52 protein-coding genes and 5 pseudogenes are annotated in these 54153 nt (G+C 55.5%); 20 read left to right on the top strand and 37 right to left on the bottom strand.

Translation table 11 applies throughout. From position 1 onward, the window contains the following. A pseudogene (locus tag JJD74_RS26260) lies at positions 1–118 on the top strand (IS30 family transposase); the annotation flags it as partial. An 11-nt stretch (positions 119–129) separates the two neighbouring features. Here JJD74_RS26260 and JJD74_RS26255 read toward each other — a convergent pair. From JJD74_RS26255 to JJD74_RS26245, 3 genes and pseudogenes are all read right to left on the bottom strand, one after another. Further along, positions 130–513 (bottom strand): annotated as a pseudogene (locus tag JJD74_RS26255) (PAAR domain-containing protein); the annotation flags it as partial. Next, a complete protein-coding gene (locus JJD74_RS26250; RefSeq protein WP_200617145.1) occupies positions 510–1172 on the bottom strand; it encodes a hypothetical protein in 663 nt (220 codons plus the stop codon). The gene JJD74_RS26250 and the pseudogene JJD74_RS26255, both read right to left, overlap by 4 nt. Before the next feature lie 158 nt (positions 1173–1330). Then, positions 1331–1813 carry a GNAT family N-acetyltransferase gene (locus JJD74_RS26245; RefSeq protein ID WP_042562173.1) on the bottom strand — a complete coding sequence of 161 codons (483 nt, stop codon included), beginning with the start codon at positions 1811–1813 and terminating at the stop codon, positions 1331–1333. Between the two features lie 225 nt (positions 1814–2038). Here JJD74_RS26245 and JJD74_RS26240 point away from each other — a divergent pair, with 225 nt between their 5' ends. The 4 genes from JJD74_RS26240 (at position 2039) to JJD74_RS26225 (ending at position 4720) form a co-directional block, all read left to right on the top strand. Then, positions 2039–2692 (top strand): HD domain-containing protein, encoded by a 654-nt coding sequence (locus JJD74_RS26240; RefSeq protein WP_200617144.1) that lies wholly within the window; start codon positions 2039–2041, stop codon positions 2690–2692. A gap of 110 nt (positions 2693–2802) precedes the next feature. Continuing rightward, positions 2803–3999, top strand: a complete 1197-nt coding sequence (locus JJD74_RS26235) for an MFS transporter (protein ID WP_200617143.1) — start codon at positions 2803–2805, stop codon at positions 3997–3999. Between the two features lie 82 nt (positions 4000–4081). Beyond that, positions 4082–4417 (top strand): hypothetical protein, encoded by a 336-nt coding sequence (locus JJD74_RS26230; RefSeq protein ID WP_047302557.1) that lies wholly within the window; start codon positions 4082–4084, stop codon positions 4415–4417. A gap of 45 nt (positions 4418–4462) precedes the next feature. Beyond that, a complete protein-coding gene (locus tag JJD74_RS26225) occupies positions 4463–4720 on the top strand; it encodes a hypothetical protein (protein WP_042560413.1) in 258 nt (85 codons plus the stop codon). 165 nt (positions 4721–4885) lie between these two features. On the opposite strand, the gene JJD74_RS26220 is transcribed toward JJD74_RS26225, so the two are convergent. The 18 genes and pseudogenes from JJD74_RS26220 to JJD74_RS26135 all read right to left on the bottom strand — a co-directional run. Continuing rightward, complete coding sequence (locus JJD74_RS26220) at positions 4886–5815, bottom strand: PfkB family carbohydrate kinase (RefSeq protein ID WP_200617142.1); 930 nt, start codon at positions 5813–5815, stop codon at positions 4886–4888. Further along, positions 5808–7274 carry a purine-cytosine permease family protein gene (locus JJD74_RS26215; RefSeq protein ID WP_200617141.1) on the bottom strand — a complete coding sequence of 489 codons (1467 nt, stop codon included), beginning with the start codon at positions 7272–7274 and terminating at the stop codon, positions 5808–5810. Before JJD74_RS26215 ends, JJD74_RS26220 begins: the two co-directional genes overlap by 8 nt. Before the next feature lie 202 nt (positions 7275–7476). Then, positions 7477–8475 carry an ADP-ribosylglycohydrolase family protein gene (locus tag JJD74_RS26210; protein ID WP_200617140.1) on the bottom strand — a complete coding sequence of 333 codons (999 nt, stop codon included), beginning with the start codon at positions 8473–8475 and terminating at the stop codon, positions 7477–7479. Then, entirely contained in the window at positions 8472–9185 is a 714-nt protein-coding gene (locus JJD74_RS26205; protein ID WP_200617139.1) for a GntR family transcriptional regulator, read from the bottom strand. The genes JJD74_RS26210 and JJD74_RS26205 overlap by 4 nt, the downstream gene beginning before the upstream one ends. Before the next feature lie 295 nt (positions 9186–9480). Then, positions 9481–10449: an L-arabinose ABC transporter permease AraH gene (gene araH / locus JJD74_RS26200; RefSeq protein ID WP_200617138.1), complete on the bottom strand. Its 969-nt coding sequence runs from the start codon at positions 10447–10449 to the stop codon at positions 9481–9483. A gap of 12 nt (positions 10450–10461) precedes the next feature. After that, entirely contained in the window at positions 10462–12006 is a 1545-nt protein-coding gene (araG, locus tag JJD74_RS26195) for an L-arabinose ABC transporter ATP-binding protein AraG (protein WP_200617137.1), read from the bottom strand. A 55-nt stretch (positions 12007–12061) separates the two neighbouring features. After that, on the bottom strand, positions 12062–13066 hold the full coding sequence (locus JJD74_RS26190) for a substrate-binding domain-containing protein (protein WP_042560420.1): 1005 nt from the start codon (positions 13064–13066) through the stop codon (positions 12062–12064). A 135-nt stretch (positions 13067–13201) separates the two neighbouring features. Further along, the gene (locus JJD74_RS26185; RefSeq protein WP_200617136.1) at positions 13202–14020 is read right to left on the bottom strand and encodes an SDR family oxidoreductase; all 819 of its coding nucleotides are present in this window, start codon (positions 14018–14020) and stop codon (positions 13202–13204) included. A gap of 271 nt (positions 14021–14291) precedes the next feature. Next, the gene (locus JJD74_RS26180) at positions 14292–15167 is read right to left on the bottom strand and encodes an SMP-30/gluconolactonase/LRE family protein (protein ID WP_200617135.1); all 876 of its coding nucleotides are present in this window, start codon (positions 15165–15167) and stop codon (positions 14292–14294) included. A gap of 53 nt (positions 15168–15220) precedes the next feature. Continuing rightward, a complete protein-coding gene (locus JJD74_RS26175; protein ID WP_042560422.1) occupies positions 15221–15937 on the bottom strand; it encodes a FadR/GntR family transcriptional regulator in 717 nt (238 codons plus the stop codon). Positions 15938–16127: 190 nt separating this feature from the next. Then, positions 16128–16688, bottom strand: coding sequence for a DUF1285 domain-containing protein (locus JJD74_RS26170; protein ID WP_200617134.1), 561 nt, complete (start codon positions 16686–16688; stop codon positions 16128–16130). 16 nt (positions 16689–16704) lie between these two features. Further along, entirely contained in the window at positions 16705–17310 is a 606-nt protein-coding gene (locus tag JJD74_RS26165) for a DUF4823 domain-containing protein (RefSeq protein ID WP_042560424.1), read from the bottom strand. Between the two features lie 170 nt (positions 17311–17480). Next, a complete protein-coding gene (locus tag JJD74_RS26160; protein ID WP_047302572.1) occupies positions 17481–18449 on the bottom strand; it encodes a GTP 3',8-cyclase MoaA in 969 nt (322 codons plus the stop codon). Positions 18450–18586: 137 nt separating this feature from the next. Next, positions 18587–19225 carry a TetR/AcrR family transcriptional regulator gene (locus tag JJD74_RS26155; RefSeq protein WP_007908276.1) on the bottom strand — a complete coding sequence of 213 codons (639 nt, stop codon included), beginning with the start codon at positions 19223–19225 and terminating at the stop codon, positions 18587–18589. 341 nt (positions 19226–19566) lie between these two features. Next, a complete protein-coding gene (locus JJD74_RS26150; RefSeq protein ID WP_200617133.1) occupies positions 19567–20352 on the bottom strand; it encodes a TatD family hydrolase in 786 nt (261 codons plus the stop codon). Between the two features lie 14 nt (positions 20353–20366). Next, positions 20367–20723: a PilZ domain-containing protein gene (locus JJD74_RS26145; RefSeq protein WP_042560427.1), complete on the bottom strand. Its 357-nt coding sequence runs from the start codon at positions 20721–20723 to the stop codon at positions 20367–20369. Between the two features lie 57 nt (positions 20724–20780). Beyond that, a complete protein-coding gene (locus JJD74_RS26140) occupies positions 20781–21764 on the bottom strand; it encodes a DNA polymerase III subunit delta' (RefSeq protein ID WP_047302577.1) in 984 nt (327 codons plus the stop codon). After that, a pseudogene (locus JJD74_RS26135) lies at positions 21757–22095 on the bottom strand (dTMP kinase); the annotation flags it as partial. The gene JJD74_RS26140 and the pseudogene JJD74_RS26135, both read right to left, overlap by 8 nt. A 116-nt stretch (positions 22096–22211) precedes the next feature. Here JJD74_RS26135 and JJD74_RS26130 point away from each other — a divergent pair. The 6 genes from JJD74_RS26130 (at position 22212) to JJD74_RS26105 (ending at position 30521) form a co-directional block, all read left to right on the top strand. Beyond that, a complete protein-coding gene (locus JJD74_RS26130; RefSeq protein ID WP_325167023.1) occupies positions 22212–23066 on the top strand; it encodes a deoxynucleotide monophosphate kinase family protein in 855 nt (284 codons plus the stop codon). Beyond that, positions 23063–25294 (top strand): hypothetical protein, encoded by a 2232-nt coding sequence (locus JJD74_RS26125; protein ID WP_200617132.1) that lies wholly within the window; start codon positions 23063–23065, stop codon positions 25292–25294. The genes JJD74_RS26130 and JJD74_RS26125 overlap by 4 nt, the downstream gene beginning before the upstream one ends. Then, positions 25287–27554 (top strand): tyrosine-type recombinase/integrase, encoded by a 2268-nt coding sequence (locus tag JJD74_RS26120; protein ID WP_200617131.1) that lies wholly within the window; start codon positions 25287–25289, stop codon positions 27552–27554. Before JJD74_RS26125 ends, JJD74_RS26120 begins: the two co-directional genes overlap by 8 nt. Further along, positions 27547–28611 carry a hypothetical protein gene (locus tag JJD74_RS26115; protein WP_200617130.1) on the top strand — a complete coding sequence of 355 codons (1065 nt, stop codon included), beginning with the start codon at positions 27547–27549 and terminating at the stop codon, positions 28609–28611. The genes JJD74_RS26120 and JJD74_RS26115 overlap by 8 nt, the downstream gene beginning before the upstream one ends. 17 nt (positions 28612–28628) lie before the next feature. Next, positions 28629–29975 (top strand): site-specific integrase, encoded by a 1347-nt coding sequence (locus JJD74_RS26110; protein WP_200617129.1) that lies wholly within the window; start codon positions 28629–28631, stop codon positions 29973–29975. Positions 29976–30236: 261 nt separating this feature from the next. Beyond that, a complete protein-coding gene (locus tag JJD74_RS26105; protein ID WP_200617128.1) occupies positions 30237–30521 on the top strand; it encodes a hypothetical protein in 285 nt (94 codons plus the stop codon). A 107-nt stretch (positions 30522–30628) separates the two neighbouring features. Here the strand turns inward: JJD74_RS26105 and JJD74_RS26100 are convergent, their stop codons facing one another. Together JJD74_RS26100 and JJD74_RS26095 are read right to left on the bottom strand one after the other, a co-directional pair. Then, the gene (locus JJD74_RS26100) at positions 30629–32851 is read right to left on the bottom strand and encodes a hypothetical protein (RefSeq protein ID WP_200617127.1); all 2223 of its coding nucleotides are present in this window, start codon (positions 32849–32851) and stop codon (positions 30629–30631) included. Between the two features lie 278 nt (positions 32852–33129). Continuing rightward, on the bottom strand, positions 33130–34350 hold the full coding sequence (locus tag JJD74_RS26095) for a HEPN domain-containing protein (protein ID WP_200617126.1): 1221 nt from the start codon (positions 34348–34350) through the stop codon (positions 33130–33132). 903 nt (positions 34351–35253) lie between these two features. Here JJD74_RS26095 and JJD74_RS26090 point away from each other — a divergent pair. After that, entirely contained in the window at positions 35254–36450 is a 1197-nt protein-coding gene (locus JJD74_RS26090) for a hypothetical protein (RefSeq protein WP_234451876.1), read from the top strand. Between the two features lie 194 nt (positions 36451–36644). Here the strand turns inward: JJD74_RS26090 and JJD74_RS30970 are convergent, their stop codons facing one another. From JJD74_RS30970 to JJD74_RS26080, 3 genes are all read right to left on the bottom strand, one after another. Continuing rightward, complete coding sequence (locus tag JJD74_RS30970; RefSeq protein ID WP_234451880.1) at positions 36645–37031, bottom strand: DUF6527 family protein; 387 nt, start codon at positions 37029–37031, stop codon at positions 36645–36647. 74 nt (positions 37032–37105) lie between these two features. Further along, the gene (locus JJD74_RS26085) at positions 37106–38296 is read right to left on the bottom strand and encodes a ThiF family adenylyltransferase (RefSeq protein ID WP_200617125.1); all 1191 of its coding nucleotides are present in this window, start codon (positions 38294–38296) and stop codon (positions 37106–37108) included. After that, entirely contained in the window at positions 38271–39020 is a 750-nt protein-coding gene (locus JJD74_RS26080) for a multiubiquitin domain-containing protein (RefSeq protein WP_200617124.1), read from the bottom strand. The genes JJD74_RS26085 and JJD74_RS26080 overlap by 26 nt, the downstream gene beginning before the upstream one ends. A gap of 185 nt (positions 39021–39205) precedes the next feature. Here JJD74_RS26080 and JJD74_RS26075 point away from each other — a divergent pair, with 185 nt between their 5' ends. The 5 genes from JJD74_RS26075 (at position 39206) to JJD74_RS26060 (ending at position 41245) form a co-directional block, all read left to right on the top strand. Beyond that, complete coding sequence (locus JJD74_RS26075; RefSeq protein WP_258558325.1) at positions 39206–39550, top strand: helix-turn-helix domain-containing protein; 345 nt, start codon at positions 39206–39208, stop codon at positions 39548–39550. Then, positions 39550–40479 carry an ImmA/IrrE family metallo-endopeptidase gene (locus JJD74_RS26070; RefSeq protein ID WP_200617123.1) on the top strand — a complete coding sequence of 310 codons (930 nt, stop codon included), beginning with the start codon at positions 39550–39552 and terminating at the stop codon, positions 40477–40479. Before JJD74_RS26075 ends, JJD74_RS26070 begins: the two co-directional genes overlap by 1 nt. Before the next feature lie 38 nt (positions 40480–40517). Next, complete coding sequence (locus JJD74_RS26065; protein WP_234451875.1) at positions 40518–40694, top strand: hypothetical protein; 177 nt, start codon at positions 40518–40520, stop codon at positions 40692–40694. Further along, positions 40675–40755: a hypothetical protein gene (locus JJD74_RS30965; RefSeq protein WP_234451878.1), complete on the top strand. Its 81-nt coding sequence runs from the start codon at positions 40675–40677 to the stop codon at positions 40753–40755. The genes JJD74_RS26065 and JJD74_RS30965 overlap by 20 nt, the downstream gene beginning before the upstream one ends. Positions 40756–40945: 190 nt before the next feature. Then, positions 40946–41245: a hypothetical protein gene (locus JJD74_RS26060; protein WP_200617122.1), complete on the top strand. Its 300-nt coding sequence runs from the start codon at positions 40946–40948 to the stop codon at positions 41243–41245. Between the two features lie 228 nt (positions 41246–41473). Here the strand turns inward: JJD74_RS26060 and JJD74_RS26055 are convergent, their stop codons facing one another. The 6 genes from JJD74_RS26055 to JJD74_RS26030 all read right to left on the bottom strand — a co-directional run bounded on the left by JJD74_RS26055 (position 41474) and on the right by JJD74_RS26030 (position 45857). Continuing rightward, positions 41474–41644: a hypothetical protein gene (locus tag JJD74_RS26055; protein WP_200617121.1), complete on the bottom strand. Its 171-nt coding sequence runs from the start codon at positions 41642–41644 to the stop codon at positions 41474–41476. A 132-nt stretch (positions 41645–41776) separates the two neighbouring features. Continuing rightward, positions 41777–42355, bottom strand: coding sequence for a plasmid pRiA4b ORF-3 family protein (locus JJD74_RS26050; protein WP_082136488.1), 579 nt, complete (start codon positions 42353–42355; stop codon positions 41777–41779). A gap of 3 nt (positions 42356–42358) precedes the next feature. Beyond that, entirely contained in the window at positions 42359–43864 is a 1506-nt protein-coding gene (gene tnpC, locus JJD74_RS26045) for an IS66 family transposase (protein WP_153380244.1), read from the bottom strand. 37 nt (positions 43865–43901) lie between these two features. Continuing rightward, complete coding sequence (gene tnpB, locus JJD74_RS26040; RefSeq protein WP_048351026.1) at positions 43902–44246, bottom strand: IS66 family insertion sequence element accessory protein TnpB; 345 nt, start codon at positions 44244–44246, stop codon at positions 43902–43904. After that, complete coding sequence (gene tnpA, locus JJD74_RS31565; RefSeq protein WP_048351027.1) at positions 44243–44620, bottom strand: IS66-like element accessory protein TnpA; 378 nt, start codon at positions 44618–44620, stop codon at positions 44243–44245. Before tnpA ends, tnpB begins: the two co-directional genes overlap by 4 nt. A 28-nt stretch (positions 44621–44648) precedes the next feature. After that, positions 44649–45857 (bottom strand): hypothetical protein, encoded by a 1209-nt coding sequence (locus JJD74_RS26030; protein ID WP_200617120.1) that lies wholly within the window; start codon positions 45855–45857, stop codon positions 44649–44651. Positions 45858–46132: 275 nt separating this feature from the next. On the opposite strand from JJD74_RS26030, the pseudogene JJD74_RS26025 reads away from it, so the two are divergent. Then, positions 46133–46597, top strand: a pseudogene (locus JJD74_RS26025) (methyl-accepting chemotaxis protein); the annotation flags it as partial. A gap of 1561 nt (positions 46598–48158) precedes the next feature. On the opposite strand, the gene JJD74_RS26020 reads toward JJD74_RS26025, so the two are convergent. Next, complete coding sequence (locus JJD74_RS26020) at positions 48159–49448, bottom strand: hypothetical protein (protein ID WP_200617119.1); 1290 nt, start codon at positions 49446–49448, stop codon at positions 48159–48161. 331 nt (positions 49449–49779) lie between these two features. Here JJD74_RS26020 and JJD74_RS26015 point away from each other — a divergent pair, with 331 nt between their 5' ends. Beyond that, positions 49780–50196, top strand: a complete 417-nt coding sequence (locus tag JJD74_RS26015; protein ID WP_200617118.1) for a hypothetical protein — start codon at positions 49780–49782, stop codon at positions 50194–50196. Next, positions 50189–50362, top strand: coding sequence for a hypothetical protein (locus JJD74_RS26010; protein WP_170206656.1), 174 nt, complete (start codon positions 50189–50191; stop codon positions 50360–50362). The genes JJD74_RS26015 and JJD74_RS26010 overlap by 8 nt, the downstream gene beginning before the upstream one ends. Positions 50363–50374: 12 nt before the next feature. Here JJD74_RS26010 and JJD74_RS26005 read toward each other — a convergent pair whose 3' ends face one another. The 4 genes and pseudogenes from JJD74_RS26005 to istA all read right to left on the bottom strand — a co-directional run. Beyond that, positions 50375–50683, bottom strand: coding sequence for a type II toxin-antitoxin system PrlF family antitoxin (locus JJD74_RS26005; protein WP_200617117.1), 309 nt, complete (start codon positions 50681–50683; stop codon positions 50375–50377). A gap of 150 nt (positions 50684–50833) precedes the next feature. After that, entirely contained in the window at positions 50834–52156 is a 1323-nt protein-coding gene (locus JJD74_RS26000) for a type II toxin-antitoxin system HipA family toxin (RefSeq protein ID WP_200617116.1), read from the bottom strand. Between the two features lie 437 nt (positions 52157–52593). Beyond that, the gene (gene istB / locus JJD74_RS25995; protein ID WP_010454871.1) at positions 52594–53397 is read right to left on the bottom strand and encodes an IS21-like element ISPst3 family helper ATPase IstB; all 804 of its coding nucleotides are present in this window, start codon (positions 53395–53397) and stop codon (positions 52594–52596) included. After that, positions 53390–54153, bottom strand: a pseudogene (istA, locus tag JJD74_RS25990) (IS21-like element ISPst3 family transposase); the annotation flags it as partial. The gene istB and the pseudogene istA, both read right to left, overlap by 8 nt.

The following is a 54153-nucleotide window of genomic DNA, read 5'->3' as shown; positions in this document are numbered from 1 at the left end:
GACCGTCGAAGCCGTCAATCGGACAGTAGCGAGGATCAATCTACGCCCGCGCAAGCGCTTGGGCTGGAAGACGCCGTACGAAGTGCATACAGGGGTGAGCGTTGCACTTATGTGTTGAATTCAGGTGGTGTAAGGATGATTAGCGACAGGCTCTCCTGAGAATTCATCGACCAACTGCATCTTGTCCGTAAAATGCACCGGCATCGGCAACAGCCCACTAAACGCCGCCCCTCCGCCACTCTGGCCGATAATCACCGTCCCCGAACCACCGACCACGACATTGCCGTGTCCTCCGGTGCTGTCGAGCGTTGCGGCGTTCAGGCCATTGATGAAAACGGTGCCGGAGACAGCGTCGGTGATCGGGCTGCCGCAGGCCGATTTATCAGTCATGCGCGCAGCGGCGAGGCCGTCGAAGAAGACGTTCGGCGAGCCGGAAACAATCGGGTTAGTGCCGTGGCCTGGCAATGGGCATGCGGTCGGGTCGGTGACGCGGGCGGCGGGTTTTCCACTCAATTCAAAGCTCCTTGCTTCAGAGGTTCCGGGTGTGGCTGGTAGATGTCGACTTCGGTCGCGGCGAAGCGCCAGCGGTTGTCGACGGGGTCGAACAGTGCGTGGCTGTGCTCGCGGCTGTCGGGGGATATAGCGGTTTGCAGGTGCTGCCAGGCTTCGTCGACATGCCAGGTGAGTTCAGCGGGCGTGGCGTCATCGAGTTCGTTGAGCCAAGCGTTGTAGTTTCGCAGGCGATTCAGCTCGTAGGTACTTTGCAGCAACTCAGCCATTTGCGTGCCGAGGTCCAAATGATGTTCGGCCGTCCACTGGCCGATCTCGGAGTAGACGTACCACCCCATCGGCATCAAGGCGCCATCCTTGAGCAGCGAATGCCCCGCCGGAGCGACGAAACCGCAACTGATGTGCAGCGTTAGCCAGCCTTGGTGCGCGTCGATGAACGTATTCGGCTCGAAGTTGCGCAACGGGATTACGTGATAGTCGTGAAGGCCTGCGCTGCGAGTCATGAGTTCGGCATCCAGTCGCGAGACAAATGCGCGGATGGCTTTGCCGCCCAGGCGATTGACCATGCAGAGAATGTCTACCGGTTGGCGCTGGGGGTTGTCGGAAAAGCCCGAGTTTTTCACCAGGCCATACAAACGTATTGACGCACGTAGTCCGCTCATCGCCCGCCACTCATTGACGCAGCGAAGGCTCCACGGGCGTGGAGAGTTTTTGCCAGAGGCATTGCAGGTGTCGTCCGTGAGCGCGCAAAAATGCGCGCGTAGAATGCCGGACTAGAGCCTTGGCGACAATCGAATAAACACTAAATAGCCATCATCGCTCACTGGCCTTCGGCGAACTCGCGCAACACCTTGCCGTCCATGCGATAGCGCACCCATTCTTCCTGCGGTTGCGCGCCGAGGGATTTGTAGAATTCGATGGCTGGGGTGTTCCAGTCCAGTACGCTCCACTCGAAGCGTCCGCAGTCATTGGCGCAGGCGATTTTCGCCAGTTGCCGCAGCAGGGTTTTGCCCGCGCCGCCGCCGCGTTGTTCGGGGGTGATGTAGAGGTCTTCAAGGTACAGGCAATTGCTGCCGAGCCAGGTCGAATAGCTGAAGAAGAACACCGCGAAACCGATTGGCAGGCCGTCGCGCAGACAGATCAGACCATGGGCGGTCGCGCCTTCGCCGAACAGGCTGCGCTCAATATCGGCAACGCTGGCGATAACTTCGTGGCGAGCCTTTTCGAAATCCGCGAGTTCAGTGATGAAGGCGAGGATTTGGGGTGCATCGCTGGGAGTCGCCGGGCGGATCTCGATCGTCATGGACGGGCCTTGTCGGGGGAGGAAAACGCCATAGTAAAACGCGTTGAAGCGCTCTTCATATGGCAACAACGCATTATCCTGCTCGATGTGGCAAAACACCGCCGTTCCTGTGGGAGCGCGCCTGCTCGCGAATGCATTATTTCAGCCGCCTTCAATGTGACTGACAGTATGCTTTCGCGAGCAGGCTCGTTCCCACAGGCTCTGCATTCGCTTAAAAGGATGTTTATGAATAACTACGCCTTCGCACCACTGCCAGCGCTCGCGGCAGAACTGCTGCCCCATGCTCTGGAGCCCTCGGATGACGGCGCGCACGACCTCGCACACCTGCAACGTGTCTGGCACAACGTGCGCACTTTGCAAGCCGAAGAAGGTGGCGATCTGGTAGTGCTGCTCGCCGCCGTGCTGCTTCACGATTGCGTAGCCGTCGAAAAGAACTCGCCATTGCGTTCACAAGCTTCACGTCTGGCAGCGGAAAAAGCGTCGACGGTGCTGACGGAGTTGAACTGGGCCAACGCTAAAATCGACGCCGTCGCCCACGCCATCCAAGCCCACAGTTTTTCCGCCAACATCACCCCGCTCACCCTCGAAGCGAAACTTGTCCAGGACGCCGATCGTCTCGACTCGCTGGGCATGCTCGGCGTCGCTCGCACGTTCTATGTTGCCGGACGCATGGGGGCGGCGCTCTACGACCCGCAAGATCCGGAAGCGAGGGAGCGCGACTACAACGACACACGTTTTTGCCTTGATCACTTCCAGACCAAACTGCTGCACCTCGCCGACGGTTTCCAAACCGTCGCCGGCCAGCACCTGGCGCAGATTCGCCATCAGCGTCTGAAGGGTTTCATGGAACAGTTCAAAGAAGAGATCGGCATCGTCTGAAGCAATACTCCGGCCTGCCGCGATCCTGACTTCGCCAACCTCGCACCTAATCCCTGACCTTGGCGTGGTAAACAGAGGCTGTTCACTTTCTCGGGTCAAGGAACCGCGTCATGTCGCAAGCAACACCTCAAGTGTCGAGCAAGCTGTTCGGCCTGTTCTGCCTCGCCAGTTATCTGCTGTCGCTGTCCTACGGCTCGACGTTTTTGCTGGCGCTGTTGATCGGTTCTCGCGGTGGCAATGAACACGATGCGGGCAGCGTGATTTCTGCGGCGATGCTCAGTACGTTTGTCGCGGTGCTGGTGTCCGGGCATTTATCGGATCTGCTGGGGGCGGCGCGTTCGATTGCCTTGTTTGGTCTGATGCTTGTTGCGGCGAGCCTGGGCTTTGCGATGACGCCGGGGTTCGGTCATCTCCTGCTGTTTTTCGGCTTGCTGCTCGGCCTGGGCTGGGGTGTGTTTTACACGTTGGGGCCGATTATTGTGGCGAGTCTGGTGACCCCAGCGCAGCGGGCGAAGTACTTTGCCTTGCTGTCCGGCAGCATGATGACCGGGATTGGCAGCGGCCCATTGCTCGGGCGTGCGGCCAGTGCGCTGGAGTTACCGGTGACCTCGGCGTTTTATCTGGCAGCGCTGGCGAGCCTGATCGGCGTGTTGATGTTCTGGCGTCTCGGCTCGCGACTGAAAAGCACCCAAGCCACAACAGCCGCAAGCATCACTTGGTCAACGTCGGCGCAGGTGCTCGGTTCCCGCGCAGTCTTCGCGATCATCATGGTCGGTCTCGGTGGCTGCGTATTCGGCGGTTTGTCGAGTTTCCAGACCAGTTACGCCGCCGCCCATTCGCTGGATTATTCGCTGTTCTTTCTCGGCTTCATGAGCGCGGCAATCAGCAGTCGCCTGTTGATCGCAGGGTTTGTGGTCAAGCGTGATCCGTTGCGGGCGTCGTGTCTGTTGTCCGGTTTGATGCTCGGCTCGATTGTGCTGTTCGCCTTCGGCGTGCACAGCGCTTTCAGTTATCTGCTGGCGGCGGTCATGCTCGGTGTCGGATACGGCCTGACCTATTCGGTGATCAACGGATTGGCGGCCAACGAAGCGCCCGTCGGTACCACTTCGCAGGCCTTGCTGCTATTCAGCCTGGCGTACTTTATCGGCGTGTTCGGCTTTCCGCTGCTGGCCGGAAAAATCATCGTCGAACACGGAATGGCGGCACTGCTGTACACCGTATTGGCTGTGGCGCTGATCAACTGGCTGATCACCATCGGCCGCTTGCTCTGGCGACGACTCAACGTCAGAACCGCGCCAGCGATCTAGACCGTTCGTCGCTCATCAGGCACCAATCGACGACGAGGGCAGACCAACAAAGGGTATGGATTCCAATCACTGGAGAAGCCCTATGATCCCGTCAAGGTTGACCGCTTTCGTATTCAGCGCCCTGCTCTGCCCCACGGTGTTCGCCGCCACCGCTGCGGGCACCGGCCCTACCGATCCGACCCCACCCCGAGCCCCAGTCATCAACAGTGCCCCCGGCATGAACACCGATGGCTCTGGCGTGCCATTGATCAACCAGCCACCTGCCACCGGTACTGACCCGCGCACGCAAGGCAGTGATCCCGGTCGTCAAGGTGGCATGAACACCCCCGACGCTCCCGCCACGCCAGACAACGCGGGCCCGGGCGTCGGTTCGAAAACCACCACCGGTGGCTCCGGTTCCGAAGGATCCGGCCAGTAGTTCGCCGACGCGAGCGACCCTATTCACACCCATGAAGAGGTAACCATGAACGTCGATAAAAACCTGGAAAAAGAAGTCCTCACCCGCCTGCTGCACGCCCACCCGAGTGGACTGGGCAAGGAGGTGCTGGACAACTACCGGGGCGAAAAAGTCGTCGCCAGCGCGCTCGCCTCATTGCAGGACCGCGGTTTGATTCACCATGGCCATATCACCTGCAACGAGGCCGGTGAACACTCGCTGAATTTGCCGATCAAGCTCAGTGCTGCCGGGGTTGAAGCAGCGCGCAAACTGGATATGCAGTAGTACTGCGGCCGCTCGCTGCAGATGCGGTGAGCGGCCGCTTGAAATTTATGGTGGGGCTGATGGCCTCATCGCTGGCAAGCCAGCTCCCACAGTTTTCTGGTGGACGCAACATTTGTGCACACCTCCGATCTCTGTGGGAGCTGGCTTGCCAGCAATAAAGGTAGATCAGCCGCCGCTGGATTCACGGATCAGCGCATCCACTTCAGCAGTCCCCGGCGCTGTCGCCGGCCCCCAGCGTGTCACGGCCAATGCCGCCGCCGCGTTCGCTCGCTGCGCCGCTTCATACGCAGTCAAACCCTGCGCCAACCCCGCAACAAACACCCCGGCATGCGCATCACCGGCACCATTGCTGTCCACCGCTTTGACGGCAAACCCCGGCACATGCCGACGCTCGTCACGTTGATGAATCCAGCAACCCTGCGGCCCATCGCGCACCACCATCAATACGTCTCGCGGCAGATGCTCAGCCAGACAATCCAGCGCAACACCGATGTCTTCAGCACCGGTAAAACGCAATGCCTCGACACTGTTGCTGGTCCACACATCAATGCGCGGCAACAGCGCCTGCATCAGCGGTGAATCCGGCGATTCCACCAACGGACCCGGATCGAACACCACGTGAATCGTGGCGGGCAATGCCAACGTCCAGTCAAGGAGAGCTTGCGCCTTGCCCTCGTGCAGCAGGCTGTAACCGCTGAGATAAACATAGTCCCCGGCCTCAAAAGCCACGCTGTTCAAATCATCGATGGTCACCTCGCCCTCGGCACCGATGTAGGAAATGAAACTGCGCTCGGCCGACGCATCGGTCAGCGCCACACACAAACCCGTGTCGCGCTCGGCAGGCTGGCTGATACCGATGTGAATCCCCTCGGCCTGCATCGCCTGCCGCGCCAGATCGCCGAAACGCCCGGTGCCATGACGACCGAGGTAAACCACCGGCAGGCCATTGCGCACCGCTGCCGCCATCACGTTGAAACCGCCGCCAGCCTCGAAACCGGCGGACTGCGCCAGTACGTCGCCGCCAATCTGCGGCAGTTTATCCACGGCCATGACCAGGTCGATGATGACCTGGCCGGTGTGCAACATCTTAGGCATGAGCATTCTCGACTGGCGCGGCACGGCGATCTTTTGCCCCGCCGAGGAGGAAATAGATGCCACCGGCCACCACGAACGTCACGATCCAGCCGAGGCCGTTGTGGCCCAGCCACGAGTCGGACAGGAAACCTTTGAACCAGACATTCTCAGCGGTGGTGCCGATGGTGGTGAAGCTGAAACCGAGCACGATGGCAATCGCCCACGCCCCGAATGCGCGCCACTCGACACCGCCGTGATACCAATAGGCACTGCTTGGGCTGACGTCGAGCAGGTCTTGCGGGCTGTAGTAGTGACGATGAATCAAGTCGATCACGAAGATCCCGACCCACGCGGTGATCGGCACCGCCAGCAGGGAAATGAAGGTAATGAACGGGCCGTAGAAACTGTCGGCGATCAGCATGAAGTAGATCGAACCGGCGAAAATCGCAACGATATCGACCACCACGGCGTAGACGCGCTTGACCTTGAGGCCGAGCGTCAACGTGGTCAAACCGGCGGAGTACACCGACAGGTTGTTCGACAGCAGCAGACCACCGAACGCCGTGATCAGGTACGGCACGGCCATCCAGGTCGGCAGCATGTCGCGGATCGCCACGATCGGGTCAGTCGCCGAGGCGAGATCGTTGTTACCCACCGACAGCAGGCCGCCGAGGGTGATCAGCAGCACCAGTGGAATACCCGCTCCGAACGCTGCGGACGCGACCAGACGCACTGCTTTGACGCTGCGATGCTGATAGCGCGACATGTCGGCGCCCGCGTTGGCCCAACCGATACCGGTGCCGGCCGCCATGGTACCGATGCCGATGATCATTGCGCTGACCGGCGCCGGTGTGGCGTTGAACACCGCGCTCCAGTCGATGGTGGCGCAGAGGAAGCCGCCGACCAGAATGTTCAGCGCACCGAAGACATACGTCGCCCACTTCTGGATCACCAGCAAAGTTGCATGGCCGAGGCCGGAGACCGCCAGGGTCAGCAGCACGAAAATCGCAATCAAGAGCAGCGTCAGCACGGGTGCGCTTTTCGCCTCAACCGGTGAGCCGAACAGGATCGAGCACAGCGACAGCAGCACGAATGCAGCGGTGGTGGTGTTGACGGTTTCCCAGCCCAGACGCGACATCAGCGAGACCAGTGTCGGGCCGATATTGCCACGCACGCCGAAGATCGCCCGCGACAAGGTCAGGCTTGGCGCGCGGCCACGGCGGCCGGCAATCGAGATGATCCCGACCACCGCGAACGAACCGGCGGCACCGATGATCGCGACGATGATTGCCTGCCAGATCGCCAGACCGCGAAACGCGACCAGCGTGGCACCCAACGGCAGGCCGAGAATGGAAATGTTGGCGGCGAACCAGACCCAGAACAGTTGCAGCGGATGACCGTTGCACTCGGCTTCCGGCACCGGCTCGATGCCACGGGTTTCCAGCTGCCCGGCGCTCTGCCCGGCGTTCGATGAACTCATGAAAATGCTCCTGTTTGCCTTTTTTGTGGTTGTGGCAATGACGCAAAACGACAAGATATCCCGGCCATCCTGGGCCTGTCTGTGCGATCCATTGCGGATGAATAATTCAAAAACGCGGCGCGCCCTTCGCGAGCAGGCTCGCTCCCACAGGTACAGCGTGATCCTTGTGGGAGCGAGCCTGCTCGCGAAGGCGCCAGACTAGTCAGCGCAAGGCCAACAGACCTTGCACCAACGGTTCCAGCTCAAGATCATTGACGGCTTTCACCGTTGCAACCATCTCAGCAGGCCAACTCTCAAGACCCAGGCAGGCCCCAAGCATTGCCCCGAGAATCGCCGCGATGGTGTCGGTGTCTCCGCCAAGACTGGCGGCCATGCACAACGCCTCAAATGCGCTCATCTCACCGACCGCCACTTGCTGCGCCAGCGCGAATGACACCACCACCGACTCCTGCGACGCCACCGAAGTACCAATCACGTCGTACAGCAGATCCGCCAGCAACACCTTGTCGCTATCGACACTGATGGTGCGTGCCCAACTGATACGCGAAGCGATACGACCACCGGCGACCCAGTGCCCGTGCGCCTCAGCTTGCTGAGCAATCTGCTGACCGAGGTTCAAGGCCTCGCCCAGATCCATGCCATTGATCCCGGCCGAGACCACTGCCGCCACCGCCGCCGCGCTGGAAATCCCCAGCGTGGTGTTATGCGTCACCTGACAGGCCTGCACCACCGCCGCGATAAAGCGCTCGGGGTCGGCGACATCCGCGGCGATCCCCACCGGGGTAATCCGCATCGCCGCGCCATTGGTGGTGCCGTAGCGCCCGGCCTCTTCCGGCGAATGCCCGGCGAGGATCATTTCGATAGCACGTTTGGTCGACGGGCCGAGCAAGTCCTGCGAGCCCTTGGCCTGCATTTCGGCTTCCCACTCGATCAGCCGCTGCGCCAGCACTGCCGGTTCGATCCGGCCCTTGCCTTCGATCAACAACTCGCCGACCAGAATCGCCTGTTCGGTGTCATCGGTGATCGAGCCTTTGGGCATATTCGCGGCAATCGGTTGCAAGGGGCCTGCGTCTTGCAGATCGGTAATCTGGCCGAAACGTGTCTTGATGGTTTCGCGGTTCAGCGATTGCGTTGGCATGCCCAGCGCATCACCGAGGGCCAGGCCATAGAAAGCGCCCAGGGCACGGTTGAGCGTGGTCATTTCGATTCTCCAAATTGCAGGTGCATGCGGAAATGCACCGGGTCGAGCAGGCTTTCGACCTGTTCCATGAAGCGGTTTTGCCGGTCGTAGGTGGTGCGCAAGGCTTTGAGGAATACGGTGCCGACCGGACGGCCGAGCAGTTCGGCATCTTCAGCATTCAGCGGTTCGGCGCCGATCCACTGATCGCCGCGCTCGCCGATGTAGCCGTAGGCGGCCAAGGTAATGGTCAGGGAATTGTCGATCAGCCCCACGCGCGGCAAGCTTTCCAGGCCGCCAGTCGCTGGCATCAAAGAGCGTTCGAGGGACACCAGCGTGCCGTCGTTGGAACGGCGACGACGGTCGAGGGTGATGAATTGGTCAGTGCCGAACCGCGAAAGCAGATCGGGCCGGGTCACGGCCTCCAGGCGCAACACTTCGGTATTGACCAACGCCCCGCTGTCGGCGAGCGCCTGCGCCCAGCCGCTGCGCTGGTCGAGCGCGACACCGTCAAACGTGACGATCGAGCCGACCCCGCTTTGCGTGGCGATGTATTTACGCCGCTTCAGTTCGGCCAGCGCTTCGCGCAACGTACCACGGCTGACGTTGAATTCTTGAGCCAACTGATGCTCGCCGGGCAATAGAAAGCCGTCCTCCATGAGACCGCTTTCGATGCGCCGGACGAGCTCGTCGACCACCCGTTGTTTCTTGTCGAATCGTACCTGTCTAATCATGTACAAAGTGATAACCGAAACGGGCGTGGGTGGGCAAGGGAAATTTAAGGAAGATGACGGAAGGCTGAAGGTCAAAAGCCCCTCATCGGAACGCCACCCGCCCAGCCCTCTCCCGGAGGGAGAGGGGACTGAATGGGGGGGATGCTCAAGCGGTTCGCCGACCTGGAAGTGCTTTGCCGAATCCACCATCAACTCGGTCGTTCAGGTCGATGCATGACGCCGGACACCTAGGTCGGCTCCCTCTCCCTCCGGGAGAGGGCTGGGCGGGTGGCGTTCCGACGAGGGGCGCCTGATCTTAGCGTTGCTTGAGGCGGTCAATAACCACAGCCAACAGCAAAATCGAACCGCGAATCACGTACTGATAAAACGTATCGATGTTCTTCAGGTTCATCGCATTCTCAATGATTGCCAGAATCAACACCCCGGCAATCACATGCCGAATCATGCCGATCCCGCCACTCAGGGACACCCCGCCCAGCACACACGCGGAAATCACTGTCAGCTCGAAACCCTGACCAATCATCGGCTGCCCGGAGGTCATGCGCGACGCCAGAATCACACCGGCCAGCGCACCGATCACACCGTGCACGGCGAAGATGATGATCTTGGTGCGATCAACGTTGACCCCCGCCAGCAACGCCGCTTCCTGGTTGCCACCGATGGCCATGGTGTTGCGCCCGTAGGTCGTGTAATTCAGCAGCCAGCCGAAAAACAGGAAGCAGACGATGGTGATCAGGATCGGCACCGGCACGCCGAACAACTGGCCATTGCCGAACACGAAGAACGACTCCTGCGACACGCCCACTGCTTTGCCGTTGGCAAAAATGTAGGCCAGGCCACGCACGATCTGCATGGTCGCAAGCGTCGTGATCAGAGCATTGACGCGTAACTTGGCGATCACGATCCCGTTGATCAGCCCGACGATCAAGCCCATCACCAGCGCCGCACTGACGCCAAGGAATACGCTGTCGGTGTCGCGCATCACCACCGCCGCCACCACCCCGGCGCAGGCAATCACCGAGCCCACCGACAAGTCGAAATGCCCTGACGCCAGGCAATACAACATGGTGCAGGCAGCAATGCCGGTGGTGGAAATCGCCAGGCCCAACCCGCGCATGTTCAGCGGCGAAAGGAAGTTGTCGATCAGCAGCGTACAGGCGACAAAAATGCCTACCGCCGCCAACAGCATGACCCAGTCATCGAGGAAGCGGCGCATGTCCAAAGGTTTGCGCTCTTTCGCCAGGGTTTCGTTTTGGGTTGTCATCATAGTCACCTCTCAGTTCGCCACGCCGTCAGCGCGGTGGCGCGGCAAAGCCAGTTGCAGCAGGTTGGATTCATTGGCCTGGTCGCGGCTGACTTCGCCGCGCAGGGCGCCTTCGCACAGCACCAGGATGCGGTCGGAAATACCCATCACTTCCATCAGGTCGCTCGACACCACAATCACCGAAATACCGTCAGCAGCGAGGTTATGGATGATCTGGTAGATCTCGGCTTTGGCGCCGATGTCGATGCCACGGGTCGGTTCGTCGAGCAGCAGGACTTTCATCGGCATCGACAGCCAGCGACCGAGAATGGCCTTCTGTTGATTGCCGCCAGAAAGGAATTTGATCTGCTGGCCGGCGTGGGGCGTTTTGACTTTCAGTGCCTTGATCTGTTTGTCGGCGTTGCCCTTCTCCCACAGGCCGCGAATCAGGCAGCCAAGACCCGAATTCGCGCCACGCGCACTGATGTTGATGTTCTCGGCGACGCTGGCCAGCGGAATAATCCCTTCTTTCTTGCGATCCTCGGGGCACAGCAGAATCCCGGCGGCAATGGCATCGCGCGGTGAGCGCAGATTCAATTCATGGCCGCGCAGTTCGAGGCGTCCGGCGGTTTTGCGCTCCAGGCCACTGAGCAAGCGAAACAACTCGGTGCGCCCTGCCCCGACCAATCCGAACAAACCGAGAATCTCGCCTTTGTGCGCCTCGAAACTGATCGGCTCACGCAGGCCCGGGCCGAGCAGGCCGTTGACTTTCAGCGCCACTGCGCCGCGTGGTCGGTTGCGGTAATCGTAGATGTCCTGGATGTCGCGGCCGACCATGCAGGTCACCAGTTGATCGTGGGTCAACTGGCTCATGTCCTCGAAGGTGCGCACGTAGCGGCCGTCCTTGAACACCGTCACCGCGTCGCAGATACGGAACACTTCTTCCATGCGATGGGACACGTAAAGTACGACTTTGCCCTCATCCCGCAGGCGCCCGATGATCGCCATCAAGCGGTCGATCTCGCGTGCCGAAAGGCTGCTGGTTGGCTCGTCGAAGGCGATCACATGGGCGCCACGCGACAGGGCCTTGGCGATTTCCACCAGTTGCCGTTGGCCCAGCGACAAACGACCGACTTTGGTCTGCGGATCGATTTCATCGGCCAGGCCTTTGAGGCAATCCAGCGCTTGCTGACGCAGCGTGCCGCGATTGATCAAACCGAAACTGGCCGGCAGATGACCGAGGAACAGGTTTTCGGCGACGGTCATTTCCGGCACCAGATGCAGTTCCTGATGGATCACCGCCACGCCGCTGCCGATGCTGTCGGCGGTCGACTTGAAGGCCATCGTCTGCTCGCCAATCTGCATCTCGCCGCTGCTCGGAATGTAAGCGCCGCCGAGGATTTTCAGCAGGGTCGACTTGCCGGCGCCGTTCTCGCCCATCAAGGCGTGGACCTGGCCGGGATGGGCGACGAAGCTGATGCCGTCTAGCGCCTTCACGCCGGGAAAGGTTTTGCCGATCCCGTTGAAGCGCAGACTGCCGCCGGCGCTGTTTTCTTGTCTTTGTACTTGCGCGTGCATTTAAGCCACCTCTTCACACCGTTCAAACGGCCCGGTTGCCCGGGCCGTCGCTACGTCAGTTCCACAAGCCGATTTTTTCCAGCTCTTGCTTGAAGTTCTCGCGGGTGATCAGGGTGACGTCGTCCATGGCGGTGTATTTCGGCGGCTCTTTGCCGGTGGTGACCCACTCGTACATCATCTCGGCGGTCTTGTAGCCTTCGATGTGCGGGCTCGGCAGCATCGAACCGAAGAAGCCGCTGTTAGGCTTTTTCAGTTCGCCGATGGCGTCGGTGCCATTGATACCGATGCCGATCACATTGGCCGCGGCAAATCCGGCGGCTTCTGTGGCGCGCACGCCCCCAAGCACGGTGTTGTCGTTCATGCCGCCAATGATCAGGTTCTTCGCCGCGCTTGGCAGTTTCACCAACGCCGAGTTGGTGGCGTCCATGCTGCCTGGCACATCGAGAGTTTTCAGTGCGGCGAAGAGGATGTGATCCTTCGGCATGCCGGCGTCTTCGAGGGCCTTGACCGAGCCGTCGGTGCGTTTCTTGCCGGTGTCGAGTTCGTTGTAGGTGTTGACGACCGCGTAGGTGTCTTTCCAGTCCCAGTTGCGTTTTTTCGCTTCGGCAGCCATGGCGGCGCCCTGCTTCTGACCAACTTCATACGCGGCCATGCCCAGGTAAGGCACGTCCTCCATGAACTTGCCGTTGGCGTCGACAAAACGGTCGTCGACGGCAATCACCTTGAGGTCATTGAGTTTGGCTTTGGCCATGATCGCCGGGCCGAGCGACACGTCCGGCGGGCAGATCACAAAGCCTTTGGCACCATTGGCGGCGAGGCTGTCGATGGCCGACAGGGTTTTTTCGCCATCCGGGACGGCGATCTTGATCAGTTCAAACCCCCTGTCCTTGGCAGCTTTCTCGGCGAAGGCCCACTCGGTCTGGAACCACGGTTCCTCGGCCTGCTTGACGAGGAAACCGATCTTCACGGCATCGGCGGCGAGCAGCGAACTGCTCAGGCTGAACGCGGTGACCGCGAGCGCGGCACTGCACAGGGTACGAATCCCGAAACGACGTTTCATAAGCTGACTCCTTGTTATTTTTTTTGAGCAATGTTTGAAAAGCGGTAAAGCACGTTCCTGCAAAGCCTGTTGAAAATAGTCATATCGTATGATGATTGGATTTCAGGCGGATTTCTTCGCGTGGAATTCGATCGATCAGTCGTGGTACATCACCGAGCGGCCACCATCGATGGTGATGCACGAAGCATTGATGAATGGCGCTTCATCGCTGGCCAGGAACACCGCCGTCATCGCCACTTCAATCGGCTGACCAATGCGTTTGGGCGGGTGCAGGTCGAGGGCGCGTTGACGCTCGGCATGCGGGTCGGCGAAACCGTTCCAGTAATCGACGTTCAGCTGCGTTTCGATGTAGCCGGGGGCGATGGCGTTGACGCGGATGCCTTTCGCTGCGTACTCGATGCCGAGTGCGCGCGTCAGTCCCAGCAACCCGTGCTTGGCCACCGGGTACGGGAAACAGCCGGGAATAATGTGCGAAGAATGGGTCGAGGCAATGTTGATGATGCTGCCGATGCCCTGCTCGATCATTTGCGGCAGGACCGCTTTGCAGCCGTACCACGCGCCGTCGAGGTCGATGGCGAAGCAGCGACGCCAGTCTTCTTCGGTCATTTCCAGCGGATCGCGGAACACATTGACCCCGGCACAGTTGACCAGCACGTCGATGCGCCCGTGCAGTTCAACGGCGCGTTTGGCCATGGCGTGCAGATCGGGCTGGCGCGACACATCAGCCTTGATCGCCTGGACGTCAAAGCCTTGCTCGCGCCAATGGGCGGCAACCTTCTCGACTTTTTCGGCCTGAATATCACTGATCAGCAGTTTGGCTTGCTGCGAAGCGAAGGCTGCGACGATGGCTTCACCGATACCCTGAGCGGCACCGGTGAGCAGCACGACCTTGTTTTTCAGACGCTCGCCCTTCGGCGGTGCGGGCACCGGAGGCAGGGAAAGAGGTTCAGCCATGGCTCAAGGACTCCTGTTCGCAAGCGCAAAAAAACCGGGCATCTGATGATGTCCGGTCTGGAGAGCGTTTAGAACTGAACAGGCAGGCGCCACTGACGGCATTGGGCCGTTGCGTGGCACGGACTCCGCGTGGGAGTGCGATGGAAATTCGCTGCATCACTTCACCTGTTTTGTTCTTTTTAAGTGTGAGTGCGTGTTACTGCTGGAGCCGACTATAAACCCGACCGCCAAATAATCTCAATATATAATTTTGCATCCCATATTTTGGGATTTAACCAGCGAAGCGCGTACAGAGCTTTCCTGCAACATCAATACGCATCGACAGCACTGCGCCGTCCAGAGGATGGTTGTGCGGGCTCTTGGCGCTGGTGATGTACAGGGTTTTCAGGTCTTCGCCGCCGAATACGCAACTGGTCGGGCGACTGATCGGCAGATCGATTTTGCGATCAACCTTGCCATCAGGCGCCAGTCGCAAAAGACAGCTGCCGTCCCAACGGGCGTTCCACACATAGCCTTCGACATCCATCGCCGAACCGTCAGGGCCGCCCTGTTCATCCGGGCCGTACCAGAGATTGGCGACGTCAAGGTTGCCGTCGGTGTGGATGAAGTAGCTGTACAACGTGGCGTCCATACTGTCGCCGAACAACAGCCGGGTGCCGTCGTCGCTCCACAGCAGCGTGTTGGGAATCCCCAGGTTGCGTAGCAATGGCGTGACGCGTTTGTCGGGATCGATACGAAACAGGGCACCGGAACGCCGGACGATCGGCAGATCTTCGCCCTGCTCGCCGATGTTGTTTTGCATGGTGCTGAGCCACAGTCGGCCTTGTGCGTCACAGCGGGCTTCGTTGGGACGATTGCCAGGTTGCGGGTCGGCGACACAGAACAGCGTCAGGCGCGGTTCCAGTCCCGGGGAGTCGAGATCGAGACGATAGACGCCGCTGCTCAGCGTAACCAGCGCATCGCCGCTGGCGCAGGGAATGAACGCAGAAACGTGCTCGGGCATTTGCCAGATCTGCACGTTCTGGCCAATCAGGCGCAGGGCTTGTTGGCCGGCGATATCGACCCAGTACAGCGCCTGGGTCGGCGCGTCCCAGAACGGGCCTTCACCGAGTTGTGCGCGGTGCTGGGTCAGTGCGGTCCAGGTCATTTCAACTCCTTGGATCTTGTAGTTTTTTTCAGTGTGGGAGCGATATTGGATATTTAGCCGGCCTTTTTGTCGGCCATGACTTTTGGGTAAAACCGTTTGATCGCCAGGTCTGCGTTGTCGATCAGGGTCATGCAGGCCCACACACCGCGCGCAGAATCGCGAGCGGCGATGGCGTCGGCCATGTCTTTGTGGATTGGCAAGGTGCGGCGCAGTTCATCCGGATCGGCCGCCGAGACTTCGAACGAAACGGCCAGCAACGCCCCGAGCGCCGGGACCATCTGTTCAATGAACTGATTATGGCTGGCGGCAAGAATGCACTCGTGGAAGGCCTGATCGGCACGGTTGTAATCGCCGCCGCTGTCTACCGCGCGCTCAAGGGCGTTGTAGGCCAGTTGCACGGCGTCGATCTGCTCCAGCGTCGCGCGCTCGCAGGCCCAGCGCACGGCCATGGGTTCAATGGTGCGGCGCAGGTCGAGCAAATCATCGACGAAGTTTTCCGGCAGACCATTGCGTGACAGCCAGCCGACGACCTGGGGATCGAACAGGTTCCAGCGGCGCACCGGCAACACGCGGGTGCCGACCTTCGGCCCGACTTCAAGCATGCCTTTGGCAACGAGGGTTTTGATCGCTTCACGAATGACGGTGCGGCTGACGCCGAGCTGTTCGCCCAGATCAGCTTCGACCTTGATGGTCTGCCCCGGTTTGATCTGGCCAGCGGCAATCCAACTGCCCAGCCAGTCAACCGTTGATGCATGAAAGCTGCTGGACATGAACACCTCAAAGCGGATCGCGATGGGTGATCAAGCTAATGATCATACGATTGGGTGTCAAATCAGTTTTTTGTGATCACACAAAAACAATGTGGGAGCGAGCCTGCTCGCAATAGCGGAGTGTCAGTCAATATTTTCGTCGACTGATACACAGCTATCGCGAGCAGGCTCGCTCCCACAGGGATTCGAATTACGGTTCGAGGCCGATACGGAAGAACTCGCCGCCACTCCACACACCGAGCCAGTTCTGCCCATCGATTTTTCGACTGACCGCCAGTTCGACCAATTGGTAAAACACATTGCGATGAATCAACGCTTCAAGGTTGGTGCGCACGTGTACGTAAGGCGCAGGCTCTTGAGTGACCGGATCGATCTCAACTCGAATCGGATGCTCCGGCCCAGCATCAGCGGTTTCGTCGACATTGGTGGTAAAGCGCAGCACCTGCGCCTCACCCTCGCCTTCAACCTCGACGGCAATCGCCACAAACGGCGCGTCGTCGACCTTGATGCCGACCTTCTCGACCGGCGTAATCAAAAAATAATCATCACCGTCGCGGCGGATGATCGTGGAGAAGAGCTTGACCATCGGCTTGCGCCCGATCGGCGTGCCCAGGTAATACCAGGTGCCGTCCCGGGCGATGCGCATGTCGATGTCGCCGCAGAAATCCGGGTTCCACAAGTGCACCGGTGGCAGGCCTTTGGTTTTGGGGATTTGTCCCAACAGGTCATTGGCTTTTTGCGGGCCACTCATGGCGTACTCCTTGAAATTACTGGTTGCCGATCCCCAACAGGCTGCGCGCGTACTGCGCCAGCGGTGGGCCGATCAGGTCTTCGGGTTTGCTGTCGTGGAACGTCAGTAAACCGCCACGACTCTTGATCCGTGCAGTATCAATCAAATACTGGGTGCTGGTCTCGATCAACATGATCTGAATCACGCCGCCGTCGATACCGAGGCGATCCACAGCCTCCTCATCCAGCCACTCATCAGAGTTGCCAATGCGGTCATCAGCCTTGGCGAAACGGGTGTAGAGCAGGTAATGCGCACCCGCGTCACGGGCTTCACCCATTGCCTGATCAAGGCCTTCCGGCGCACGGGCGCGGCGAACCATCGGGAAGTATTCGATAAAGCCTTTGAACGCTTCCTCAGCGACCACGTTCGGCCGCGGATACGAACCACCCGGCGGCGCAAACGCGCCCTGGGCGATGTAGATAAACGAATCCGGCTGAATACGGAAGTTGTTCACGCGGCGGCTGTCGCTGTGGTCCAGCAGCCCCGCGTCGCTCATCTGATAGCGAGTGCCTTCGGCCATATCGCTGACAGTCATACAGCCGCCAAGCGCCAAAATGGCCAGCAGCAAAACCAGGCTACGCATCCTTATCCTCCAGAAGCCGGTGACGGAAAACCGGCGAATGGGCGTTGAATGCAGCTTTTGCGCCAGCTCGGGAACTTCGTCGATCTACAGGACGCTTTCGCGAGCAGGCTCGCTCCCACAAGTGGAACGCATTCCAGATGTGGGAGCGAGCCTGCTCGCGAATCGGAATATCAGCCGCCGATGATTTTCATGATGGTTGCGCCGCCGGAAAATGCCACTTCCTGCTTGTCGCCCAAGGCCTTCACCAGCAAGCGTTGTAGCGCAGGCAGTGCCTCGTGACGCGGTTTGTCGAGCAGATCGCCGACGTAATGGCGGTTGCTCGACGACAGGCAACCATGCAGCCAACCGGTCGACGACAGGCGCAGGCGTGAGCAGGTTCGGCAGAAAGGCACGCTTTCATTGGCAATCACCCCAAAATGGCCCACCCCGGCAATCGCGTAACGCACCGCCGTAGCGTCGACAGGGGCATCAGCTTGCGCGTACTCGTAACGCTCACCGATCAGCTCCAGCAATTGTTGAAGACTGACAAACTGCTGCAGGAAGGCATTGGAGTCTTTGGCCAGATGGCCCATGCGCATCAGCTCGATAAAGCGCAGCTCATACCCGCGCTCCAGGCAGTAGTCGAGCAACGGCATGACCTGATCAAGATTCTGGCCGCGCAACGGCACCATATTGACCTTGATCTTCATCCCCGCCGCTGCGGCCTTGTCCATGCCGTCGAGCACGGTGGCCAAGTCGCCGCCGCGGGCAATGCTGCGGAACGCGTCGGCGTCGAGGGTATCGAGAGAAACGTTGATCCGGCGCAGACCGGCATCCACCAGCAGCGGAAGTTTCTTGGCGAGGAGTTGACCGTTGGTGGTCAGACTGATGTCTTCCAGCCCCATCTTGCCGACGGCGGTCATGAACGATTCAAGTTTGGGGCTGACCAGCGGCTCGCCACCGGTAATGCGCAAACGCTCAATGCCAGCGGCTTCAATCAGATACGCCACGCCGCGCGCCATGGCGTCGGCCGACAGCTCATCCTGCGCAGCTACCAACCGCTTGCCGTTGGGCACGCAGTAGGTACAAGCGTAATTGCAGGCTGAAGTCAGGCTGATCCGCAAATTGCGAAAACGCCTGCCTTGACGGTCAACGATCATGATTACTCCGGCGAAAGGAAATCGAGCAGCTAAAACTTGACTCACAAATCAAGTTTTAGCAAGCCCTATGCCTGAGTATATTCCTGCGGTACTGCGCCATGTAACGAAATCATTGCGCAATAAGGCAGCTGAATGGCTCAGCTGCTCGGCGTTTCGGGGTCGCGCTTGCGCTTGTTGCCCATGCGCACGCCGATGTCCATCAGGAACTGGAAGAAACCTTCCTGATCTTCCAGCACATTGCTCCAGAACGGCGAGTGATACAGCGCGACAGCGCCGTGCACCAATGCCCAGGACGCGCAGTAGTGGAAGTACGGCGGCACGTCTTCGAGCTTGCCTTCGCTGATGCGCCCCTTGATCAGCAGGGTCAGGCGTTCGAAGTTCGAGGCACGGATCTTGTGCAGCTCCTCGACCATTTCCGGCACCTGGTTGCCCTTGACCACCTTCTCTTCGAGACGATCGAACAGACGGTAGCGCTGCGGATCGCGCATACGGAATTCGAAGTAGGCACGGGACAGTGCTTCCTTGTCCTTGTCGACATCGGCCGAATGCAGCAGCTCGTTCAAATCGCGCTCGTAATCGAGCATCAGGCGCAGATAGATCTCGGCCTTGGACTTGAAATGTTTATAGATCGTGCCTTTGCCGATACCTACGGCATCAGCAATCATCTCGACGGTGACACTGTCTTCACCTTGGTCGAGGAACAGCTTGAGCGCGGTATCGAGAATTTCTTGCTCGCGGCGACGAAACTCACGGACCTTACGAGGTTCTTTGTGCATAAGAAAAAGGTCTGAAGGGTCAAAATTCGAAGCCGCGTATTATGCCTAACTTGCGCAAAAATGCACGGATCATCCGACCACATCTGTGTTTCTTGTTCATTTTGAGAACGTTTTGGGCGCAATGAGAACTCAACTGAAGCGAACGTATTCCAAATTTGTTTAAAAACCACGACCAGCTAACTGGACTGCACGCCAGACTGATCAATACTTCAACTGTCGGACGGCATCTCCCCCAAGTGCCGTGCCGATAAAGGTACCAACGGACCGCGTGCCTTTGTTTTACTCCTAATGGTCTTAACCCGGATTCACCCCCCAGAACCCGGGTTTTTTTTGCCTGCGATTCAGACTTTCACATGAGCCAGCGGAAACAGCCGCTTGAAGTTTTCGGTCGTCTGCTCGGCAAAACGCTCGTAATTCTCACCACGCAGCATCGCCAGGAACTCTGCCACTTCACGCACGTATTGCGGCAGGTTCGGCTTGCCGCGATAAGGGATCGGCGCCAGGTACGGCGAATCGGTTTCAACCAGCAGACGATCCGCCGGGACTTTGCTCGCGACATCACGCAGCGCATCGGCATTGCGGAAGGTCACGATGCCTGACAGGGAAATGTAATAACCCATGTCCAGGGCAGCCTTGGCCATGTCCCAGTCTTCAGTGAAGCAATGCAGCACCCCGGCCTGTGGCAACGCGGCTTCACGCAGCAGTTCGAGGGTGTCGGCGCGGGCGCCGCGGGTGTGGATGATCACCGGTTTGCCGGTGTGCTGCGCCGCTTGCAAGTGCAGGCGGAACGACGCCTGCTGCAGCTCGGCGGCTTCCGGCTCGTAGTGGTAATCCAGACCGGTTTCACCGATCGCCACCACTTTCGGGTGATTGAGTTCGTGCAGCAACCAGTCCAGCGCGGGGGCGGCTCCCGGTTGCACATCGAGAGGATGCACGCCGACCGAGCAATCGACATCGTCGTAACGATCGGCGAGGGCTTTGACGTCAGCGGCGTTGTCGGCGCTTACGCCGATGCACAGAAAATGCCCTACCCCACGCTCGCGGGCCGCATCGAGTGCGGCATCCAGCGAGCCGTCATGGGCGGTGAGGTCGAGGCGATCCAGGTGACAATGGGAATCTACGAGCATAAAAATACGGCTACTTACATCGTATGAGTGGGACGGTCGGACTTGAGGGCTCCGGCCAGATGGGTTTCGATGCGACTGCGCGCGGTGTTGTCGCCGTCGTTGAACTGCACGCCGACACCGGCTGCGCGATTGCCTTGTGCGCCTTTGGGCGTAATCCAGGTGACTTTGCCGGCAACCGGGATCTTTTCCGGTTCATCCATCAAGTTCAATAGCATGAACACCTCGTCGCCCAGCTTGTAGCTCTTGTTGGTCGGGATGAACAGGCCACCGTTTTTGATGAACGGCATGTAAGCGGCGTAAAGCACCGACTTGTCTTTGATGGTCAGGGACAAAATGCCGTTGCGCGGCCCCGGGCTGACGGGTTCATTCATGTTGACCTCCACTGCTGATGTTCAGAGTCTAGGCGCACACCATCGTTTTTGCGGGGATCACCGCTGGCCTGGCAGTCCTGCCCATTGCACCAACAGCGCTTCCAGCAACAGCGCCGGATTGAGATTGGCCTTGCTCAACACTTTCTGCCGCTGCGCGAGAATCCAGTCCTGAATATCGAGCACTTTGCCTTGGGCGCTTTTCTGCGCCAGGTACTGCACCACTTTGCGCATGTCGTTCAGACCGAGGCCGGCTTCGTCCTCAGTCAGTTGATAACGCAGGATCAGGCTCGACCAGTCACAGAACCAGTCAAACAGGCGCAGCATCGGAATGTTTTTCCATTCTTCGGCCAATTGCGTTGGCGATTGCTGCTGCTTGAGCAACTTCTTCACCCCTTCGACCACTTGCGCGCGCTGTTCGCGTACGCCCTGGGACTGAAGAGTGACCGCCATCAACGGCGAACCGGCGGCCAGCGTCAGCAGTTCGACACGCTCCGCTTCGGAACACTCCGGCAGGGCCTGAGCCAGCCATTGCAGGCTCATCGCCTCACCCGGCAGCGGGCAGGCCTGCTGCACACAACGACTCTTGACCGTCGGCAACAAACGGCTCGGCTGATGGCTGACCAGCAACAACACCGTATTGCCGGAAGGCTCTTCAAGGCTCTTGAGCAAGGCGTTTGCGGCGTTGATATTCATCGATTCCGTGGGTTCGATCAGCACCACCTTACGCCCGCCCAGTTGCGCGGTCTGCACCACGAAACTGACCAGATCGCGCACCTGATCGACCTTGATCGCCTTGTCGGCTTCTTCCGGTTCGAGAATGTAATTGTCCGGATGGCTGCCGGCCTTGAGCAGCAGGCAGGATTTGCATTCACCGCAAGCCTCCGGCGTCGGGTGCTTGCACAACAAACTGGCCATCAACCGCTCGGCCAGTGCGCGTTTGCCGATCCCGGCCGGCCCATGCAGCAGGTAAGCGTGAGCATGCTGGCTACGTCCGGCCAGTTGCTGCCAGAGGCTGTCCTGCCATGGATAGGCCTCAGCCACGGCTCAGCTCCAGCAAGTTCGGAATCAGGGTATCCAGCGATTGTTGAACCTTGACCAACGGCTGACCGGCATCGATGCGCACATAGCGCGCAGGATCGGCTTCAGCACGCTTGAGGAATGCACTGCGCACCGCCTCGAAAAATGCCCGGCCTTCCAGCTCGAAACGATCGAGGCGACCGCGAGCGCTGGCACGAGCCAGGCCGATTTCTACCGGCAGGTCGAAAATCAGCGTCAGATCCGGGCGCAGATCACCCTGCACGAAAGCCTCCAGCGTCGCGATACGCTCCAGCGACAAACCGCGACCGCCTCCCTGATAGGCATACGTCGAATCTTGTTTTCCGTTTGCTGTTAATGTAAACGTCAAAGGGATACAATCCTTTTTATGGAACGTAAACGCGCTCAAAAGCCCCGGAATAGAGAGCTTGAGCCAAAAATCAGGAGTCCACCGTGAGAACAATTATTGGCCTCGCAGCCCTAGCCAGATCAGGAAAAGACACCGTAGCGTCAATGCTTCTGAGCTACCCGGGGGTAGCCGCCTTCGCTTTAGCCGACCCTCTCAAGGTTGGTTGCCAAGCCCTTTTCGGCTTGACCGATGAGGAGGCTTGGCAAGACGACATGAAAGAGAAGGCGATTGAGCTATGGGGCCGCTCGCCAAGAGAGTTCTTTCAAACGGTTGGAACTGAATGGATGCGCAATCATAACCCAGACCACTGGCTGATGAGAGCAGACCGAGAAATCAACCCACCAGCGGGGGCGATGGACTCCTCCTTCCCGGCCGACCTTTCCTCCCCGGATGCCCCGTTCGCGTTGGCCGCCCAAGCCTTCTTCGACTTCACAGACGACCAAATCTGGAACCCCACCAGCTTAGCTATAAAGGATGAGTACTGGGGACTGGCCCCGAGTGAAGCCATTGAGCTTTTGAAACGCCACGCCTATGCCCTCTTCCCTGATTACGATCAGAGACGAGCCACTCGCCCAGTGACGCCGCTCAAGCACAAGGGTCAACTTCCGCAGGACGCCCGAACGATCATCATCAAAGACATCCGCTTTGAGAATGAGGCATCGTTCCTGCGTGCGCACCAAGGGTCAATCTGGCACATCACACGCCCTGATCTTCAAAAGGTGAATGCTCACTCTTCAGAGCACGGTATTGAGCAGGCTCCTGGCGATGTCCGACTGCTGAACAGCGGCACCTTGGATGATCTCAAAGCACTAGTAGAGAGCGCCTGGGAAGCACACAAAGCGCCCCTCGAAAACCAAGCAACCCCAGCAACCCCAACAGACAAAGGCGGTGCAAAATGACTGCCTTTGATGAAAGTATTACAGAGTCAACCCAGATCACCGAGATTGAAGCAAACAACGGGCTTCGCATCGAATGCCGGTACTTGATGAGTCCGAACTACATTCCGTCAGCCAATATTTGCAGGTCATTGCATTGGCTGTTCCTGCTTTACGCTCCCCATCGCACTCATTCGAATGGATACTTGCTCCGATCCGCTATTGAGCACTTTCTCGATCACATGGCGATGCACAACCTCGCCAACCCTGAGCCTTTGCATATCAAAAAATACACCGACATCAACTCGGAAGTATTCATTGGCTTTGAAAATTACCTACGCGACAACAATATTCCAGTGACGTGCGCCGAAAAACTCAAAACAGCGATGACTGTGGTTTCCAGGGAGACCGGGAAACTTCCACTCATTGCACTCCCGATCGTGGCGATGGATAGAAACAAAGGAACACCGCCACTGAATTCCGACGGGTTTGAATCTTTTGAGCTGGCCGTTACCACGCACATTATGGCGGTGATTAAAAAGCTCAAGTTTCGCGCAGAAGTAGAAAAGGCCGAGCCTTACAATGCTGCAACGGTCATGGAGGAGGTATATCCAACCCCAACCAAGGAATGGCTGTTCAAATGGCAGAAGAATGAATTCAAAAAGAAGAAAAGAGCTAAAAAAGCAACCTATCACAGCCGCTTCAGAAAATGCCTCGATCCGGAAATCAATGCGCTGACTGATGACCCCATGGGCATCAGCAAATTCATCGAAATCTACCATCGCGACAACCCCAACGCTGAAGCCCGCAAAGAAGAGCCAGAAGCGCAACAAGAGCAAGAAGAGGAAGAAGCCCCGGTAGAGGGAAAGGGGTTTGCTAATTGGAAGGTCGATTACGCGCGGATCGTAAAGACGTTCATCACCCATGGGTTCCCGTTCAAGTTCAGCTCAGATGAGCTGTACAGTAAATACCGTCAGGCAACAGTGACCACTGTCCCCGATGATTGCGACGATATCATCGCGATATTGTTGCATCGATTGACGTGGGCAAACCGAAGCTCTCAAGCAAAGCGACTCCTTAAATTCGACGACGTGCTAGGGCTTTACTACCCCACCATCACGGACATGACAGCAGTCCTGATGTTCATGATGTTCCAGGCTGGCTGGAACAAAGAAACCGCCTTGGCGCTCGACCAGGATAATTTCGAGCACATGCTGACGGGGACTATCGAGGAAGCCATCAAAGTTGTGTTCTCGGAAAAGCATCGTTCCCAGGGCGTTGGCAAACCCTTCTATGATCCCAAGCGTATCAACATGCCTACCCGCAATGATGATCCGCTCAGTTTCTACAACCTCATCCATCTGGCCATCGAGCTTTCGGGCCCACTCGCCGATTATCCGTACGACGTCATTCCTGCGCTTGCGTCGGAAGAGAAAATGAACCCGATGTTTCTTTGCATCCGGCCCTGGGGGGATTGGGCAACGGGCGGACGTCACACGTCGATCGCCCACCCCAAAACCTTCGTTGTGGGTGTTCAGCATTTCCTCAAACAATACGAGGTCATCGATAACGGTACCCGCCTCAATTCGGCTTCTGAATTGACCCGACGTTTAAGGCCTACTTGGCTTCTCTATAAGAAGAAGCACAATCCGATGGCTTTGCTCTCTATGACGATGGGGCACAAAGACCGAGAGACCACAGACATCTTCTACGACAGCTCAAGCGCCGCTCACTATGAGCGCTTGAAACGGTTGCGCTCGGAATTGGAGGAAGTGGTCAAACTGCTACGCACACGACAGTTCAGAGGGCTCTTGGGCAAACAGGCTCAGGCAGAGGCTTCAGCGAGCCTCAAAATCTTTCACATCCCAGGCAAGCCGCGAGCGCTTTGGGGATGTGCCAATCAAATGAAGCCCGACTGGGTCGGTTCGGAAATCATCGCCAGCACCGGTCGTAAATGTTTTGCCATTAAGGAATGCATTTTCTGCAGCCAGCTGCGCGTATTTGAAGACTCACTCCCCTTCATTATGGAACGCGCATCGCACCTGGAAGAGCTGCTGGGTGATGCCGAGGACTCAGGTTTCAGCTCACGGCTGAGTAAAGAGTTGGAGGTTCTGCAGTTCATCCTGGATGAGTGGGGAGATGAAGACGAGGTCGCGTCCGCTGCACGTTACCGCCGCCGCGAATCGCCGTTGTTGCCACGAGACCTGAGCATCCTGGAAATCATTTTCGAGAGCGAGGAATACAATGTCTAACAATCAAAACACCTCCGCTCTCGGGAGCAATGAAGCTTTCAGGAGCGACGTCGCTGTCGAGAACATCGAAGCTGATTTCGGGCGCATTGAAGCACCCGAAGACCAAGCCGATGGCGCCCTGCTGGATGAGTCCACTCTAGACCACGCCATTGATGACACCGTCGAGAATGAGGGTAACCAGGAAGAGGCTACAAAGGCGAAAGCCAAAGCGGATGACAAGGGCAATAACGACGACAGCGAAGACTCCGAAGACAGTGAGTCCGAGGCGGATAGCCTGCTGCAGGAGCTCGAAGCTGACTACTCAGAATCCGAGCTTGAGGAACTGGAAGCTTTGCAGGAGGAATTCAAATCTTCCGTAGCCACGCCTTCGGTGACCTTGGGAAGCAAATTGATAGTCACTGACGGTAAATTTCCTGTCGCCAAGGGCTCGAACTATCTAGACGACAAGTGGAGCTTGCCGCATGGCAAGCATAGCTTTCCGAACAATGTGTATTTTGATCGCAAGCTGCTCGGATCGAATGTTCTCAAGCGCGCGATCATCTACCACGTGATCCCGGAATTTTCGCCCTTCAGCTACATCCGCTCGTACTCGACGACCAAGACATGGGGCAACGAATACAAGATCCTTGAACAGTACATTTTTTCGGATAACAGACTGACTGCCGAGCCTCATCATATTCGAATGATCTCTGTGCCTTTGATCCTCCGGGCGTTTGAGGCCGCGAAAGAAAATGAGGCTAAGCACCATTATTTTACGCTGTTCAAGCTGATCAGGCTCTGGATCAACCTCTCTGAGCACCAACTGATCCCTGAAGAGCTTCGGTTGGACATCGCCCTTGATCAAATCGACATCCCGGAGCGCCGTCAGGAGGTAGTAAAATCGCGCTTCCAAGGCACCATCGATAGCTGGATCTCCTATTCCGAAGAGGAGCTTGAGATCCTGATCGAATACTCAATGTTCTGGGTTGAGGGGGTCATTCCAGAACTCAAGAAGCTCAAGGACTACCTGGTAGAAAGCAAATTCATTCATCTCGCGGACAAGCTCGTTACTCGTCGTGAGCGATTTTTAGAGCTAGAAAAGCTCATGACCATCACAGTTAAAGAAAAGACCGTGATGCGCCCCAGCATTCGCAAATTTGCCAAGGAAGGAGTGGATCACTACTCGTACACCTGGATCGAAGGTTACGCCGAAGTGCTCGATGGCATTCGTAACGCGATTTTCATTCTGCTCGCCTTGGTGACGGGTGCCAGGAAATCAGAGCTCGCGGTCATGAGCTTTGCGGATTTTGAAATTGACGGCAATGGTGATTACTGGCTCAAAATTACCCGCTGGAAGACGGCTGCCAGCCCAACGCACGGTGAGGATGACAAGCTGCCAATCCCCAAATTTATCGGCGACTTGGTCATGCAATACCAGGACTTGCGCAGCATCGAGCCGTTTGTGAAACAAGGCTTTTTGTTCCAGGCGCAGAAATCCAACAAGACGGTGAAAAAAGCGACCCCTGCGCTGATCAACTACATCATCATTCAGCTGAAAAACGAACTGCCCATTGATCGATTGCACTGCCATCGCTTTCGCAAAACAATCGCGGAAATTTTGATCAACCGGGATGAGCGGAACATCGACATTATCCGTGCGTTGTTTGGGCACAAGAGTTACGCAATGACCATGCGTTACATCGCCCGAAATCCTCTGCTGGTTCGCAGTGTTGCAATCGCCATTGAGCAAAACTACACCCGGGAATTTCATGAAATCGTCGCCGGAATCCGGTTCGGCGCTCATTCGGGTGACGCGGCCAAACGGATCTATCAGCAAATCCTGAAGCGTCCGGACGAATTCAGCGGCAAGCAACTCAAGGTGTCACTGATGGCGTACATCAGCCATCTGCTGTCCGCCGGCGAACCCATTTTCATCCGTCGAATCGCAGTGGGCACCTACTGCTTGACTGGTGAGCATTTCACCCGCGAGAACCTTCCCCCCTGTTTGCATGGCAAGCACGTGGAAGGCGAGCTGATCATGCCTGATCCCTCCAATTGCCAGACGGAATGCAAGAAAATCGTGATCTTGGCCTCGGCCAAGCAAGCGCTGTTCGACAACATCACGTTCTATACAGCCGTCCTGGAAAACGCCATCGGTAAGTTGACGGCTACGGCGGAACGCGAACTGCACCGCAGGATTCAGGCGACCCAATTCCACCTGGATAACCTGAACGCTACTGGCCACTCTAGCCCTCAGCTGCTGGAGGTACGAAATGTCTAAGAGGCTGGCCACACACGCTGACGAACTACCCGACACGCTTGAACAAGGCAGCGGTGCCCAGCGCCGCAAGCACTTGATCGAGATCATTGTGGAACATTACCTTTCCGGAACTCGCTCCAAGCTCAAGCTCAAAGACGTGGCTGATCGAGCGGGTATCAGCCGCCAGGCACTTGACCGGTACTACGGTGATCTCAAGCCTTATATTGCCGGTGAACGTGACGTCGTCGATCTGGTCAACGGCAATGAGCGCAGGTCGCAGGTTCAGACCCAGGCAGCCATCAATGAGGTGGAGGCCAAGTTCACCGAGCAAATAGAACAGCTAAAGGTAAAACACGAGCAGGAGCTTAAACAGGCTTTGGACAGCCACATCACCTCGCTCATGAAAGGCGACATTGTGCTGTTGGAAAGTAACAAGATACGTGTGTCGCTTGAGAGACAAACACTTCACAACGCCGATCTGCTGAACCAAATTCACATGTTGGAACTCAAGCTAGCTTTGGGGGCGGACGCCAGTTCGTCAATTGCAAAAGATACCGAGGCGGCGAAGAACAATAAGGTTGTTTTCGACTTAGACATCGAGGCACTTTGCTACGACTATCAGCGAGGAAAAAGCTTTGAGGCGTTCGAAGATCAAAAAAATATCGAGCTTCGGAAAATTCGCGATAAGTTGAGTAAATACGCAAGCACTCCAAATGTGCGTGTGATCCTCTTCGCTGACCGGTACATTTCACGGTTCAAGACATTTGCTGATCAGTATGTGGGACTTCCTAAGGAGGTCAGCCTGATCATAAGACTGCCTCTATTTAGCCGCAGTGAAATCATCTCATTTACCAAGCATATTCCAGCATCGTGCAAGACGAGTATCCATGTGCCGTATTTCTCGGGTTCCGAGAGTGAAAAGAAGCTACAGAGGCTAGGCATCTATAAACAATTCCCACTTCCGGCGGAGGAAATCAAAGGAGCGGATAATGCCGACCAACCCAGCATCACTTGGGGTTTCGACGAAGTCAGTATTTTCAAGGTCAAGCCTGGCAGCCCTCCCCTAACAGCACGATGAACACTGGAGAGTTTTAAATGCTGACGATTAAATCCAAAGAGGTCACTTACAGTGATGAGATGTCGCTGACTGTCTCACACTGCATACTCATAGCAGAGCAAAATGAACAAAAAATTCTGCTCTCCCATCCCAATTTGTTTTTGTACAAGATTACGCGCGCCTCGATTAAAACGTCGATACGTTATGCCAACATTATTTCCATGTTTTATCGCTTCCTGTCCACACAGGAAAAAATGGTAGGAAAAGAATTGGGCGTGTATCACATGTTGGCGGACAACAAAGACATCATGCTTTGGCAAGTCCAGCGCCAAATTGATCGGGTTGAAAAGCAGTCGTTACGCCCCTCATCAGAGACCATTTATGAGGACGCCAAGGTTTTATTGGTCTATTTTAAATGGCTCAACGACCACGGGTACCTGACCAACGTTCAAGTAACCCTAAAGTCCTGGCGGGCAAATTTTCGTAGCAGACGCATGCTTAACTATGTGCAACTAATGGCTAGAAAAAAAATTGACGCCAGCAATATTCGCGTGCTCGACAAAAGAAGTCGCCAACGAAAATCCAACTTCCTGATCACCGATCCTGAGATCAAACTACTACTTGAGCACTACTCTGACCCCGTCTATTCGGCAATGTTCAATTTGGCGCTTGGCACTGCGATGCGCCCGATGGATCTGGTCAAATTTCCTTACATCGGTAATGACGACAATACACATATTCTTCCCTATTCAGAAATGGATACGAAACGTGTGACCACGTCCTACACCGTCTATAAAAGCAAGGGAAACAAAGACCGTACCATCAACATTCACATGGACGATCTGAAAGCACTTGAAGAAAACTACATCATTCCTTATTACGTGACACGAAAAAGCCTATATAAAGAACGCTACGGAAAACCGTGCCCACCTAGTATTCTTTTTTTGAACAAGAAAGGAGAGCCCGTTGATGAGGACATGATTGCATCCCGTACAAATTATGCAAAAAGCAAAATCAATAAAACTCATCCTGACTTCCGGATGCACCTGACATTTTATCAGAGCCGTCACTGGTGGCCTACGCAACATATTATTGCAACCTTTGGTGATCGGCTACTGACTGACCCGCTGGAAGCTTTATATCTTGCGACTGCGCAAGTCCTTAAAAACCAGATGGGTCACGACGACGTCCAAACAACCTACAAACACTACGTCGATATGGCCCGCATCATCATGATGCTCCACAAAGGGCGCACATTTGACCTCATTACTTCGTGCGCAAAAACAGTAAGTAACTTCATGCACGGCCTCGATCTGCCCGGAGATGTGCTCGGCAATGAGGCAATAGGATCAGTCGAGGATGAGGAAGATTTGATGGTGGGATAGGGATGTAGCAGTCCACTCGTATGACGGCTCAGGGATGTCATGAAGGTCTGAGATTGGAGAGCGATTAGCCCTCAACGCAGAGCTCGACAAACCCTTAGTCATGAGGAGGCACCACGGTCAGGGTTACGCTAGCGTGCTGCATTGAGACCAGCTTTCGCCGTCAAAATACCGTGAATAGCTGGTGAGGTTTGATAGGTAGACTCTGGTTTAGCGTTCGCTTAATCTCGGCGATGCCTTACTCGGCTCAATAAGGAGTAATCAATGGCTGTTTTTATGGTGACATGGAACCTCAACAAGGAGCGCGGCAACTACGCCCATGCTCGGCAAGTCTTCATCCAACACTTGGATCGCTATCCAAATGTCAGCGACCCAGGACTGGAATCTGTCAGATGGCTTAGCAGCACCGCTACGGCAAACCAAATTTCTGACGACCTTCGACTGAGGCTCGACGTCAATGACCGCATTTTTGTCACCAAGCTCAACAATGGAGATCACCAAGGGTGGCTCAGCAAGAACGTTTGGGAATGGATCAACGCACGGCTTTAAAGTTGACCGTTCCCCTTTGCGCTTTCGGGCGCTAGCTTGCGGTCTTAAAGGACGCTCGAATTTCAGGTCGATCCTTGCTAACGAAGAAACCAATGAGCTGCTGGTGCTCACGCAACGCCTTTGCTCCGTTTAGCGTAGAATTCCTTGACCCCCTCCCACGTCATTTTCATAGCAGTGTTCCGCGCTGATGTCTCATCAAGAAGATACACCTCCACGTCAGGATCCGTGATTGGTGAGAGAAACTTGCCGATTCCCAAAACCCGACCAGTCCCAACCGTACCGTCCTGGTTAAAAATAAGTGCCGGGCGATGATCTCCCGCTTCGAACAACGCCCTCACCCCATACTTCAGCCACTCCCAATCGACATTCATGGGGAACCCTGGTCTAACGGTGTGAAGCACAACTGGAACGATTGAATCGATTCCTTTTACGAGTGTGCCGGGAAACGCTCTGAGAAGCTCAATAGCTGGAATCTCATCAAGCACTGCGTCCAACCGCACGTCGTCGACGTCGCCCTGCCCGTCCAGACAAGAAGCTAAATGCGGGGACAGGTACTCTTCGAAATCGCGATACCCAGCAGACTGTAAAAGCTGACCTTGACTGCCCTTCATCCTAGAAATCGCCCCTTTCAGGATGCGCCGGATTAACAAGGCCGCTTCGTGAGGTCGATCAGGAGGAAAGCAATCAATGCTTCCTTCCTCGGATAACCTGAAAAGCATTGCTTCCCGGAACCCCAGATCAAAACACGCCTGGTGGAACGGATGCCGATCACTGATCAGATCAGTCCGCACCCAATTCGCAAGATCCTCTGTCGCTTGAAGTCTTTTCGACGGGTCATTGGACAGCATGGGTATTGGAGTGACGATCTCTTCGGTCACGTTATACATCTGCTGCATTTCGATCGCATAACGCAGCGCCTCCAACCGCGCCCACTCAACCATGGGCTCAATTCTCGCCGCGTGCTCTTTGTCGGGAGCTGCATTGAAGGCGGCCAGGGCGAGGTCACCCAGCACCCGGCCTACGAGGAAGGCATTACTGCATTTGATTATCCCACCTGGGAACGGCACACCTGTCGACAGGTTCTCTACCAGTGGCATCGCCACGACAGGATCTGTCCAGTCGAGTTGGTCTCGGCTCATATAGGGCATGTACCAGTTACGTACGGCCGGGTTACAGACGAACTCACGCGCGTGTTGTCCGAGACTACCCCAAAAGTCGAACCTGGTAGGAACCCCTCTCAGTCGGTATTGCCTAGTCTTTATTTGCCAACAAAACTCGCCGTCAAACTCTGGCTCAAACTGCTCCTTCAGAATCGGGTAGGCGGCTTTGGCAAGGTCGTAAATTGCGGCAGGCGCCTGACCCGCCATGTCGTCTCTGCGACTGTCTAGAAACAAAGAGGCCTCAGAGTCACGCTGGGGTAAACCGTGCTCCTTGCACCAGGCGTACATTGAGTAGGCATCGATGGCGCACAGCGTGATGCACCATCGTCCTCTCCCGTAACCATTGACGTCCCGCCACAGCATCATGAAACCGTGTGATCCTGCCCTGTCGCCTGCACGAGCAATGATGTCCATTGCGGTGATCACTAAACGTGGCGGCAGTCGTTCGTCAGTGTCGTTCCCCTCTGCCTGTCCACCATCATTTTCATCGCCCTCGTAGTCATCGATCGCATCCGCTGTTTTCTCGACCAGGTACAGATCGATCGAGGGCAATGCCTCCGGTGGCAGCCTCACGCTACCGGTGAGATGCCAAGCTTCGGGCAGATGGGCCTGCAGCGCGAATGAGGACTCAGTGGGCACCAACTTGAGCGCCAAGCATTGTTTACCCGACCATGCATTCATGCTACCGACTGCGTGTGTCAGGAGCGTCGACCAGTCTGCAGCCACCACGACAAAGCAAATATCGAAATTGCCTAGGAATGGAAGCAGGTTCCGCAGTTCCTGTTCATAACCTGCAAGTTCGGTAACGGTCTGACGCTCAGTCTCGCTCGCTCGTTTAACCTCAAAAACCACTAAGGTCTTCGACTCGGGATTGAAACAGAGAATGTCGGGACGCAACACTTCGCCGGTACTGAGCGAGATGCTCGTGTTGATCGAGATGATCTCCAGCAATCCAAGGCGGCCCAGCACGTGCCCAGCAGCCTCCGCCGAGGCACGTCGAGAGATGTAATCGATGCCGAAGGATGGAATGAAAAAATCCTGCCCGATCATATCCGTGATGGAGGTGATGATTTCCCGGCCCTGAATTTTTTCGAGCAATGTGTCGTTTTCGATATGCCTTAGCAGCCAGGTCACTACCTCAGATTCAAGTGGCAATTTTGGCTTGGGCATGATTTCTCCTTGAGTTTCCGAGCAACTGAGGTGGGGTACCTACAAGTACAGAGGCGGCGTGATTGTATTGTCTCCTCCAGCCGCCTCACCGACGGAATCAACCTATCAATGCTCTCGGGTGTTCGTACACCCAGGGGTACAGATAGATTCAGGAATAAGGTCTTCCAACTCATGGGTAGGCGTCGAACAAAGCTAGATGGCCCCAAGGGCATTAGATAATCTGAGGCGACCTCACATCAACGAAAAAGCCCCGTGAGATATTTACCTCACGGGCTTGATCATCTCTGCGCTTCGGCATCCGAGTTGAAATAGTCTCTATGCAAATTTTCCCTTCGATTGAAACGATCATCAATAACTGGGTATTTAATCGCCTCAAACTCATCTGAGGTAAAACCAATTTCAGCGAGCAAATAAAGATCCAACAGAAGCTCCACCTTAAAAGTCAAGAAAAACAGTCCTTGCTCATCGGAATTATGCTTCAAATCTTCATTATAGTGAGTAAAGTAATTTCGAGTATCGCGTATCAAAAGGTGAAGATTGCCTATCTGCTCAACCCCGCCAACCTGACTAAGAATCGCATGATAGCCCTCACCTTCGATTATATCTTTTGCACGCTCAACAAACGTCAATTTTTCATTGTGAAATTTTCTGTTAAAGCATTCCAAGGCTTGGGTAGCCATTAAGAATCTAACTGTACTCTCCAGCTTAATGAGTCTAGCAAGGAAATATAGTTTGAAGATGGCAGGCGCTTTATCATAAAGCCCCATCCAGCGCGTAAACTTACCCTGCAAATCAGAGACCTTATAGTTGAAAAGATTATTATTACTCTCTTTATCCCCGGGGTAGAATGCCGGCTTGTAATGCAGTTCGTACTCGAAACCTTCGGCATCACGAAAGGTTATACCTCCGTGTGGCAACGCTGATCGACAGGCGAATGAAAGAAAGGTGACTAAATAATGAACGGCGTCTTGAAAATACTTCAATCCCTGCGGGTGTCCTGCTTTGAACACTGCCACTGTTACTCGCTTGCCAGTGGCCATATCGCGCTGGGAGCTTAACCCAATATTTGTCGTTTCATCATACTTCAACTCAAAGGCTGGCCGTAAGTGCGGAGGGATGTACTTCTGACTGGCGTAATAGCTATTTTCGTAAAACCACGAGTCACAGTCCAACCTGACACTAAAGGTGTCGATGGTGATCGAATCAATACTTTTAATATGGCGATCCCCAACAACCATCAAACGGGGAAACAGCTCGGACTTCCTTGACCCTCCGATTGAAACGCTTACTTTTGTTTTGTAACTCACGCCCAGAAGAGAATAACGACGCCCCTGCTCATCGTCACCAAGGAGGTAATCTTCCCAGATATTATCCCCCTCACTGAAGATATCGTCTGCCTTCAATGAACAGCCACCATCTTCATAGATGTGCAGTTGCGCATCAATTGGGGAGCCTTCGTTGTATTTCCCAAAAAAACTACCGATTACCACTTGCTCCACAACGAGTATCCTTTCTGGTGTAAGTATTTAGGTCGACTCAGGTTTTATCCCGTTCGAACTGTCTATTGGACAGACTTTCTCAAACCCTTGCAATCTTCAGTTTACAACACCAAAAATCCGGCCAAGCCCCAAACTTTGGTGTCCCTCTGAGGCACTATAGAAATCGTACGGCCTGCTTTGATCACTTTCGGAGCTTTCACTCGTCCTTTCTAACGAGGGCGCACTTACCAAAACGACTGCGGAGGTGCGCATTGTCTGGATTGCCTGGATGCTCGGTAGCTCGACGAGCTAGTGAATTGATTTCCTCCTCAGCAGTGGCCTCCAGATTTGGAGACGCGCTTAAGCCAAGGCTTGGGAGGAAAGACTCAGTAAATGCTCCATAGATCTCTGAAAACTCGTCATCTCTAAATCTGTTCGCATGGGAGCCTCCTTAGCTGTCCTTGCTCGCCAGCCTGACAGGCTAACTCTGGGTTCTCGATCGTTGTATCAGATAGGCAAGACAAAATGGAATCAGCATATCCCGTAGCTTTTTGGCGTCGGTCAGCGCGGCCCCACATGGAAAGGCTTTGAGCCATAGCCAGACAAGATCAATTCGGCTCACCATCTGCCCCAGCCTTTCTTCGCCACCTGACTGCAGCCTGTGCAGGAAATCATCTGCCTCTACCTACCTATCCACTGCCACCGCTGTAACACCCGTAATAGAAACTCAAGACGGTCTTTCTGGATACTTGCGCTTATCGAATCGGCTTGATAGATTCTGCGTGCGCTGGGTAGGCGCACTTCACCCGTCAGTGTTAGCTGGAAACGGCACTACCCGCAGGAACTCAAAGCTTAAGGCCATGATTTTTCCAGGCCCCAAAGCGACGTAGGCGGGTGACGTTGCGGTAAGGGGCGGAGAAAAACATGAGCACCACCCCTGTTGTCCCCCCTTCTACACTCCGTGGTATCAAGCGCAAGGCAAAGTCCGTTGCTCGCTTGCGTCAAATCTCCCACTCCGAAGCGCTCGACATTGCCGCCCTGGAATCCGGTTACGAAAATTTTCGCCACGCCCAACGAGCGCTCAAGCGCGCTCAGGACAACGCGACTCCCCCATCACCGCCATCGTCTCCATCCATTGCGGCTGTGCAGGAGATGGTTGCACCCAATTCTTATGAACAAGGAATGCGCATGGGCATCAAAATGAGCTCCGCCTGGGATCAGAACAAGAAAGAGTGGGAAGCCGAGACATACCAAAAAGGCTTGGGCGCCGAACCTCTGCAATGTACACATTGCGGCACACACGTCACCCATAATCCCCCGCACACCAGAGAGATGCATGACAAGTCGGTATTCGTGCAGGGATATTTCCGGTTGCTGCCCAAAGGCGCCCACGCCGCGAACTGCCCTTTCGGTGTAGATGAAGAGATCAACAAGATTGCGAAGACATCTGAGGGGTTGATCGAGAGCATCCAGCAGGACAAATACCGGATGCGACTGGTGATGATTAAAGAGGCCCTTGAGGGAACAAGCGCGCCGAAGAATCCGGACGGAGGGGACAGAGCAAAGACGGGCAGGACTTATACCTCTAATCCTGGGCTGCTACCCGCTTATATCAACTCGGCCAATCGAGCCTTGAAACTCAGAACGCTCTGCGCAAGTAACCAGGACATCGAGCAGCATCTGGAACTGGTCTTTGAAGGCAATGTGAAGGTAGCCTGGAATCAGTTCTACTTCGAATCGGAAGAGCACATGTCAGGCTTTCATGCCGTTTCGCAGAACACCGTGCAGCACCCCATTGCCATCCATGGCCAGGTCAGTAGCGTTCGTTGTGGACTCAAAGGCGACACCAGCAAAAACGTGATAAACCTGCAGATGAGCAAATTCCGGCCGGATCCTGAAGATCCTGAAAATGGCGTCGGCGTGGAGGTGAGTATCTGGTCGCCCCAATCCGCGTGGTTTAAGGGCATCCAGGATGGAGACGAGATCGTGGTGCTAGGCATGTGGAAATCAAGCACCACTCCTCCGGCGGCGGCGCAGCGAGAAGGTCGCTACAAGACATTCACCAAGCGTCGTTTGAGTTTGAACATGGTACTCAAAGCACAGATCACCAAGGTTCAATGATTGCTAGCGAGCAATCACCTGCACACCACTAGTTAAGCCCTTGTGTTGGACTTCTGATCATATCCCTAGCTGGAGATCGATTGCTTTGTGTAGGTCACTCCTGCACTGCCCATCAAGGCAGCGCAGGAGTGAGTGCCTACCTCGTCACAGGTACAAGGCATTCACTACCACTACGACGCAGCATGCCTTTCGTGTCATTGCTTGAAGCGACTTTTGATCCATTCCCACAGGCCGGAGGTCGGTGTCGGTGTCGGTGTCGGTGTCGGTGTCGAAGGTTGCGAGGATAAAGATGTTGTTGCCTTTGATTCAGACTGAGATTGCGCTCCATAAAATCGCTCTTTGGCAGAGCTAGAAAGCGCCCTTCCCCTTTCAATCTGCTCAGTGGACATATCCCCGGCCCACCGAACATTGCCTCCACGAATGAAATAGTGGGCCCTGCATGGGAAACTCCAGTTGCCAATGGACGGACTCAGGGTCACTGCCCCATTGAAGCTGAGTACCCAGTCCGTCGGGGACAACGGTGTAACCACTTCCTTGCGGCACCCGCACGCACACAGATGCACCACGGTACGATAAGACATCGAAATGTAGAGGACACCGTCATCGAGCTTGTCGGGAATGTACTCGACGAACTCGCTGCGAAAACGCTCAGTGCTCATGACTGAGGCTCGGAGTTTGTGATCTTGTTGGTGGCCGTATTAAAGGATGCATTCAATCCCCCGCCGTCCTCATGGTAAAAGCCACACAGCTGCTTGAACTTTATGACCGCAAGCATCGCGTTTAGCGCGTTCAGCTCTACGACCTGAACGTTCGAAACATAAAGGTTCTCCTTCTGAGCATCGCCCATCGGTATCCGAGAAAATACGTGCTCACGTGAGGCCGGTGTACTGGTAGTGACACGCAATGAGCCCCACAAGGATCCTTCATCAGTCGCCTGAACATCCATACCGGTATCAATCAGACGAGCATTTGAGTCCCCCAGGCGATCATAGATCAAGCGTCTAACAAGCCCTTTGTCCACGCAGACAAATATGTAATCGAACCCCCTCAGATCATCGACATTGGACTCAGTCACTTTCTGGTTGTGCGCGACGATTCCCTTATGCATGACCGAATAGCTTTCTTGGTAAAAGTCGACCTTACTCAAATGCCGATCGAGTTTTGCACGACTTGTTGCACCGGGAGAGCGGTACGCATTGTGCTGCTGATACTCATCGTCATCGTACAGATGGATCTCCCGCACTGAAGTTTTCGCGATGCTATCCAGTACAAAAGAGCCTGTGCCTCCTAGGCCGATAATGGCTATCCGAAGTAGGCTGAGCTTCGCGGCCAACGCGCCAATACCCGCACGCGCCGAGGCGGTATCTTCGTAGACAAATACGGAATCCGGATCGACGGAATCGACTGTCTTGAACGTGCAGGGGGTCTCCCCACTCCCCTTGCTGCGCACCTCATACCAGATCACTCGGAGGTAGCTCCAAACCTTCTCATAAAAATTCTCAAACCCAGCCGGGTCTCGCGGTTTGTTCGAGAACGAATAGTTTGCAACGATTCCGTCCGCCAAAGGCATGTGCCCTGCCGAGTGCTCAATCGCGGTAATCGGCCCACCATTTAGTTTGTGTGGAAAACCGCCAATAAAATGCATCAGATGATCAGACGGCTTAGCCGTTTGATCTGGGCTCGCAAGCGTCAAGGGGCAGCAGAGCGTCCCACGCTCCACCGCACCTTGTGCATTCAAGTAGGGGACTGAGTGCACCATGAGAAAGCCCGATCTCACTTCCACCTCCAGCCCTTCATTACGAAGGCGGAGCAGATCAGGACTACGACTTATCACTGACTGCGACATAAAAGGTCATCCCCTCTTTGACTTTGACATGCTGTCCTTCAACCAAAGAGCCTTCTGGGTTTGCCTTCGGGCCACGATCGTAGTCAATGGTGTAAACCGTGCCAGGTGTAGGTTGCGAGCCAGGAAAAGCCAGCTCAACCACGTCCCAATAGGACAACCGACGACGGTGGACAACCTTTGGCCTGGCGTTCACGACAACGGTGACGCTAAAACGCTTAGTGAGAAAGCGCTCCACCTCAGGCTTGTCGATATCAGCAAACTCCTTGTTAGCGATCAATTCATCTTTGCCACCCACCACGATTTCCCAAACATCAAAATCGTTCAAGTCGACACCAGCCAAAGCCTTCAATGCAGCCCCAGAAATGTAACGGGCTCCCCAATCAAATGCCCGGTCATCCAGGTTGATGCGATAGGTTCTATCACTGTGAAAAACAAGAAACCGCTCAGCCCCCGAGCTTCTGAGATCCGTTGTCTCCTCGGGACTAATTTCTTCGAGACGGCCATCGGCAAGGACTTGAAACAGGAGGTGTTCGACAGGTTGATGAACGCCCGCCGCAGACAAAATCTGTGCACCCGTCACCACGGGGTCAGCGATGACAACAGGAGTGAATTGGAAATTTTCGTTTCCTATCAAAATACCGTAGGGGCCATGTTCCGCCGGGCGCTCCCCCCGCTCGATTACAGCTGCCAGATCCACAACTTCGTCACCAAAATGCGAAACCATGTCCTGCTCCTCGCCCCCCTTAAAGGGCTGATTGACCGTGTAATGCTACGATAGTCAAGCATGCTTGATAAATCAAGCACTCTTCTAAAAATTGTTGTCATGCGGGCCTCACAGGCTAAACTGGCCTCATAATCAAGCAAGCTCCCGGCTGGAGAATTGCGCGACATAGAGAGCCAGAGGACATCGTGAAACCCACACTTGCACAGTATTTGGCTTCGATCCGCCAGGATAGAAAGCTGTCACTTAGGCGAGTTGAGGAGCTCAGTGGAAAGGAAGTGTCGAACGCTTACCTCAGTCAGTTGGAGACCGGAAAGGTCAACCAACCGAGCCCGGGCGTCCTTCATACACTCGCTCAAATTTACGAGATTGAGTACGTAAGGTTGATGGAGCTGGCCGGATACCTCCCTGAATCGCGCGACTCAGCAGATAGGCATGGACGAATTGCTACTTTTGCTGAGCATCACCTTACTCAGGAAGAAGAAGGCGCATTGCTTGAGTATCTTCAGTTCATGAGAGGTCGAAAACGCTAATGGCCAAACCCGACGACAGTAGCCTTGAACATCACGAACTGCTTGCCGTCGAAGCCAAAGCAATTGCTCTTCTTCACAAAGCCGATGCATGGGACAGATTTCCCACCCCAGTCGACGACATACTCGAAGCTGCCAAGCTGCGAGTTGCCCCCTCAGGAATGCGCGACGCTGCCAATTTTTTAGCCTTTGTGGCTCAAAAAACAGCGGCAGCGGGGAAGCTGCTCAAGTCGGCATTATCAAAAGTCCTGGGGTTGTACGATGCCAATGAGCACATCATTCATATTGATGAAAGCGTCGTCGCATCCAAGCAAACCTTTCTGAAGCTTCACGAGACCGGTCATCATGAGATACCAGCGCACCGTGAAACCTTCAAAATATTTCAAGATTGCGAGCTGACGCTCGCCCCAACCATTGCCGACCTTTTTGAACGCGAAGCAAACAACTTTGCTCGCTACGCGCTGTTCCAGGGTGACACCTATAAGCTCAAAGCTGCCGATATGGCCTGCGTTATCAAGACCCCCATGGCGCTGGCAAAACATTTTGGCGCATCGATTTACGCCTCTTCGCGCGAATACGTTAGATCACATCATCGCGCCTGTGTGCTGTACGCGTTAGAGCAGCCAGTACAGCTTCCTGCTGGAGGAAATACTACCCCCGTTCGACGGATCGAAGTCTCTCAAACCTTCAAACAGCAATTCGGCATGCCTAATGATCAGTTCATCGACTTCGCTCACCGACTTGGGGCACTCGTTCCACCTCCAGGTCGTCGAATGACATCGCCGTCAATTGTGTTGCTGCGAGACTTGAATGGCGTGGAGCACGAATGCATCGGCGAGGCATTCAACAGCACCTTCAACATTTTTTTACTCATATTCCCGATCAAGGCGCTGACAGCAACGTCCATTGTTATGCCGCCTTGGCACGTATAAAACCAAGTGCATACCGGTCAACCTCGCGAGAGCCGCAAATGAATTATGTTCAGCAGCTTCAGCTTCAAGCCGAAGGCGTTTTTGGTAGCAAAGAAAAGGCACAGACCTGGCTAACCAAGGCGAAATCCGCCTTAGAAAGAAAAGGCACAGACCTGGCTAACCAAGGCGAAATCCGCCTTAGGTGGCAGCTCTCCGTTGCAGGCAGCTCGCACTGAAACAGGATACATACTGATTAAGGCTGAACTTGAGCGCATCGATCATGGGCACGCCAGCTAATCACGAAAACTGTCCTCATGCCCCCGTCTGCGTCAACTAAGTCGCAGCGCACCCGACCGCACATGCAGTGCCCTGCGGGCTAAACTCACCATTCAATCAAGGAGTCGCAGCGACCATCGGTTGCCTCTGGCCTTTCTTTACGTCACGCTGAGACAATAGCTACAACTGCATATCGCCAAGGAAGCCTCCCATGCCTCAAATGAAACGAAGCGACCTTCACTATGACTACAAATGGACGGTTACTGAGCACGACTCACCCAAGCTCATCAGCGGAGACGCTCATCACCTGAGCCGAAACGAAGGCTACGAAATGCTTCATTACCTGAACAACCTCAGAGGCAAAGACGGTGCTGACCTTCCTTTGCGAAGCAGGCAAATCGTGGAGTGGATGCTGAAGGAGCATTTCCGGTCAACGGCGCCCGGCCAGCGCACTGTCACTGAATGGGTAACGCAGAATTGGATAGCCTTGGTGAAACAATACCCGTGGTAGGAGATTGAACGCATGGGTATAAAAAGGGGGCGCGCTTGACACAAAACTTCCTAGCGCCCGAAAGTCAGGTGACCGACGTATCGCGCCAGGACAGATGTTTTTGATGCATTTACATCTTTCTGTAAAAGCCATGACTCAAAACGACGACACCCTTGGAAGCAGGCTCCCAAGGGTGTCGTATTGATGCTTTCAGCAAACGCGTCTACAGGATCAGGCTGTATGTCACCATCAATAGAAATTTACCCGGAGCGCTAGTTGCTCCACAGGCTCATCTTTCAATAGTTTCCGAGCGCGATCACTCATTTGACGCGATATTTCGTCACCCGAGCGATCCAGCTTGCGCAACTCTTTGAGTGCACTAGCCTTCAGTACCATTTTTATCGCTCCGCTGCGGCTCATCGGAATCCTCCTCGGGGTAAGCAATACCAGCATCTACTGTATACATTAACAGTAGCATCCTTCCAAGATGATAGCAAATTGGATTCATGAGATGGATAAACAGTAAGCGTCCGAACTACACCGCCTTGCAACTCAAACCTTAATCCGTTTAAGCCACTGATTCACGCGCTCGCACTCAAATGCCGCCGGATCAAAAACATCGCCATGCCATTCAACCATGTCGTCATGCTCTGGATGATTGGGGTTGCCCATGGCCTCCAGAAAGTCCTCATAACCAGGCCCGCCACCCACGTCTTCCGGTGGGCAAGCATTGGCGCCATCGATGCAGTACGGCACCTGAGGACACGCAACCGCCGGTAACGTCTTTTCGACCTTGATACTGTGATGCCAACTGTCACCAAAGTCGTAGAGATAATTAAATGTCCGCTTTCCGCTCAGCGCCTTGATCAGCGTTTTACGGGCTTCAGGGTTTACCGTCGGCCCCCAACCATCAGGGTCGGGCATGCCGTAATTCTCACCGGCAATTTCAAACTCATGCAGATGGCTATCACTCCAGCCCATCACGACCTGGATGACATGGTGCAGTTTGCCCAAGGTGATGTTTTCAGGCACCGCGAACCGACGCCAGATCGTCGGAGTGATCCACTTCAGCTCAATGTGCAGCAGCAACAGGTCGGGGGCGGGTTTGGGTAAACGGACAGTTTTAACCATGGATCAGGCAGCCTCGCAGAATTCAGTCAGTGTGAGAGAAACGTTCCAGGGCAGCAGTTCGTCGACCCGATTGATTGGGTAGTCGGCGATGCGCTCCAGCACGTGTGTCAAATAGGCTTGCGGGTTCAGGTCGTTGAGCTTGGCCGAACCCACCAGGCTGTAAATCGCAGCCGCTCGTTCTCCGCCGGCATCGGAACCGGCAAACAGGTAGTTTTTGCGGCCCAGCGCGACGGCGCGCAGCGCCCGTTCGGCGGCGTTGTTGTCGATTTCGATTCGGCCGTCATCGCAGTAGCGCGTTAAAGCCTGCCACCGGTTGAGGGCATAGAGGATTGCACCGCCCAATGTCGATTTTTTCGACAGTTGAGCCAGCGTCTGGTTAAGCCACGCGTGCAGGTGCTCCAGCAGTGGACTCGCCCGACTTTGCCGAACCGTTTTTCTATGATCTGGCGGTTGTCCGCGGATCTCGCTTTCGATGGCATACAGGGCCGCAATCCGTTGCAGCGCCTCACTGGCAAGTGGTGAAGCCTGGTCTTTGTAGACATCGTAAAACTTGCGGCGGGCGTGAGCCCAGCAGGCGGCTTCCTGAATGCTGCCTGCAGCATACAGCTGAGCGAAACCGGCGTAGCCGTCAGCCTGCAAGATCCCGCTGAAGCTCTTGAGATGAGCACGGGGATGTTGCCCCTTGCGATCCGGGGAGTAGGCAAACCAGACCGCCGCCGGTGTCGTGTAACCGGCAGGTCGGTCGTCCCGCACGTATGTCCATAGGCGAGCCGTTTTGGTTTTGCCGTTGCCCGGCGCAAGTACACCAATCGGCGTGTCGTCGGCATGAACTTTATGGCCGCTCATGACATGACGCTCAAGGGTGTTGATCAGCGGCCTGAGCAATTGACTGCTCTGGCCGACCCAGTCGGCCAGAGTTGAGCGCTCCAGATCCACGCCCTCACGGGCGTAGATCTCGGATTGCCGATACAGCGGCAAATGGTCAACAAACTTGGAGACCAGCACGTGGGCCAGTAGCCCAGGGCCTGCAAGGCCTCGGGCTATCGGGCGACTCGGTGCCGGCACCTGAGCGATGTGCTCGCAGCAGCGGCAAACCCACTTGGGGCGAACATGGCGGATCACTTTGAAACGCGCTGGGACGTACTCCAGCACCTCAGACACATCCTCCCCCAAATGGCGAAGTTTCCCACCGCAACCGGAGCATTGCGATTCGGGCTGATGGACGTGAATTTCGCGAGGCAGGTGTTCAGGCAACGGCTTGCGCCGAGAGACGACGCGAGGGGGCGGTTCGATTGGTGGTGTCAGTTCAGTCTGGCTGACTTGCAACTCTTCAAGGCTCAACTGGAGTTGGTCGATCATGGCGTCCAGTTGCTCGGAACTGCGACCGAACTGCATACGACGCAGCTTGGCGATCATCATTTTCAAGCGCTCAATCTCTGCCCGCTGGGCAGAGACCAGAGCCTTCAAGGCTTGAAGATCGTTAGGCAAAGAGTCGGTCGCGAGCGTCATGACCGAATGTTACTTGGGATTTTTTCAGCGTGGCAAGTCAGACCGCGAGGATGGGTGCTGTACGAATTGGCCTGCGCCAATCAATGCCTTCCAACAGCATCGACAACTGCGCAGCCGTCAGCGACACGCTGCCGCTGGTTGCTTGCGGCCAGACAAAGCGTCCTTGTTCCAACCGTTTGCAAAACAGACACAACCCGTCGCCGTCCCACCATAGCAATTTGATCCGGTCACCGCGCCGTCCGCGAAAAGCAAAGATCTGACCGGAGAACGGATCGGCTTCAAGCTGAGTCTGCACCAGTGCGGCTAAACCGTCGAAGCCACGGCGCATGTCCGTGACGCCGGCAGCGATCCAGATGCGGGTTCCAGCGGGCGGAGCAATCATCGCAGTAACTGCTGCAAGATGAGTTGCAGGGTCTGCGGGTCAGGCGTGCCAGTGATGCGCAGCTTGGCTTTTCCCGCCTCAACAACGATCACGGAATGACACTCAGGCGGTGACTGAATGACTTGCGGTAAATCTATTGGCGCCTCGATCACCTGGACAGGCAAAAGCGTTGCACTCTGGCTGGCCGGGCCGAACAAGCCCTCTTGATATTGCTGCCGCCAGCGAAAGACCAGGTTGGCATTGACGTCATGCTCACGAGCGATCAACGACACGGAGGCGCCAGGCTGGAACGTGGCTTCGACAACTTTGCGTTTGAACTCTGGCGGGAAGTTGGGGCGACGACCGGGTCGACGGGCTGGGGCAATGATATCCAAGATAGTGTCCACTAAAAAATGGTGTCCACTATCTTGGCCAATTCGGAGGGCTGTCAGCAGAGGGTGCTGGCCGGACGGTTACGATAAACATATCCGCTCGCTCATGATTATAAAGCAGGCTTTCGTTATTTTTCTGGATGTTCAGGACAGCATTGAGTTTTTCATTTATCAAAACAGGAATACTGATCAGGGAGCTAACCCCATTTAAAGTCTTGTAGTACTCACTAACATCTTTCAAATACCTTTTACTTATTTCCGGGTTGACCTCCTCCTCTTTTTCCAGCCAGTTCCTAATAGACTCGCTCAAATTCTCGATATAAGCAGGCTGCCCAGTTGCAGCTGCCAAAGGCGCACCCGGAAGATTAGGATGGTGATAACCGTTCGTGTAATCCTTTCTTGACGTGTAAGGCAGCACAATCGGCTCAAGCTCATGGTCAGCAGGATCTCCCCCTTCGCCGAGACTTGTTGTAGATACTGAGAGCTGAGTGTCGACAATTGCGACTGCACCGGTACAACGCTCCCAGGCCACATTGGCCGATTGACGATGTAAAAAAAATGGAGACGTTAACACCCAACTGTCCCATGTCTCATCTGCCTCGCCATCATTAGCAGCGGGTCGCTGAGAGGTGGTGTCCAGCAAATAGGGATGCGCTTCATTCTGGACTGAACTGATCAATGGGCGATTAGAATCCGCTACTGGATTTTTCGCGCCTAAGCAGTTTCCATCAAATTGATCAACAGGTGACGTGTCTTCTGAAGCTGCGGCGCCTGGCTCTTTTGTTACCTGGACGCGGTCATCCACCTCTTGCGGCGCCTGCTCCCATAGCTGCTCAGGAATGACGACGTTCATCAGATTAGCTTTATAGACGACATGTTCACGGATTCGAGATACGCCATCCCATAGCCGCGTCAGAGCGACGACCGTCGACAAGATGCTACGAATCCGCTCCCGCACTTGCTCTGGACTCAGCTCCCCAAGCTTGTGTTCATGCTTAGACTTCATACGAAGCTCACCGGCTCGCCGGAGCGCAATGATGTATTCGTAGACAAAGGCTTTCGGAGGCATGCTGGTCAAGCGCCCTTCCATCAAGGATTGCTGGTGTTGCAAATCCGTCTCTTTCGATGAGGTTACGTCCGAAAGACCACGCTCTCTAAACCAAAGAATGAAGATCGCAACCAGGGAAAATGATGATGCTATTAACGTTGTCCAATAACCTTTTTCGAGCACTCCATTCACCAGCGCGGCGACCTGTTCAAGGATCGAATTCGCACAGACAGAGATGATCGAGGCCCCGATAACCGAGCAGGTCGCGAAAATCGCAGACCCTGTCGGCGAGGCGCACACTTTCGAAATGGCTCTACGCAATCGGGTGCGAGTCGAAAAAGGCTGTGAAGCGGCTGGTGGAGGTGGGGCCTGTATATCCATAACTTGGAGCTTTAATCCTTTCTCTCTGGATGCCAAGCGAAGTAGGCATGACGCTCTGCCACGCATAGATGGCTCTATAATATCACTTATCACAAAGGGCGGCGATCGAAGCGGCTCGTGCAGGAGAAGCTGGACGAGGTTTTGCAGCCGTAGCAGACGAAGTGCGAACGTTGGCTCGGCGAACGCAAGACTCAGTAGCAGAGAGTCAACTAATCATTGAGGCACTTCAAAAAAATACCACGAACGTGGTCTCGGCAATGGGTGAAAGCCATGTGCTGACGGGAATAACGGTTGATGAATTTACCAACGTGGGAGAAGCACCTCAGCAGATGAGCACGGGTGTGGGAAAAATCAATGAAATGACTTTGCAAATTGCTTCAGCAACTGAGGAGCAAAGTGCAGTCGCCGAGGAGGTTAGCGCGAACGTCAGTAACATCCGAGATTTCACACAACGCTTGGCGGTTGATGGCCAGGAAATGGAGACAGTGAGCCTGCACCTCAATAAATTGGCCGAACACTTGGAAGAGAAGGTAGGGCATTTCAAAGTCTAATAATGGCTGCAGCCCTCTACTTTCAGCACTTGGATGACCAACGACGACACAGGTGCAATGTGAGTCGCTCCCGTTGCGCTTAGCGCCCCAAATGAAAAAGCCATCGGGGTCATCAGTCTTCAAAGCTTAGATTGCACTTAGGCCAGTTGATGAAGGCCTTGGTTACAAAATCAGCCTTGTCCTACTCATCAACAAATAGGGCCCTCGAAGGGCCCTTTCTCGGCTGCTTCCCGCAGAGAGATCAATAGAAGACCGTCGGTGTGGTCACCTTTTTGACAAAGGCTGACCAGGAGCACCTCGGCATTGCTGTATTTGAAGACTTGTCGGAAAGCTCAATCCACCGCTTCCATTGCAGCCTTTGTCATCAATCGGACGTCGTCGATTGGATAGAGCAGTTCCAGCAAGGCACCATTCGCGTACTCCACTTACTCGTGATTGAACATGCCAGAGCGAATACTCACCCGAGTTTGCTTGCACATTGACTGTTGACCCGGCCTATAACCCAATATCTCGACTCAACTGATCCTCCTTCATTTCATCAGTAGCCTGACCAGCGCTCACGAGGTGCCATTGAAGCTGGTAACTCAAATGCGCTCTCAGACGAGACCTGATTTCGACGTAGCTCCCAGGGGGGCCTGCATCGAATCCGTGACGTTCGAGCACATCGCGTAACACCTCAATGCCAGTCCGACCGATCTCAGAATCGTGTAGCCGATCGGGCGGATCAAATCCGGGAATTCTCTTATAGAGGCTGACGGCATTTTCAATCAGTTGAAGGAATGCAGATCCAGTGCATTGCTGCTGCGCCATTCGCCATACACTCGACTCCAGATCCCTGTTCATAAAGCTTACTAGCCCCTATCGCGCGGTCTCTTTTTGGGCCGTGGTTGTCCGACGCGGGTATTTTTTAAAAAAAACGCCCGTTGTTTGAAATCAAACCTGAAAGCAGCGGCTTACGCCGCACAGGGCCGATTTTGCTATGCCCATGGGGCAGGCCATACGTCAGCGTCAGCAGGTACACCACAAGAAAAAGGACAAAAACAAAAGCACAGCAAAAGCAAAAATCAACACCGGTTCCCCTGCAAAATCGGTGGAAGGTGGAGCGCCGAGATCGCTGCTTTTCTGTTGCTCTCAAATATAAAGATCCGTCGCGCAAAAATTTTTTAAAGTGGTCTTCTGAAAATATATTTTTGTTGACATGGCCGGAGCATAAGAGGGGATTCTTTCCGCTCCTGCGTAACCCTATGAAAACGACAGACTGCTAATCGCTGGAACTGAGGCAAAGCCGCAAGCGTCCTCAATCGTCCGGCCTGTTACCTGCCCGTCTTCTTATCTGCACAGGTCAATCGAACCTCTACATCACAGGCTTGAACGACATGGCCCGGTGGAAAAAACACCGACAGCCAAAGCATTCGATCACAGTGATGACTGTGATGAGATTGACGCCAGCCTCAATCGAACCCACGCTCGCTGGAGGATGCTGGCGCAGGAGATTCGGTAAATACTGAACATTCAATATGCCGACAACTTCATTTCTGCTTCTGAAGAAAAGCAAAAACGTTTAGTGGGCTGGAGGCTCCCAACTCTCAAAATGCTTCAGCGCGTTCAAGTCTCCGATTAACTCTTTCGCTTTGGTCAGTCGCTCTAGGACAGCTTTACGATCGGCATCCCCCAACCTCTGTGCAGATTGCTCGATGTCGTCGAAGAACGCGCGGATACTGTTCACCTTCGCCCAAATTTCAATCACAGACTCAAGCCGATTACGGCTTTCCTGGATCACCTTGAGTCGGCGCCTTTCCTCTTCTTGTCTGCGCCGCTCCTCACACTCCAATAAAAACTTCTGATGCTCGCGCTCCCTTCGCTCACGCTCGACTTCGACTTTGTTGGCAAGCACCGGAGCCTCGGCAATCAACAGCTTGATGATGCCAACAATTTTGCTGACTAAGTCGCCAGGATTGTCCTCAATCCAACGACGTACCCATTCTGCGCCATAGTAGGGAGAGTAAACCTGCAGGCAAAGACGGCCAGTAGGCATGTCATCGCTCATCACCCAGCCATCATGAAACGGAGATCGTTGCTGACTCGCAGGAAGCGAGCTCAGTCGAACGTTTTGCTTACCGACACTCTTCACTGGCACGTATTCACTGACTTCGTAGATGGTCAGCCCGAATTGGACACTTCCGATGTAAACCACGGTGGGCCGCTGCGGCTTCCAGAGTGAAGGATGAACGTACCTTTTCGACTCCTTTTCTCGGTGATCCACGGATTCACGATGCATGTGTGTTTCGGCATTTGAGAGCGCTACGGAGAAACCTTTTTTCATCAACGCTAAGTACAGCTGATTGGCAAAGTCGACGGCATGAGTGAGTCCGGTGCGACTCACAATGAGATCTGCCATGGAACGCTTTGTCGGTCGCAAATAACCGTTTTCGCTTTCCCTCACCTTCAGGAAACTCTCTTCGATACCCAGCAACAATGGGTGTTTCCGAGGTAGCTCCACATCGATCTTATTTTTTTGCCGCCCCAGCTTCCGGGGTGCTTTCGGTAGGGTCTGTGAAACCTTGAGAGGCGCGCCATTTCGACTCCAGGCAATGAGAGTGCCTGGCAACGCCGTTGGCAGAGGTGGGCGAGGCTTTCCTTTGCCCGCCGCAACCTGAGCCCAATACCCTACCGGCGGTCGAGGTACATTTAAGCTGGAATAGATCCGAGCCAGGTAGCTGGAAGAAACACCATATTGTTCACCGATTTTGGTCATTGGCATCGACCAAGCTTGTTCATACAACGACTCTCTTGTCACCACGTCTTCGGAGGAGTCATCAGCTGGAATGTGTGATTCTGGCGTGTCTTCCATGGATAGGCGCTTCGAGAAAGGTGATATGGAAGTAGTCTGTAGCTAAATCATCCTAGCCTAAACGCTATGACGATCCGATGTGGTAATAGGCTGAGTAATTACCGATTCACACCCGCGCTACGCTCGCTGCCTCAAATGAAAAGCATTCGAATGCAGAGGAAACGAGTGAGCAATCTGCGCAACTACCAATAGTTGACTCAAAGCTGCCATGCTCGCTTCACGCACTCGCCCATCCAGTAGAATTCTACAAGTCCTGATTGCCCTGAAGCTGATAGCGTAGGCAAAACGATCCGCGAGTTGAGCTAAGTATTACCGTGGTAAGGGAGCAATGATGGGTACTGACTTGAAGACTTTATGGCTGCGCGAGAACCAACGGCGCAGGCTACTTTGGACGCTAGAACGATTACGCCCTGGCACTGAGGAGGCAAAACCATTGCTCGCCGAGCTCAGAAACATAGATCAACAAGATCTCGAAAACCCAATCGGTAATGCCTATTCGATCTCGATTGATGAACTGCGCGAGCGTGTCCCAGAAACACCGTTCCAGGGTAGCGATGGACACCTTTTCGTTATCGTGCTCGACCAACACATTCCACAGCCGTGGCACGCGAGATTCGAAGCGTCGAACGCACTATCATCTCGGCTGCCCGAGGGCAGCTATGCAAGTGACTGGCGTCGCTTTCTCCGTGGGTGGGTGCGCGAAATGGAGCTCCTCAAAGCTCACCAGGGGTGGCGCCTAAATGATTGAGTTTGATTTGAACAGAAACGATTGTGAGGCCCTAATCAGGCATTGCGAAAGCTTTGTGCCGGCGGGAGATGATCCGAGGGAAATGCGGCGTTTGCAGGAAGCTCTAGAGACGCTTCGTGAGGCGCTGATCGAGCATATTCAAAAGGATCGTGTGAATATCCGATGAGCCGTGCGTGTCTCATTCATCATCGGGAGAGAGCGGCGCATTGAGATCAATATCTACGTGACCGACCAGCGAATGTATGCGGTCAAGCAGGCATGGATCTACAGCCTGCAATCGCGGCGGACTGTGATAGGTGTCTGCTGCCAAAAAATCCAATACCCGGCATACGGCAGAATGCTTCGCTAGCAGCTCAGTGAGTGACTGCGAGTCATCACGCTGAGCGCGGATCTCACTGGTAAGCGAGCAAGCGCTTTCGCGAAGATGCGCACTGGAAGACAGCGCCGCAAAGTGCTCCCGCAAAACGGATAACAACTCATTGCCCATATGCCCAACTATGTTTCAGTTACAGCTTTTGAACACGCCTTAAGCGCCTGCAGAGCCGGCAAGCTCGCATGCTTTCGAGAGCCTCTACTGGCCAGGATGTGCAGCTTGTCTTTGCTCTCAAAAAACAACCGTTAGCTAGAAGTAGATCAATCACATCAACTTCCACCTGCGAAACGTAGCTTCCAGGCGACTCAACGGAATCATCGGCGAGCGCCAAACCTCTTGGGGCAATCCTAGATCCAGCAGCAAATCCGGCAACGCCAGCAGCAACCGCGCATCCGCCTGTAAGCGATCGAACAACCACTCCGGATCTGCCCTATGCGCGAAGCGAGCACACACAGCCTCCAAATCGACCGAACCTAATCGTTCTATCTGTGCTGACCACCGGGTGATCCGCACTATGCCTTCAACATCCAGCACCATGGGTGCAAGATCGTAAACCGGTGCAAAGCTCACTCGCTCTTTGCCCCGAAAGATCGATAGATTTCCGCCGTGGTTGTCGGTGTTCCCGGCGACCTGGTTGATCAAATCCCGTCGCAAGTATTCGCTAATCATATCCGGTATTTCAGACTCTTGGCCGGCAGCAATCCATGTTTCTGCTAGCCGATCCACGACGTCGAAATGATTCAAATAACTACCTCGGTCGCTGACGTCACATATTGAATACATCGACTCCACTGCGATTCGCTCCACTCCTTCCAGAGAGACCTTGCGGTCAAATCTTTGCATCCAAATGCTTGGTTTCTTCGCTGCTTCGTATGCCAGCCCCTCGGCGGCGATCGTGTCGATCCCCAACGCGCCCAGCGCACGGTAAAAGCAGTATTCGGAATGCAGGATATTGCGATCTAATTTACTTGCGCTGTTACGAGGGAACTTAACAAACCAGTGTCGACACACATCAGCATCGCGTAGCGACCCCTCAGGATAAAGCTGCCCCGACGCATCTTCGACCAACATGATTTTTGGAGCTTCGCCGCCGGCGCCAAGGGCCCCGCTTATCGCCATTCCCGATTCCCAAGCGTGGTCGAGAATGCCCATACCTTCCTCAACAACCTCGCCTCGGTTCAACCCACCACTTAATTTTTGTGCGGAACACAGCGATCCTGTCGCACTTTTTATACGCATATGTCCAACGGGAGCAGCAGCCAATTGCTGCAGCAGAAAGAGATCAGTCGACGTCCCTGGTGGCACTACCACTCTCGACAGTAAGTGCCGTCGTCCAGCACCGGCCGGGATGATATCGCGCAGAAAAGCTGGGGCAGGTTCACGCCGAATATCCCACTCCAGTGGAAGGTTCGCACTGACGGCATGCGCTTTCACCGTACCCAGATGAAGGAACTGATCCACAAGGTATTCAGGCTGGTAGCTGAGGTTGCACCGGCTTCGCAGGCTATCTCTAGGCGAATCGAAGCTGATCCACAGTGCATCGCGCCAACGGCCATCCGAGTGAACTTGAAGCGTTATGAATTCCATACTTATCGGTTACTAACCGAAGCCTCACTGTGTCTTGATCAAGATGAGTCAGCAGAGTTTCTAGGGGTGTCGATACCCCCAGACAGCGGAAAATAGGTGCTCGATCAGCGTCTCTGATTCAATCCAAGGACGAGCAAGGCATTGCGCCTATACAAAGCATTTTCCCAAAATTCCGAAAGCCTACGAAGCAGCCCCTGGCAGTCCTTCATGCAGTGCTACTTTCGCCGATCGCTCAATAAAGGCTGTTGGCGCTGATGGAAAATTGACCCACCCTGCCGATTGAAATTTGACCCAGGGCGGATTGCTGATTTTGTTACCAGCAACTGTGGATAAGTCTACCAGCGCAGCTGCTGTTGCCCCCACTCCTTCGCTAGCCCAGTTCAGTTGTTTAAGACCTGCCACACGCAGCCATGTAGCAGGCCGTCGTCGCCATGAAATCAGAACGGCTCATCGTCCTCCGGTTCCTGGCCGCCCTTACGCTTTCGCTCCCGTGATTTGATCTTGGCCTGGGCCGCCAAGCTACTGTGTTGCAGGCGATAGGACTCGTTACCGGTTTCGACGATGTGGCAGTGGTGGGTCAGCCGATCCAGCAGGGCGGTGGTCATCTTGGCGTCGCCGAACACGCTCGACCATTCGGCGAAGCTCAGGTTGGTGGTGATCACCACGCTGGTGTGTTCGTACAGCTTGGATAGCAGGTGAAACAGCAACGCACCGCCGGCCTGGCTGAAGGGCAGATAACCCAGTTCGTCGAGGATGACCAGATCCATGCGCAGCAGAGCTTGGGCGATCCGCCCGGCTTTGCCGTCGTGCTTTTCGCGCTCCAGCAGATTGACCAGATCGACCGTGGAGTAGAAGCGCACGCGCTTGCCGTGCCGGGTGATGCCGGACACGGCCAGCGCAGTGGCCAGGTGGGTTTTACCGGTGCCAGGCCCACCGATCAGCACCACGTTCTGCGCGGTGTCGGTAAAGGCCAGACTGGCCAGTTCGCTGATCAAACGAGCGTCTGCGCTGGAGGCGCTGAAGTCGAAGCCGGCCAGGTCGCGGTGCATCGGCAGCTTGGCCATGTTCATCTGGTGGCTCACCGAGCGCATGGCGCGATCTGTGTGCTCTTGTTCCAGCAGGTGTTCGAGCAGCCACTTGGACGAGGCTGTGTTCGACTCACCCTGCGCAGTCAACTCCGCCCAGGCCGTGGCCATGCCGTGCAGGCGCAGCTCCTTGAGTTCCGCCATCAAATCACGCATGACCGATCTCCTCGGTCTGGCCACGCAGGCGGTCGTAGCGCGCCGTGTTAGCGACGGGGGCTTCCTTGAGCGACAAGTGGGTTTCGACGCTGGGTGGTGGTTCGGTCGCGGCCAGGCGCGCCACGACATTGAGGATGTGTTCGGCGCTCAGGCTGCCGCTTTCCAGTACCAGCTCAACAGCCACCAGCACCGCATCGAGCCCGGCGACCGGTACGGCAGCCAGAACTTGCGCCATGATCCGGTCACCGCCGGCATGACGCCCCAGACCGTGCTTAAGCTGACGCAGCGGCGCCGGCAGATCAGCAAAGGGCGCGCCGTTGCGCAGCGCACCGGGCTTGCGTTCGATCAGCGGGAGGTAGTGCTGCCAGTCATAGCTGACCTGGTCGCGATCCAGCAAGCGGACATGGCTGGCGATCAGCGCGTCGTCAGCCACCACCTCGATTCGCGTCGGATACAAACGGCTGCTGACCCACTTACCCGCATACTCACACGGCACCGAGTAGCGGTTGCGCCCGACGCTGACCAGGCAGGTGCTGGAGACCCGCGCAGGCCGCTCGACGTAACCGTCGAATGGCGCTGGCACAGGCATCAGTTCAGCGCGCTCCAACTCCAGCACTTCGGCCACACTCAGCCCGCTGTATTGAGGGTGCGTCAGCTCGTTCCAAAGCGCGCGGCAGCGCTGGCCCAGCCAGGCATTGAGTTCCTCGAAGGAGTGAAACTGGCAGTCCTGGGCGTCTAGCCAGATACGCCTGCGGC

It is taken from the genome of Pseudomonas sp. MF6776, assembly GCF_016613125.1.
Classification (GTDB): Bacteria; Pseudomonadota; Gammaproteobacteria; order Pseudomonadales; family Pseudomonadaceae; genus Aquipseudomonas; species Aquipseudomonas iridis.
Note: the sequence above shows the minus strand (reverse complement) of the source record. Positions and strands in the feature narration are given on the sequence as shown.

Coding starts and splice junctions, on each gene's coding strand:
- JJD74_RS26250 (WP_200617145.1), bottom strand. CDS start 1,172: ATGAGCGGACTACGTGCGTCAATACGTTTGTATGGCCTGGTGAAAAAC.
- JJD74_RS26245 (WP_042562173.1), bottom strand. CDS start 1,813: ATGACGATCGAGATCCGCCCGGCGACTCCCAGCGATGCACCCCAAATC.
- JJD74_RS26240 (WP_200617144.1), top strand. CDS start 2,039: ATGAATAACTACGCCTTCGCACCACTGCCAGCGCTCGCGGCAGAACTG.
- JJD74_RS26235 (WP_200617143.1), top strand. CDS start 2,803: ATGTCGCAAGCAACACCTCAAGTGTCGAGCAAGCTGTTCGGCCTGTTC.
- JJD74_RS26230 (WP_047302557.1), top strand. CDS start 4,082: ATGATCCCGTCAAGGTTGACCGCTTTCGTATTCAGCGCCCTGCTCTGC.
- JJD74_RS26225 (WP_042560413.1), top strand. CDS start 4,463: ATGAACGTCGATAAAAACCTGGAAAAAGAAGTCCTCACCCGCCTGCTG.
- JJD74_RS26220 (WP_200617142.1), bottom strand. CDS start 5,815: ATGCCTAAGATGTTGCACACCGGCCAGGTCATCATCGACCTGGTCATG.
- JJD74_RS26215 (WP_200617141.1), bottom strand. CDS start 7,274: ATGAGTTCATCGAACGCCGGGCAGAGCGCCGGGCAGCTGGAAACCCGT.
- JJD74_RS26210 (WP_200617140.1), bottom strand. CDS start 8,475: ATGACCACGCTCAACCGTGCCCTGGGCGCTTTCTATGGCCTGGCCCTC.
- JJD74_RS26205 (WP_200617139.1), bottom strand. CDS start 9,185: ATGATTAGACAGGTACGATTCGACAAGAAACAACGGGTGGTCGACGAG.
- araH (WP_200617138.1), bottom strand. CDS start 10,449: ATGACAACCCAAAACGAAACCCTGGCGAAAGAGCGCAAACCTTTGGAC.
- araG (WP_200617137.1), bottom strand. CDS start 12,006: ATGCACGCGCAAGTACAAAGACAAGAAAACAGCGCCGGCGGCAGTCTG.
- JJD74_RS26190 (WP_042560420.1), bottom strand. CDS start 13,066: ATGAAACGTCGTTTCGGGATTCGTACCCTGTGCAGTGCCGCGCTCGCG.
- JJD74_RS26185 (WP_200617136.1), bottom strand. CDS start 14,020: ATGGCTGAACCTCTTTCCCTGCCTCCGGTGCCCGCACCGCCGAAGGGC.
- JJD74_RS26180 (WP_200617135.1), bottom strand. CDS start 15,167: ATGACCTGGACCGCACTGACCCAGCACCGCGCACAACTCGGTGAAGGC.
- JJD74_RS26175 (WP_042560422.1), bottom strand. CDS start 15,937: ATGTCCAGCAGCTTTCATGCATCAACGGTTGACTGGCTGGGCAGTTGG.
- JJD74_RS26170 (WP_200617134.1), bottom strand. CDS start 16,688: ATGAGTGGCCCGCAAAAAGCCAATGACCTGTTGGGACAAATCCCCAAA.
- JJD74_RS26165 (WP_042560424.1), bottom strand. CDS start 17,310: ATGCGTAGCCTGGTTTTGCTGCTGGCCATTTTGGCGCTTGGCGGCTGT.
- JJD74_RS26160 (WP_047302572.1), bottom strand. CDS start 18,449: ATGATCGTTGACCGTCAAGGCAGGCGTTTTCGCAATTTGCGGATCAGC.
- JJD74_RS26155 (WP_007908276.1), bottom strand. CDS start 19,225: ATGCACAAAGAACCTCGTAAGGTCCGTGAGTTTCGTCGCCGCGAGCAA.
- JJD74_RS26150 (WP_200617133.1), bottom strand. CDS start 20,352: ATGCTCGTAGATTCCCATTGTCACCTGGATCGCCTCGACCTCACCGCC.
- JJD74_RS26145 (WP_042560427.1), bottom strand. CDS start 20,723: ATGAATGAACCCGTCAGCCCGGGGCCGCGCAACGGCATTTTGTCCCTG.
- JJD74_RS26125 (WP_200617132.1), top strand. CDS start 23,063: ATGACTGCCTTTGATGAAAGTATTACAGAGTCAACCCAGATCACCGAG.
- JJD74_RS26120 (WP_200617131.1), top strand. CDS start 25,287: ATGTCTAACAATCAAAACACCTCCGCTCTCGGGAGCAATGAAGCTTTC.
- JJD74_RS26115 (WP_200617130.1), top strand. CDS start 27,547: ATGTCTAAGAGGCTGGCCACACACGCTGACGAACTACCCGACACGCTT.
- JJD74_RS26110 (WP_200617129.1), top strand. CDS start 28,629: ATGCTGACGATTAAATCCAAAGAGGTCACTTACAGTGATGAGATGTCG.
- JJD74_RS26105 (WP_200617128.1), top strand. CDS start 30,237: ATGGCTGTTTTTATGGTGACATGGAACCTCAACAAGGAGCGCGGCAAC.
- JJD74_RS26100 (WP_200617127.1), bottom strand. CDS start 32,851: ATGCCCAAGCCAAAATTGCCACTTGAATCTGAGGTAGTGACCTGGCTG.
- JJD74_RS26090 (WP_234451876.1), top strand. CDS start 35,254: ATGAGCACCACCCCTGTTGTCCCCCCTTCTACACTCCGTGGTATCAAG.
- JJD74_RS30970 (WP_234451880.1), bottom strand. CDS start 37,031: ATGTCTTATCGTACCGTGGTGCATCTGTGTGCGTGCGGGTGCCGCAAG.
- JJD74_RS26085 (WP_200617125.1), bottom strand. CDS start 38,296: ATGTCGCAGTCAGTGATAAGTCGTAGTCCTGATCTGCTCCGCCTTCGT.
- JJD74_RS26080 (WP_200617124.1), bottom strand. CDS start 39,020: ATGGTTTCGCATTTTGGTGACGAAGTTGTGGATCTGGCAGCTGTAATC.
- JJD74_RS26070 (WP_200617123.1), top strand. CDS start 39,550: ATGGCCAAACCCGACGACAGTAGCCTTGAACATCACGAACTGCTTGCC.
- JJD74_RS26065 (WP_234451875.1), top strand. CDS start 40,518: ATGAATTATGTTCAGCAGCTTCAGCTTCAAGCCGAAGGCGTTTTTGGT.
- JJD74_RS26060 (WP_200617122.1), top strand. CDS start 40,946: ATGCCTCAAATGAAACGAAGCGACCTTCACTATGACTACAAATGGACG.
- JJD74_RS26055 (WP_200617121.1), bottom strand. CDS start 41,644: ATGAGCCGCAGCGGAGCGATAAAAATGGTACTGAAGGCTAGTGCACTC.
- JJD74_RS26050 (WP_082136488.1), bottom strand. CDS start 42,355: ATGGTTAAAACTGTCCGTTTACCCAAACCCGCCCCCGACCTGTTGCTG.
- tnpC (WP_153380244.1), bottom strand. CDS start 43,864: ATGACGCTCGCGACCGACTCTTTGCCTAACGATCTTCAAGCCTTGAAG.
- tnpB (WP_048351026.1), bottom strand. CDS start 44,246: ATGATTGCTCCGCCCGCTGGAACCCGCATCTGGATCGCTGCCGGCGTC.
- JJD74_RS26020 (WP_200617119.1), bottom strand. CDS start 49,448: ATGGAAGACACGCCAGAATCACACATTCCAGCTGATGACTCCTCCGAA.
- JJD74_RS26015 (WP_200617118.1), top strand. CDS start 49,780: ATGGGTACTGACTTGAAGACTTTATGGCTGCGCGAGAACCAACGGCGC.
- JJD74_RS26010 (WP_170206656.1), top strand. CDS start 50,189: ATGATTGAGTTTGATTTGAACAGAAACGATTGTGAGGCCCTAATCAGG.
- JJD74_RS26005 (WP_200617117.1), bottom strand. CDS start 50,683: ATGGGCAATGAGTTGTTATCCGTTTTGCGGGAGCACTTTGCGGCGCTG.
- JJD74_RS26000 (WP_200617116.1), bottom strand. CDS start 52,156: ATGGAATTCATAACGCTTCAAGTTCACTCGGATGGCCGTTGGCGCGAT.
- istB (WP_010454871.1), bottom strand. CDS start 53,397: ATGCGTGATTTGATGGCGGAACTCAAGGAGCTGCGCCTGCACGGCATG.